Source organism: Curtobacterium sp. MCLR17_055 (assembly GCF_003234305.1).
Taxonomy (GTDB): domain Bacteria; phylum Actinomycetota; class Actinomycetes; order Actinomycetales; family Microbacteriaceae; genus Curtobacterium; species Curtobacterium flaccumfaciens.
This window is the reverse complement of record NZ_QKSX01000009.1, coordinates 55,454-111,466: the sequence shown is the minus strand read 5'-3', so window position 1 is coordinate 111,466 and position 56,013 is coordinate 55,454. Positions and strand designations below refer to the sequence as shown.

Annotated in this window: 56 protein-coding genes (1 of these 56 running past the window's edge); 23 read left to right on the top strand and 33 right to left on the bottom strand. The window is 70.5% G+C overall.

Annotated elements, in window-relative coordinates:
* Positions 1 to 301: the start of an SDR family NAD(P)-dependent oxidoreductase gene (locus DEJ09_RS09830; RefSeq protein ID WP_111088364.1), read on the bottom strand. 383 nt of this gene lie to the left of the window's left edge; 301 of the gene's 684 nt are visible here — the first part of the coding sequence; it begins with the start codon at positions 299 to 301; its stop codon lies off the left edge, out of view.
* A 101-nt stretch (positions 302 to 402) separates the two neighbouring features.
* On the opposite strand from DEJ09_RS09830, the gene DEJ09_RS09825 reads away from it, so the two are divergent.
* The gene (locus DEJ09_RS09825) at positions 403 to 1,245 is read left to right on the top strand and encodes a helix-turn-helix transcriptional regulator (protein WP_111088363.1); all 843 of its coding nucleotides are present in this window, start codon (positions 403 to 405) and stop codon (positions 1,243 to 1,245) included.
* Positions 1,246 to 1,289: 44 nt separating this feature from the next.
* Here DEJ09_RS09825 and DEJ09_RS09820 read toward each other — a convergent pair whose 3' ends face one another.
* Positions 1,290 to 2,237, bottom strand: a complete 948-nt coding sequence (locus DEJ09_RS09820) for a hypothetical protein (RefSeq protein WP_111088361.1) — start codon at positions 2,235 to 2,237, stop codon at positions 1,290 to 1,292.
* Complete coding sequence (locus DEJ09_RS09815; protein WP_111088359.1) at positions 2,234 to 2,584, bottom strand: PadR family transcriptional regulator; 351 nt, start codon at positions 2,582 to 2,584, stop codon at positions 2,234 to 2,236. Before DEJ09_RS09815 ends, DEJ09_RS09820 begins: the two co-directional genes overlap by 4 nt.
* A 211-nt stretch (positions 2,585 to 2,795) precedes the next feature.
* Here DEJ09_RS09815 and DEJ09_RS09810 point away from each other — a divergent pair, with 211 nt between their 5' ends.
* The 3 genes from DEJ09_RS09810 (at position 2,796) to DEJ09_RS09800 (ending at position 5,813) form a co-directional block, all read left to right on the top strand.
* Positions 2,796 to 4,307, top strand: coding sequence for a putative Ig domain-containing protein (locus tag DEJ09_RS09810; protein ID WP_111088357.1), 1,512 nt, complete (start codon positions 2,796 to 2,798; stop codon positions 4,305 to 4,307).
* A gap of 187 nt (positions 4,308 to 4,494) precedes the next feature.
* Complete coding sequence (locus DEJ09_RS09805) at positions 4,495 to 5,292, top strand: L-threonylcarbamoyladenylate synthase (protein ID WP_111088355.1); 798 nt, start codon at positions 4,495 to 4,497, stop codon at positions 5,290 to 5,292.
* Positions 5,293 to 5,312: 20 nt separating this feature from the next.
* A complete protein-coding gene (locus tag DEJ09_RS09800) occupies positions 5,313 to 5,813 on the top strand; it encodes a hypothetical protein (RefSeq protein ID WP_258373855.1) in 501 nt (166 codons plus the stop codon).
* 51 nt (positions 5,814 to 5,864) lie between these two features.
* Here DEJ09_RS09800 and DEJ09_RS09795 read toward each other — a convergent pair whose 3' ends face one another.
* From DEJ09_RS09795 to DEJ09_RS09770, 6 genes are all read right to left on the bottom strand, one after another.
* On the bottom strand, positions 5,865 to 6,284 hold the full coding sequence (locus DEJ09_RS09795; protein WP_111088353.1) for a Rid family hydrolase: 420 nt from the start codon (positions 6,282 to 6,284) through the stop codon (positions 5,865 to 5,867).
* Between the two features lie 42 nt (positions 6,285 to 6,326).
* Complete coding sequence (locus DEJ09_RS09790; RefSeq protein WP_111088351.1) at positions 6,327 to 7,001, bottom strand: hypothetical protein; 675 nt, start codon at positions 6,999 to 7,001, stop codon at positions 6,327 to 6,329.
* A complete protein-coding gene (locus DEJ09_RS09785; RefSeq protein ID WP_071404793.1) occupies positions 6,998 to 7,192 on the bottom strand; it encodes a hypothetical protein in 195 nt (64 codons plus the stop codon). The genes DEJ09_RS09790 and DEJ09_RS09785 overlap by 4 nt, the downstream gene beginning before the upstream one ends.
* Before the next feature lie 207 nt (positions 7,193 to 7,399).
* Entirely contained in the window at positions 7,400 to 7,699 is a 300-nt protein-coding gene (locus DEJ09_RS09780) for a Dabb family protein (protein ID WP_111088349.1), read from the bottom strand.
* A gap of 63 nt (positions 7,700 to 7,762) precedes the next feature.
* Entirely contained in the window at positions 7,763 to 8,650 is an 888-nt protein-coding gene (locus DEJ09_RS09775) for an SDR family oxidoreductase (protein ID WP_110858568.1), read from the bottom strand.
* A gap of 144 nt (positions 8,651 to 8,794) precedes the next feature.
* A complete protein-coding gene (locus tag DEJ09_RS09770) occupies positions 8,795 to 9,526 on the bottom strand; it encodes a trypsin-like serine protease (protein WP_111088347.1) in 732 nt (243 codons plus the stop codon).
* A 188-nt stretch (positions 9,527 to 9,714) separates the two neighbouring features.
* Between DEJ09_RS09770 and DEJ09_RS09765 the strand changes: the two genes are divergently transcribed.
* Positions 9,715 to 10,428 carry a GAF and ANTAR domain-containing protein gene (locus DEJ09_RS09765; RefSeq protein ID WP_111047968.1) on the top strand — a complete coding sequence of 238 codons (714 nt, stop codon included), beginning with the start codon at positions 9,715 to 9,717 and terminating at the stop codon, positions 10,426 to 10,428.
* On the opposite strand, the gene DEJ09_RS09760 is transcribed toward DEJ09_RS09765, so the two are convergent.
* Together DEJ09_RS09760 and DEJ09_RS09755 are read right to left on the bottom strand one after the other, a co-directional pair.
* Positions 10,425 to 11,429, bottom strand: coding sequence for a diacylglycerol kinase family protein (locus tag DEJ09_RS09760; protein ID WP_111088345.1), 1,005 nt, complete (start codon positions 11,427 to 11,429; stop codon positions 10,425 to 10,427). The genes DEJ09_RS09765 and DEJ09_RS09760 overlap by 4 nt on opposite strands.
* Before the next feature lie 11 nt (positions 11,430 to 11,440).
* Positions 11,441 to 12,592, bottom strand: coding sequence for an acyl-CoA desaturase (locus DEJ09_RS09755; RefSeq protein WP_111088343.1), 1,152 nt, complete (start codon positions 12,590 to 12,592; stop codon positions 11,441 to 11,443).
* A 166-nt stretch (positions 12,593 to 12,758) separates the two neighbouring features.
* On the opposite strand from DEJ09_RS09755, the gene DEJ09_RS09750 reads away from it, so the two are divergent.
* Positions 12,759 to 13,496 (top strand): GAF and ANTAR domain-containing protein, encoded by a 738-nt coding sequence (locus DEJ09_RS09750; protein ID WP_111047536.1) that lies wholly within the window; start codon positions 12,759 to 12,761, stop codon positions 13,494 to 13,496.
* Between the two features lie 33 nt (positions 13,497 to 13,529).
* Here the strand turns inward: DEJ09_RS09750 and DEJ09_RS09745 are convergent, their stop codons facing one another.
* From DEJ09_RS09745 to DEJ09_RS09725, 5 genes are all read right to left on the bottom strand, one after another.
* On the bottom strand, positions 13,530 to 16,331 hold the full coding sequence (locus DEJ09_RS09745; RefSeq protein ID WP_111088341.1) for a hypothetical protein: 2,802 nt from the start codon (positions 16,329 to 16,331) through the stop codon (positions 13,530 to 13,532).
* 123 nt (positions 16,332 to 16,454) lie between these two features.
* Positions 16,455 to 16,856 carry an HIT family protein gene (locus tag DEJ09_RS09740; protein WP_111088339.1) on the bottom strand — a complete coding sequence of 134 codons (402 nt, stop codon included), beginning with the start codon at positions 16,854 to 16,856 and terminating at the stop codon, positions 16,455 to 16,457.
* A 100-nt stretch (positions 16,857 to 16,956) separates the two neighbouring features.
* On the bottom strand, positions 16,957 to 18,171 hold the full coding sequence (locus DEJ09_RS09735) for an ice-binding family protein (protein ID WP_239001383.1): 1,215 nt from the start codon (positions 18,169 to 18,171) through the stop codon (positions 16,957 to 16,959).
* Positions 18,172 to 18,547: 376 nt separating this feature from the next.
* A complete protein-coding gene (locus DEJ09_RS09730; protein ID WP_111088337.1) occupies positions 18,548 to 20,680 on the bottom strand; it encodes an Ig-like domain repeat protein in 2,133 nt (710 codons plus the stop codon).
* Between the two features lie 138 nt (positions 20,681 to 20,818).
* Complete coding sequence (locus tag DEJ09_RS09725) at positions 20,819 to 22,105, bottom strand: HupE/UreJ family protein (protein ID WP_111088336.1); 1,287 nt, start codon at positions 22,103 to 22,105, stop codon at positions 20,819 to 20,821.
* 121 nt (positions 22,106 to 22,226) lie between these two features.
* Here DEJ09_RS09725 and DEJ09_RS09720 point away from each other — a divergent pair, with 121 nt between their 5' ends.
* On the top strand, positions 22,227 to 22,943 hold the full coding sequence (locus DEJ09_RS09720) for a hypothetical protein (RefSeq protein ID WP_111088334.1): 717 nt from the start codon (positions 22,227 to 22,229) through the stop codon (positions 22,941 to 22,943).
* A gap of 16 nt (positions 22,944 to 22,959) precedes the next feature.
* Here the strand turns inward: DEJ09_RS09720 and DEJ09_RS09715 are convergent, their stop codons facing one another.
* The 5 genes from DEJ09_RS09715 to DEJ09_RS09695 form a co-directional block, all read right to left on the bottom strand.
* Entirely contained in the window at positions 22,960 to 23,883 is a 924-nt protein-coding gene (locus tag DEJ09_RS09715; protein ID WP_111088333.1) for an ROK family protein, read from the bottom strand.
* The gene (locus DEJ09_RS09710; protein WP_111088331.1) at positions 23,880 to 25,565 is read right to left on the bottom strand and encodes an ABC transporter ATP-binding protein; all 1,686 of its coding nucleotides are present in this window, start codon (positions 25,563 to 25,565) and stop codon (positions 23,880 to 23,882) included. Before DEJ09_RS09710 ends, DEJ09_RS09715 begins: the two co-directional genes overlap by 4 nt.
* Complete coding sequence (locus tag DEJ09_RS09705) at positions 25,565 to 26,458, bottom strand: ABC transporter permease (protein ID WP_111088329.1); 894 nt, start codon at positions 26,456 to 26,458, stop codon at positions 25,565 to 25,567. Before DEJ09_RS09705 ends, DEJ09_RS09710 begins: the two co-directional genes overlap by 1 nt.
* 55 nt (positions 26,459 to 26,513) lie before the next feature.
* Positions 26,514 to 27,473, bottom strand: a complete 960-nt coding sequence (locus tag DEJ09_RS09700) for an ABC transporter permease (protein WP_111088327.1) — start codon at positions 27,471 to 27,473, stop codon at positions 26,514 to 26,516.
* 88 nt (positions 27,474 to 27,561) lie between these two features.
* Positions 27,562 to 29,355 carry a peptide ABC transporter substrate-binding protein gene (locus DEJ09_RS09695; protein WP_111088325.1) on the bottom strand — a complete coding sequence of 598 codons (1,794 nt, stop codon included), beginning with the start codon at positions 29,353 to 29,355 and terminating at the stop codon, positions 27,562 to 27,564.
* Positions 29,356 to 29,582: 227 nt separating this feature from the next.
* On the opposite strand from DEJ09_RS09695, the gene DEJ09_RS09690 reads away from it, so the two are divergent.
* The 4 genes from DEJ09_RS09690 to DEJ09_RS09675 are packed head-to-tail and all read left to right on the top strand — an operon-like array spanning position 29,583 to position 34,345.
* Positions 29,583 to 30,767, top strand: a complete 1,185-nt coding sequence (locus DEJ09_RS09690; RefSeq protein ID WP_083404204.1) for an ROK family protein — start codon at positions 29,583 to 29,585, stop codon at positions 30,765 to 30,767.
* A complete protein-coding gene (locus DEJ09_RS09685; RefSeq protein WP_220034924.1) occupies positions 30,760 to 32,325 on the top strand; it encodes a M81 family metallopeptidase in 1,566 nt (521 codons plus the stop codon). Before DEJ09_RS09690 ends, DEJ09_RS09685 begins: the two co-directional genes overlap by 8 nt.
* Positions 32,322 to 33,059 carry a copper homeostasis protein CutC gene (locus DEJ09_RS09680; protein WP_071245156.1) on the top strand — a complete coding sequence of 246 codons (738 nt, stop codon included), beginning with the start codon at positions 32,322 to 32,324 and terminating at the stop codon, positions 33,057 to 33,059. Before DEJ09_RS09685 ends, DEJ09_RS09680 begins: the two co-directional genes overlap by 4 nt.
* Positions 33,060 to 33,112: 53 nt before the next feature.
* On the top strand, positions 33,113 to 34,345 hold the full coding sequence (locus tag DEJ09_RS09675; protein WP_111088323.1) for an MFS transporter: 1,233 nt from the start codon (positions 33,113 to 33,115) through the stop codon (positions 34,343 to 34,345).
* Positions 34,346 to 34,456: 111 nt separating this feature from the next.
* Here DEJ09_RS09675 and aztA read toward each other — a convergent pair whose 3' ends face one another.
* A complete protein-coding gene (gene aztA / locus DEJ09_RS09670; protein WP_258373854.1) occupies positions 34,457 to 35,101 on the bottom strand; it encodes a zinc ABC transporter ATP-binding protein AztA in 645 nt (214 codons plus the stop codon).
* 50 nt (positions 35,102 to 35,151) lie between these two features.
* Here aztA and aztB point away from each other — a divergent pair, with 50 nt between their 5' ends.
* The 4 genes from aztB to DEJ09_RS09650 are packed head-to-tail and all read left to right on the top strand — an operon-like array spanning position 35,152 to position 39,345.
* Positions 35,152 to 36,045 carry a zinc ABC transporter permease AztB gene (aztB, locus tag DEJ09_RS09665; RefSeq protein ID WP_111088321.1) on the top strand — a complete coding sequence of 298 codons (894 nt, stop codon included), beginning with the start codon at positions 35,152 to 35,154 and terminating at the stop codon, positions 36,043 to 36,045.
* Positions 36,042 to 37,241, top strand: a complete 1,200-nt coding sequence (locus DEJ09_RS09660; protein WP_111088319.1) for a YncE family protein — start codon at positions 36,042 to 36,044, stop codon at positions 37,239 to 37,241. The genes aztB and DEJ09_RS09660 overlap by 4 nt, the downstream gene beginning before the upstream one ends.
* On the top strand, positions 37,238 to 38,140 hold the full coding sequence (locus DEJ09_RS09655) for a metal ABC transporter substrate-binding protein (RefSeq protein WP_258373853.1): 903 nt from the start codon (positions 37,238 to 37,240) through the stop codon (positions 38,138 to 38,140). The genes DEJ09_RS09660 and DEJ09_RS09655 overlap by 4 nt, the downstream gene beginning before the upstream one ends.
* Before the next feature lie 26 nt (positions 38,141 to 38,166).
* A complete protein-coding gene (locus DEJ09_RS09650) occupies positions 38,167 to 39,345 on the top strand; it encodes a hypothetical protein (protein WP_111088417.1) in 1,179 nt (392 codons plus the stop codon).
* Positions 39,346 to 39,486: 141 nt separating this feature from the next.
* Here the strand turns inward: DEJ09_RS09650 and DEJ09_RS09645 are convergent, their stop codons facing one another.
* From DEJ09_RS09645 to DEJ09_RS09630, 4 genes are all read right to left on the bottom strand, one after another.
* Entirely contained in the window at positions 39,487 to 40,824 is a 1,338-nt protein-coding gene (locus DEJ09_RS09645; RefSeq protein WP_111054776.1) for an ABC transporter substrate-binding protein, read from the bottom strand.
* Positions 40,825 to 40,886: 62 nt separating this feature from the next.
* A complete protein-coding gene (locus tag DEJ09_RS09640; RefSeq protein ID WP_228516621.1) occupies positions 40,887 to 41,837 on the bottom strand; it encodes a carbohydrate ABC transporter permease in 951 nt (316 codons plus the stop codon).
* Entirely contained in the window at positions 41,834 to 42,748 is a 915-nt protein-coding gene (locus DEJ09_RS09635) for a carbohydrate ABC transporter permease (protein ID WP_027467229.1), read from the bottom strand. Before DEJ09_RS09635 ends, DEJ09_RS09640 begins: the two co-directional genes overlap by 4 nt.
* Complete coding sequence (locus tag DEJ09_RS09630) at positions 42,745 to 44,778, bottom strand: beta-galactosidase (protein ID WP_111088317.1); 2,034 nt, start codon at positions 44,776 to 44,778, stop codon at positions 42,745 to 42,747. The genes DEJ09_RS09635 and DEJ09_RS09630 overlap by 4 nt, the downstream gene beginning before the upstream one ends.
* A 216-nt stretch (positions 44,779 to 44,994) precedes the next feature.
* Between DEJ09_RS09630 and DEJ09_RS09625 the strand changes: the two genes are divergently transcribed.
* Positions 44,995 to 46,017: a LacI family DNA-binding transcriptional regulator gene (locus DEJ09_RS09625; protein WP_071245173.1), complete on the top strand. Its 1,023-nt coding sequence runs from the start codon at positions 44,995 to 44,997 to the stop codon at positions 46,015 to 46,017.
* Between the two features lie 85 nt (positions 46,018 to 46,102).
* Here the strand turns inward: DEJ09_RS09625 and DEJ09_RS09620 are convergent, their stop codons facing one another.
* Together DEJ09_RS09620 and DEJ09_RS09615 are read right to left on the bottom strand one after the other, a co-directional pair.
* Positions 46,103 to 46,459: a VOC family protein gene (locus DEJ09_RS09620; protein ID WP_027467232.1), complete on the bottom strand. Its 357-nt coding sequence runs from the start codon at positions 46,457 to 46,459 to the stop codon at positions 46,103 to 46,105.
* A gap of 85 nt (positions 46,460 to 46,544) precedes the next feature.
* A complete protein-coding gene (locus DEJ09_RS09615; RefSeq protein WP_111088315.1) occupies positions 46,545 to 47,159 on the bottom strand; it encodes a GNAT family N-acetyltransferase in 615 nt (204 codons plus the stop codon).
* 88 nt (positions 47,160 to 47,247) lie between these two features.
* Here DEJ09_RS09615 and DEJ09_RS09610 point away from each other — a divergent pair, with 88 nt between their 5' ends.
* Positions 47,248 to 47,892: a TetR family transcriptional regulator gene (locus DEJ09_RS09610; protein ID WP_181433322.1), complete on the top strand. Its 645-nt coding sequence runs from the start codon at positions 47,248 to 47,250 to the stop codon at positions 47,890 to 47,892.
* Between the two features lie 78 nt (positions 47,893 to 47,970).
* Positions 47,971 to 48,432: a DUF4383 domain-containing protein gene (locus DEJ09_RS09605; RefSeq protein ID WP_111088312.1), complete on the top strand. Its 462-nt coding sequence runs from the start codon at positions 47,971 to 47,973 to the stop codon at positions 48,430 to 48,432.
* A gap of 61 nt (positions 48,433 to 48,493) precedes the next feature.
* On the opposite strand, the gene DEJ09_RS09600 is transcribed toward DEJ09_RS09605, so the two are convergent.
* On the bottom strand, positions 48,494 to 49,225 hold the full coding sequence (locus DEJ09_RS09600; protein WP_111088310.1) for an OBAP family protein: 732 nt from the start codon (positions 49,223 to 49,225) through the stop codon (positions 48,494 to 48,496).
* Positions 49,226 to 49,314: 89 nt separating this feature from the next.
* Between DEJ09_RS09600 and DEJ09_RS09595 the strand changes: the two genes are divergently transcribed.
* On the top strand, positions 49,315 to 50,136 hold the full coding sequence (locus DEJ09_RS09595; RefSeq protein ID WP_111088308.1) for an aldo/keto reductase: 822 nt from the start codon (positions 49,315 to 49,317) through the stop codon (positions 50,134 to 50,136).
* Between the two features lie 420 nt (positions 50,137 to 50,556).
* Here the strand turns inward: DEJ09_RS09595 and DEJ09_RS09590 are convergent, their stop codons facing one another.
* Together DEJ09_RS09590 and DEJ09_RS09585 are read right to left on the bottom strand one after the other, a co-directional pair.
* Positions 50,557 to 50,874, bottom strand: a complete 318-nt coding sequence (locus DEJ09_RS09590; RefSeq protein ID WP_146245701.1) for a hypothetical protein — start codon at positions 50,872 to 50,874, stop codon at positions 50,557 to 50,559.
* Positions 50,875 to 51,007: 133 nt separating this feature from the next.
* On the bottom strand, positions 51,008 to 51,430 hold the full coding sequence (locus DEJ09_RS09585; protein ID WP_111088304.1) for a hypothetical protein: 423 nt from the start codon (positions 51,428 to 51,430) through the stop codon (positions 51,008 to 51,010).
* A gap of 529 nt (positions 51,431 to 51,959) precedes the next feature.
* Between DEJ09_RS09585 and DEJ09_RS09580 the strand changes: the two genes are divergently transcribed.
* The 3 genes from DEJ09_RS09580 to DEJ09_RS18390 all read left to right on the top strand — a co-directional run bounded on the left by DEJ09_RS09580 (position 51,960) and on the right by DEJ09_RS18390 (position 53,319).
* The gene (locus DEJ09_RS09580) at positions 51,960 to 52,505 is read left to right on the top strand and encodes a cysteine hydrolase family protein (protein WP_111088302.1); all 546 of its coding nucleotides are present in this window, start codon (positions 51,960 to 51,962) and stop codon (positions 52,503 to 52,505) included.
* A 139-nt stretch (positions 52,506 to 52,644) separates the two neighbouring features.
* Positions 52,645 to 53,103, top strand: a complete 459-nt coding sequence (locus DEJ09_RS09575; protein ID WP_146245700.1) for a hypothetical protein — start codon at positions 52,645 to 52,647, stop codon at positions 53,101 to 53,103.
* Between the two features lie 84 nt (positions 53,104 to 53,187).
* The gene (locus DEJ09_RS18390) at positions 53,188 to 53,319 is read left to right on the top strand and encodes a hypothetical protein (protein WP_258373851.1); all 132 of its coding nucleotides are present in this window, start codon (positions 53,188 to 53,190) and stop codon (positions 53,317 to 53,319) included.
* Positions 53,320 to 53,420: 101 nt separating this feature from the next.
* On the opposite strand, the gene DEJ09_RS09570 is transcribed toward DEJ09_RS18390, so the two are convergent.
* Both DEJ09_RS09570 and DEJ09_RS09565 read right to left on the bottom strand, forming a co-directional pair.
* On the bottom strand, positions 53,421 to 53,867 hold the full coding sequence (locus tag DEJ09_RS09570; RefSeq protein WP_111088298.1) for a hypothetical protein: 447 nt from the start codon (positions 53,865 to 53,867) through the stop codon (positions 53,421 to 53,423).
* A gap of 1,012 nt (positions 53,868 to 54,879) precedes the next feature.
* Positions 54,880 to 55,251, bottom strand: a complete 372-nt coding sequence (locus tag DEJ09_RS09565) for a hypothetical protein (RefSeq protein ID WP_111088296.1) — start codon at positions 55,249 to 55,251, stop codon at positions 54,880 to 54,882.
* A 182-nt stretch (positions 55,252 to 55,433) separates the two neighbouring features.
* On the opposite strand from DEJ09_RS09565, the gene msrA reads away from it, so the two are divergent.
* On the top strand, positions 55,434 to 55,955 hold the full coding sequence (msrA, locus tag DEJ09_RS09560; protein ID WP_071245202.1) for a peptide-methionine (S)-S-oxide reductase MsrA: 522 nt from the start codon (positions 55,434 to 55,436) through the stop codon (positions 55,953 to 55,955).
* The last annotated feature ends 58 nt before the right edge of the window (positions 55,956 to 56,013 follow it).

Sequence of the window (56,013 nt, the reverse complement as noted above, 5' to 3'; positions counted from 1 at the left end):
CGGCGTTCGTGTCGAAGACGGCGAGCGCCTCGGGCCCGCTCTGTCCCCAGACCGCGATGCCGGCGTTGTTGACCAGCACGTCGAGTCCGCCGTTCGCGTCGACGTGGGCGAAGGCCGCGGCGACCGAGCCGTCGTCGCGGACGTCGAGCTGGACGGAGCGGGCGCCGATCTCGGCGGCGACCGCGGCGCCCTGGTCGGCGTCACGGGCCCCGATCCAGACGGTGTGGCCCGCCTCGACGAGCTGGCGGGCGGTTTCCTTGCCGAGGCCGCGGGTGGCCCCGGTGATGAGTGTCGTTGTCATGGGTCCAGCGTCACGCTCGGCGACGACCGCAGGGAGTCGCCCGGTTGTCGTAGGACCGGTAGGGCCAGGACCCGGTCGACCGTCGCGCGCAGACTGGGGACATGGCGGACACGGACTTCGGGCACACCCTGCGGCGGCTGCGCGACCACGTCTCCCCCGAGGCGGCGGGAGTGGTCGTCGGGCCCCGTCGGCGTGCTTCCGGTCTGCGCCGAGAGGAACTGGCCGGGCTGGCGGGGATCTCCGCCGACTACCTGACCCGGCTCGAGCAGGGGCGGGCGACCTCGCCGTCCGCCCAGGTCGTCGAGGCGCTCGCGAGGGCGCTTCGTGTCGCTGATGCCGACCGCGAGCTGCTCTACCGGCTCGCCGGGCACGCGGTCCCCGGCGCCGACGTGGTGCCGTCGAGGATCCCGCCGAGCGTGCAGCGACTGCTCGACCGCCTGGCGGACACCCCGGTCGCGGTGCTCGACGCCGCGGGGAACCTGCTCGTCGCCAATGCCCCGTACGACGCACTGATGGGGCCGATCGGGGCCCTGCGCGGGAACGACCGGAACACCGCGTGGCGGCACTTGGTCGGATCCGGCAGCCGCGCCGTGCACACGCACGAGGAGCAGGCGGCGTTCGAGGCGAACCTGGTGGCTGGACTCCGGATGACCGCGGCGCGCTACCCGCTCGATCGCCAGCTGCAGCAGCTCGTGCGGGAACTGCGGTCGGCGAGCCCGCGGTTCGTCGAGCTGTGGGACTCCGGCGCGACCGCGCTCGGCGAGACCGCCCGCCGGAAGGTGATCGACCACCCGGACGTCGGGCTGATCACGCTCGACTGCGACACCCTGGTCGTCGGGCCGGAGGACCTGCGGATCCTGGCGTACACGGCCGAGCCCGGATCGGTGGACGCGGAGCGTCTGACCCTGGCGATCGTGGTGGGGACGCAGTCGTTGGTGGAGTGAGGCGGGGTTCGATTTCTGTGTGCCCCGACTCCGACGCGGCCGGACTAGTGAGCGGGCCGCGAACGTTTCCGTGGTGGGAGCGCAAGGGAACCACGACTGTGGAGGACGAGCAGGACCAGCCCGAGGGCCACCGGGAGTGCCACCAACTCGACGGACCCGCTCCCGACGTCGATCGCGCGGACTTCGTTCACTGCGAGCGCCCCGACGTACGGGACGAGACTCAGGACGATCGTGAACGCTGTCCGCCACCACCGCATGATCGCGAGGACGACGGCGCTGATCTCGAGCACTGCCGTCCCGTACCAGGCGTAGAGGTTCCCGTCCCACAGGGACCGGCTGTACTGCCACTGTCCGGGATCGCTGACGCTGCAGTAGCTGAGGGCGCCGAGCAGGAACCACCCGACGGCTGCTGCCGCGGTGTGCTGGGAGCGGTGCGGGCGCCCGAGGACCGCGACGACCGCACACGCGCTGAGCAGGAGCAAAGTCGCCCGGTCGACACTCCAGACGCCCGGGTACCGGTTCAGGAGGTACGGCGACACGGTCCCGAGCAGCACGGACACCAGGAGGACGACGCGCCCGACGTTCCACCGGCCGGAGAGCGCAGCGACGAGGGCGATCACCCAGAGCGCCGCGAACACGAAGCCCGTGTCGCGGAAGGGTCCGACCTGCACCATCGATCCCGGAGCCGGGTTGCCGGTGATCCACGGCGCCCAACTCGAGAACAGGAACTCGGCGAGAGCAAGCCCGGTGCCGAGGGTCAAGGCCACCGTGCTCGCGGGGTTCCGCACATCGGCCACCACGAGCCCGTCGAGCCGCAGGCCCACGCCGTGCTCAGCGATGGCCCGACGTTCCTGGCGGGTCGGACGCTCTCGGCCTTCGCCCTCGGCGACGTCGAGGAGTGTCCCGACGAGCGCGTCGGCGTTCGCGGACCGCCACGCAGCCGGGTACCAGGCGAGCAGTCGCCGGTACCGAGCTTCGAGTTCGGCACTCATGCTCCGGCAACCTTGCCGGAGATGCTCGACGTGCGCGGCAGACGGTCACGCACCGCGCGCAGCCTGACCTCGAGTCGCTCGGTCTCCAGCGCGAGCCGCTGTTCGCCCTGGGTGGTGAGGGCGAAGTAGCGCCGGAGACGCCCCCCAACGACTTCGTCTCCGGCGCCGGTCACCAGTCCGTCCTGTTCGAGACGTTCCAGTGTCTTGTACAGCGTCGTCACCGGCAGGCTGACGTCGCCCTCCGTGAGCTCGGTGACGGCCTGGATGATGCCGTACCCGTGGAGCCGTACCCGGGCGAGGGTGGTCATGACCCAGAACGCCGGCTCTCGCAACTCTGCTGTTCGCATGGTGAGACCATATGCCCGAAATGGGAATATTTCCACCTCTCCAGATGAGCGCTGCGACGACTGCGGCGCGATGCCGCTCCCCCACTTCGCGGGTGATGCCCGCCCTCGGGCTCAAAGACGCCTCACAGGTTGGCTACGATCCGAGGGCGCCGGCTTCCGGCGATCGCACTCGTCCGGCCGTTGTCGGACGGCACACCCGAGGGGACAACCCGTGCCACACAGCACCGCAACACTCCGACGCGCATGCGCGATCGGCGCGACGATCGCCGTCATCGGCCTGAGCACCGGCTTCGGGGCGCTGTCTGCTTCGGCAGCAGAACTGCCGGACGCAGCACCGGCGAGCGCGTCGGCAAGTTCGACCGCGGTCCCCACCGAGGACACCGCGCCCGGAACCGGCACGGACACCGGCACCGGCACCGATGAGGAGACCGCAGCAGCGTCGCCCGACGCGACGACTCCTGTCGTCCCGGTTCCGGATGCCGCCGAGGACACGGAGGTGCCCGCGGACGAGACCACCGCGCCCAGCAGCGCTCCGGCCGCCCCGGCGACGTCTGCTCCCGCCGTCGCCGACCCCACCGCGACCATCGCCGGGGATGCGACCGTGGGCAGCACCCTCACCGCGACGGGGACGGGCTTCACCGGCACGCTCTCCTACGTGTGGACGGGTGATGGCACCACGCTCCCCGTCACGACCGAGTCCTACCTCGTCCTCCCTTCAGACGCCGGCAAGGTCATCGCCGTCACGATCACGGGCGATGACGACCAGACAGCAACGGCGTCGACCGCTGCGGTGACACAGGCCGCCTCGTTCCCCGAGGCGACCACCGAAGACGAGCCGGTCATGCTGTCCACGACGGCCGGGGAACGGTTCACCCACACGTTCGCCGCGGACGGGTTCCCGAAGCCGACGTACTCGGTGGAGTACTTCTCGCTCGACGACCCGTACGCCGACGAAACCGATCAAGACGAATCCGGTTACCTCCCCTACGGTCTGTCGCTCGACCACTCCACCGGGGTACTGTCCGGCACCTCTGACTACTCGGGCACGTACGCCTTCCGCATCGTCGCGACCAGCGGCACGACGACCGCATCGCAGTACGTGAACCTCACGACGGACGCCTCGACACCGCTCGGCGTGCGGGTGACGGCCGAGGACAAGGACACGTTCCTCACCGCTCATTCCACGAGCTGGGTCATCGAGCGCGACGGCACCGTCTGGACCTTCCAGAACGAGACCACGCCCGAGCCCGACGGCGGTTACAGCACCTTGGGCGTGGGCTTCGAGGGTGGGCAGCCGACCATCGACCAGGGCGGCACGCTCCTGGTCGGCGGGAGCCTCGTCGACCGTTTCGGCAACGAGGTCGACGGCGCCGACGGCTACCCGGCACCGTTCACGGTGACGTCCGACCACACCTCCGACGTCATCGTCCCGAACACCGACCCGTGGGCAGGTGCCGAAGTGACGTTCCCGCACGCGTCGACCCACGCCCTGACCGTGGCGTCGAGCAGCTTCGCGACGGCGTTCACGGTGGACGTCCGTCCGACCGCTTCGACGGTGGCGACCCCTGTCGCTCCGACGAGCGCGGTCTCCGCCGCCGTCCCGACCGGCCAGCTGGCATACACCGGGAGCGACGCGATGCACCTGCTGCCGTGGGCTGCGGGACTCGCGCTGACCGGCGTCGGCGTGATCGCGCTGCAGGCCCGTCGTCGGAAGCGATCCTGACCCACCACCGATGAACGACCGAGGGGCCCAGCGCGTGCTGGGCCCCTCGGCCGTTCACTGCGAGCCCGCCTGAACCCTTCGGAGAAGGCCCACAGGTCGGGTCCTTCGCCCTTGTCCGGCTCGGACGCCGTCCATAGGCTCCCGCTGTCAGACGATCGTCTGGCTCCAGAACGGGACGAGGACGGGCATGAACGACGACACGCAGGTCAGCATGAACCGGGTGCACTGGGACGGTGGCGTGCCGCGCAGTGCGGTGGACGCGCTGCTGCACGACGGCGGGCTGGCGGTGGTCCCGACCAAGGTCGGCTACATCCTGATGACCTCGGACCGCGCGGGTCTGGAGCGCAAGTTCGACGCGAAGGAACGCAACCGCAACAAGCCGGGCGTCGTGCTCGTGAGCTCGCTCGAGATGCTCCGGAGCATCGCGCAGCTCACCCCCGAGATCGACGCCCTGTACCAGCGGTGCTGGGACGAGGACGTCCTGCTCGGGTGCATCCTGCCCTGGAGTGACGAGGGCCGAGCGGCGTTGCCGGCGGACGGCTCCGACGAACTCATGATGGACACCCGTGGCACGTCCTGCTTCGTCATCAAGTTCGGCGTCCCCGGTGAGCTCGCCGCCCGCGAACTCTGGACCGAGCACGGCAAGTTCGCCTTCGCGAGCTCAGCCAACCCGTCGGGCACCGGCAACCGTGGCGTAGTGGACGGCATCGGCGAGCGCATCGCCGAGCGCGCCGACGTGATCGTCGAGGCGGACGACTACGTCGCGTCCATCCAGCCGGAGCAGAGTGCCGAGACCCGCTACGAGCAGGGCGTCATGGTGTCGATGGTCGACAGCACGGGGACCCTGATCCCGCTGCAGGACGGACGCCGATCGGTCGTCCCCGCACCGACGCTGATCCGCAAGGGGCTCGACGTCGACCGGATCATGGGGCTGCTCGCGGACACGTTCACGAGCTGGGACTACCGGCAGGGTGAGTACTACTGAGCCCGCACGAGAGGACTTCCGTGGGCCGGAGCCGCCTGTCGCGTGAGGACGCCTCGAGCCGCATCACCGCGTTCGTGTACGGCAACATCGTGATCCTCGGCACGATCGCACCCATGCTCCCGGACACCGCCGAGAGCGGTCGGGGGCTCTGGTACGTCCTCGCCACCGCGTTCTCGACCTTCCTCGCACACACCTTCGCCGAATCGGTCGGACGACGTGCGCGGAGCGACCACCGCCTCACCGGGGAGACCGTCCGCGCCGAGCTGCGAGATTCGCTGCCCATCCTCACCTCCGGTCTCCTGCCGGCTGCCGTCCTCGCCTACGCCTGGCTGACCGGCACGTCCGGGCTCGCGGCCGAGATCATCGCGATCGCGTACCTCGTGCTCCGGCTCGCGCTCCTCGGGCCCGTCGTGGCCAGGCTCCGCGGGGAGAACCCGTCCCCGCGGACGTTCGTGGCCGGCCTCGTCCTCGCGCTCGTCGGTGTCGGCATCGCCCTGGTCAAAGCAGGTCCGGGCTTCTGAGGCGAGCGTGCGCGAGGCGCGCGAGCGCGGGAACCTCGACACCTCGCGTCGTCACGTGGGCTGACCGTCCGCGACGGCCGCGACGGCTTCGATCTCGACCAGCTGGTCGTCGTAGCCGAACACCGTGACCCCGAGCAGGGTGCTCGGCACGTCGTGCGCGCCGAAGGCATCGCGCACCACCTGCCATGCGGCGACGAGGTCGGCCTGCCGTGAGGACGCCACGAGCACCCGGGTGCTCACGACGTCCTCGATGGACGCACCTGCGGCACGCAGCGCCTCCTGCATCGTCTCGATGCACCGGGCAGCCTGGCCCGCGTAGTCGCCGACCGCGACGGTGGACCCGTCCGCGGCGAGCGGGCAGGCCCCGGCGAGGAACACGAGCCGCGTCCCGGCCGGCACGGTGGACGCGTACGCGTACTGCGCCGCATCGCTCAGGACGTCGGACCGGATGAGACGGACAGCGCTGGCCATACCGGTCATCCTGCCAGCAGCGACGTTCGACCCTCGGCGGCGTCAGGCGCAGTACTCGTACGGCAACATCGCGACCGACCCCACCCAGATCGCCCCCACGGTGGTGCCGTCCGTCCCCAGCTGGAACGTCATGTAGCGCCCGTCGGCCTGCACGCTCCACATCGAGTACGGCCCCTGGTCCTCACCGTAGGTGCCGGTGTACTGCAGGTCCGGGTACGCGGAGCGCACCTCGGTCAGGGGCGCTCCGATGCCGATCCCGGCGTCGGTCTCGGGCGAGTTCGTCGTCACCGGGTCCGACCCCACCCCACCGATGGTCACCCCGGCGACCTTCCCGTCGCGGGGGATGACGATGAGCCCGGGGGCGTCGGATCGCTCCCAGAACGTCGTCTCCGGGCTGGCCGGGCACGCATCCGTACTCCGGGTGTAGGCGGCTGCCAGGTCGTCGATCTCGCCCTGCATCGGACCACCGAGGGCGATCGGTCCGACCTCCTCGGTCGAGATGGTCCACGTCGCGGGGTCCGACAGGCTGAAGGCCGTGTCCGTCTCGGTCGGGGTCGCAGTTGGGGTCGCAGTGTCGGGGTCAGCCGGCGCCTCCGGGGTCGCAGTCGCAGTCACGGTCCGGGTCGGCGTCGCAGCCGGTGAGCCGGAACAGGCGGTCAGCGCCATCGCTGCGATGAGCCCGAGGGCCACCCCGGCGGTCCGGGCGGTGCCGTTCACGCGGCCCCCGCCGCACTGCGCCGCTGCCGATCCGGTGGGAGCTGGGGGCCGGGTTGCTGCACGGTCCTCCAGCTGCCGATCCGCGGGTCGAGCCGGACGGCGTCACCGCACTCGTCGCAGTGCGCCGCTCCCGCCTCGCCGAGCAGGATCTTCGCGCCGTCGTGGACGAACGGGTTCGGGTTGCCGGGCATCGTCTGTTTCCCTCCGTCGGCGGATGTCGAAGGGTCCCCGCCCGCAGGCGGGGACCCGACCGGCGCGGCCTCCGGAGAGCCGCAGCGCCGGCCGATGACCCCCGCGCCGTTGCGATGGCCGATCCACCGTACGTCGAGCCTCCACGAGGAACGGAACCCCTCGTCCCCCATCGCAACCAGAGCGTTACACAGCTTCCGGCGCAGCGATCAGGCGGCGTCCTCGACGTCGAACACGACGACCCGCGCGCTCGCCGCACCGATGAACTCGGCCACCGGCCGGTGCTCCGGGTGCGGCAGGTACCCGGCGAGCGCTGCACGATCGCGGAACCGGACGACGAGCATCCAGTGGAACCCGCCCTCCAGTCCCTCGGTGCTCACGCTCGTGCCGGCCTGCACCGACTCGACCCCCTCGACCCGCGGCAGGTGCTCACGCGACAGGGCCGAGGCCTCGGACGACCGGTCCTCCCCGTCCCACTCGACCAGCACGGTGTGCGTCACTCCGGACACGTGGTCCCCTTCCTCGAACGCAAGAACGCAAAACCCAGAACCTCAGAACCCCAACAAGGTAGATCAGAACGCCGGCGTCCCGCCCGCGATCGTGATCGTCGACCCGGACTGGTAGCTCGACTCCGGGCTGACCAGGTGCACGTAGGCGGCACCGAGCTCGGCGGGCTGACCGGGACGGCCGAACGGCGAGCTCTCACCGAAGTGCGACACCGTCTCGGCGTCGTCGGAACCCGGCTGCAGCGGCGTCCACACCGGCCCCGGCGCGACGGAGTTCACACGGATGCCCTTCGGCGCGAGCTGCTGCGCGACGGCCTCGGTGAAGAGCTTGATCGCGCCCTTCGACACGGCGTAGTCGATCTTGTCCGGCGAGGGCGTGGACGCCTGGATCGAGCCGGTCGTCACGATGGTCGACCCGGGCTCGAGGTGCGGCACGGCGGCCTTGGTCAGCCAGAACAGCGAGTAGATGTTGGTCTTGAAGGTGGAGTCGAACATCGAGGTGTCGAGCGTGAGGATGTCCTCGTTGCTCTCCATGCGCCCCGCGACCATGACCAGGGTGTCGAGACCGCCGAACTCGTCGACGCCCTTCTGCACCAGGTCCGTGCAGTACTGCTCGTCTGAGATGTCGCCGGGGAACAGCACGGCCCGACGACCCTCGGACTCGAGCAGGTCGCGGACCTGTTCCGCGTCCTCCTGCTCGTCCGGCAGGTACGAGAGCACCAGGTCCGCACCTTCGCGCGACAGGGCGATGGCGGCGGCACGGCCGATGCCGGAATCGGCACCGGTGACGATGCCGCGGTACCCCTTCAGCCGTCCGAGCCCGACGTAGCTCTCCTCGCCGTGGTCGGGCTTCGGGTCCATCTTCCACGCGGCGCCCGGCAGCGACTGCTCCTGCTTCGGGTACGGCGGTGCCGGGTAGAGGGTGTTCGGATCGCGCTTCTCGTACTGGCTCATGGCCCCACTGTCGTCGCGGCGCCCGCACGGGCGCTCAGCTGGTGGGTGACGGACGCCGAACAGGCGAGCAACGCCCTGGAGACGGGTGGGACGGACTGGAGGCGCGGTGCCAGCTGACACCGCGCCTCCAGTCCGTCAGGTGGTTCAGACGCCGGCCGTGGTCCGGATCCAGGACGAGGCCTGCGACAGCAGGGCGTAGTTCGAGCCGGCCTTGGTGTTCGCGCCCGGGTCGGCGCTGTCGCCGGTGGAGCAGACGGCGACGACCTTGCCGTTGACGAGCAGCGGGCCGCCCGAGTCGCCGTGGTTCGATGCGCCGGTCACGCCGGTGAGGTGCTGGGCACGACCGCTGAAGGCGTCGGTGCTCGCGCCGGTGAGCGAGACCGTGGCCTGGTACAGGCCGTCGGACTGGGTCGCGTTCGCACGCAGGCCGTAGCCCTGGATGGTGCCGGTGCCGCTCGACTTGGCCGTCGCGGTGAGGTCGAGGGGTGCGTAGGTGGACAGCGAGTAGGCGGTCCGCAGGTGCACGAGCGCGATGTCACCCGCCGGCGAGGCACTGACGCGGTCGACGGCGACGGCCGTACCGCGGTTGACGGTGGAGTTGGAGTGGTAGACGTTCATCGCACCGATGCCGTCGATGCAGTGCCGGGCGGTGAGGATCCACGAGGCGTTGAGCTGCTCGCCGGTGCAGTTGCTGACGTAGCCGGAGGGAATGGAGCCGCCGGAGGCTTCGAGCTGCACCGCCCACGAGGTGGTGGGGGCCTTCTCGCCGCCGACGACCTTCGTGCTGACGGGCAGCGCGGACGCGGGCGAAGCGGCCAACACGCCGGCGGTGATGACGGCGACCGCGGCGAACGCGGCTGCGATGGACTTCTTCATGACGACTCCTCTGTCGGTGAAGCACCTGCCAGTTGCTCTGTGCAACTGATGCGTCATCCTGACCCCCTGTCCAGGGGTCGCACCAGTCCGCACTTCGACGGACGCGGCTGCTTGCGGACTCGAACGCCGTGATCCGGTACGCGAACTGGCTGAGCCGTGCGCCATCGGTCTGGTCGTAGCGTCGAAGCATGACGACCAGTGACGCGATCAACCTGCCGGATCGGTTGACTCCGGCCCTGGACCCTGACCTCGAGGTGCTCGACGCCATGGACAGAGTCATCGCGGCGTGCGTGGAGGGGACCTCCGCGACGGAGGCGGGGGTCGTGCTCGCGGACCGGTCCGGTGCCTTGCAGGTCATCGCCTCGACGAGCGAGCGCAGCAGTGAGGCCGAGGAAGCGCAGCTCGGGACGAACGAGGGCTCGTGTCTCGACTGCTACCGGACCGGCGAGACGATCGACGTGCCCGACGTGTCGACGCACGAGTCGGAGTGGCCGACGTTCGCGGCGACGATGCGCGAACGCGGGCTGCAGGGCACGTTCGCCGAGCCGATCCGTCTGCGGGACCGGACCATCGGCTCGCTGTGCGTCTTCGCCGACCACACCCGCGGGCACAGCGACCAGGACGTCGTGCTGCTCCAGCTGCTCGCCGACGCGGCTTCGGCTGCCCTGGTCCGACAGCGCGACCGCGGGGTGTCGACCACGATCGAGGAACAGGTCGAGGACGCGCTCGAGGCCCGGGAGCTCCTCGAACAGGCCAAGGGTGCACTCGCGTACCGACGGGGCATCCGGATGGACGAGGCGTTCCAGATCCTGCGACGTGCTGCTGCCGGTGCGGGCCGCGGGATCCGGGCCATGGCGGAGGACGTCGTGCACCGGGGCGCCGACCTCGGCAGCACCGGCTAGGCCCGTCGGGTCCGCGGCCCGTCCGGCTCCGTCCGCAGCACCAGGCCGTGGTGGTCGGTGGTGAGCGTCACCGCGACCACCTCGCCGAACGCGTCGCCGTCGAGCTGCACACGCTCCGGGGTGTCGACGGTCAGCCGCAGCGTCCGTGCCCGGGTGTACCGGAGCGCACGCGAGGTCGGCAGCACCCGCGCCAGGAGTCGCCCGAACCGGGTGCGCGCGAAGAAGCGGTTGAGCGTCAGGGCGTACCCGACCTTGGTCCAGCCGAACCACCCGGCCGGCCGGAACGCCACGGCGTCGAGGACGCCGTCGTCCGGTCGCGCCGCGGGGAGCAGCAGGATGCCCGCGGTCAGGGTGCCGCAGTTCCCGACGATGATCGTGTGTGCGCTCATGCTGCGGAGTGGGCCGTCGTCGATCCCGTAGCGCACGGGGATCTGCCGGTTGCCGATCACGGACCGGGCGATGGGATCCGAGTAGGCCACCCATCCGAACCGCTTCTTCACCCACGCGTTCGTGTCCGCGGCCATGCTCGCATCGAGCCCGATGCCGGTCATCACCAGGAACGCGTGCGACGTCGTGGTGCCCGCCGGGTCGGTCAGGTCGGCCAGCCCGACGTCGATCGGGCGGTCCGTCCCGCTGAAGCCCGCTCGGACGGACTGCACCAGGTCGCCGAGGGGCAGACCGAGGTTCCGCGCGAACAGGTTGCCGGTGCCGCTGGGGAGGAGCGCCACCGGGATCCCGGTGCCGCGGAGTTCCGCGGCGACGACCCGGAGCGTGCCGTCACCACCGGCGACGAGGACGACGCTCGGGTGGGCGTCGCGCGCGGCCCGGGCAGCCGCCCGTCCGTCGTCGTCAGCGCTCGTCTCGAACCAGAGCGACTCGTCCCATCCGTGTGCGCGCTCCTCGGCGCCGAGCACCGCTCGGAGGCGGGCTGGGTCGATCTTGGTCGGGTTCACGACCACCGCTGCTCGGAGCTGCTGCGGTTCGTTCGGGAGGTTCGGCACGGGGCTGGTGGTCAGTGGATCCGGAGCTCGGACACCATCGGGCAGACGAAGGGGTCGCGGGCGCCGAGGCCGACGCGATTGAGGTACCGGACGACGATCCCGTAGGAACGCAGCAACGTGGTCTCGGTGTAGGGCACGTCGAGGGTGTCGCAGTGGTCACGGACGAGCAGGCGAGCCTGCTTCAGCGCCGGACGCGGCATCGACGGGAACAGGTGGTGCTCGACCTGGTAGTTCAGCCCGCCCATCAGGAACGACACCCACCAGCCGCCACGGATGTTGCGCGAGGTGCGCACCTGGCGGGAGAAGAAGTCGACCTTCGCGTCGTGTGCGATGGTCGGCATGCCCTTGTGGTTCGGGGCGAACGAGGCACCCATCATCACGCCGAACACGGCCAGCTGCACCCCGAGGAACGCACACGCCATCCCGAACGGCAGGAACCAGAACACCACCGTCAGGTAGATCGCAAAACGGGCAACGAGCAGGACGCCCTCGAGGACCCGCCCCCGGACGTCACTGCGCCCACCCGTCCCGCGGAGCACCGACATGACGGCAGCCCGGTGCAGGTTGATGCCCTCGAGCGTGAGCAACGGGAAGAACAACCAGCCCTGGTACTGCACGAACACCCGGAGCGGCCCGTTCTTGACGGCGGCGGCGTCCTCGGGCAGGAACCGGATCACGTCCGGGGCGATGTCCGGGTCCTTGCCGACGGTGTTCGGGTTGCCGTGGTGACGCGTGTGCTTGTTCATCCACCACGAGTAGCTGAGGCCCACCAGGAACGTCCCGACCCAGCGGCCAGCACGGTCGTTCCACTTCTGGGACGCGAACACCTGACGGTGCGCGGCCTCGTGCGACAGGAACGCGAACTGCGTGAACAGCACACCCAGCGCACCGGCCACGATCAGCTGGAACCACGAGTCACCCAGGAACGCGAACGCGACCCAGCAGGCGGCCGTCGCCACGACGAGCGCGGAGAACAGCGCCCAGTAGAACCCCCGACGGCGCTCGAGCAGCCCGGCTTCCTTCACCTGCGCCAGCAGCGCGGAGTACGACGAGGTGCCGCCGGTGCGCGGCCCGGCCGGGGAGCCGGTCTTCCGGTAGCCGCCGGTGAGGGGTTTCGAGCTGGTCTCCCGCTGCGGGCTGGTACCGGCGTGCTGCGTGGTCATGGATTCCCTGGTCGTCATCGGAATGGAGGATCGTTCCGGCGGCCGGGGTCTGGGGCTGCTGGTCCAACGCTAGAGCCGCCGCGCTCCTCGGTGCAAGCCACAGGTCCGCGTGTCCGCTGCTCGGCTACGGTTGTCCCGCCTGCTCGACGGAAGGACCGTTCCCCACATGACCGAGGTACGCGAAGCACGACTGGTCGAGACGTTCGTGACCCTCACCGACAGCCTGGTGGCGGACTACGACGTGGTCGACGTCCTGCAGACGCTGGTCGACCGGGCGGTCGAGTTGTTCGACGCCGCCGCGGGCGCGATCCACCTGCTCGACCAGCAGGACGAGCTGCGCGTCGTCGCGTCGACGAGCGAGCGCAGCAGCTTCATCGGTCTGCTCCAGCTCAACGCCGGCGAGGGGCCCTGCATCACCGCCGTGACCACCGGCCGGCTGGTGACCTCGGAGAACGCCGACGACCTGCGGCAGCACTGGCCGCGGTTCGCCGAGGCCTCCAGGGCGCGCGGGTACGCGGGCGTCCACGCCATCCCGCTCCGGCTGCGGGACACCACCGTCGGGTCGCTGAACCTGTTCCGCGAGACCGAGGGGGCGCTGAACGGAGCCGATGCCCGAGCCGCGCAGGCCCTCGCCGACGTCGCGACCATCAGCCTGTTGCAGCAACGGACCCTCGAGCACGCGACCCTCACCGCGGAGCAGCTCCAGCGTGCGCTCGACAGCCGGGTCGCCATCGAACAGGCCAAGGGGTACCTCGCCCGTGCGGCCGGGGTCGACGTCGAGCAGGCCTTCGGCATGATCCGTCGCTACGCCCGCGCCCACCAGCGCTCGCTGAGCCAGGTCGCCGCCGCCGTGGCGCGCGACGACGTCCCGCTCGCCGACCTGATCGGGGCCGGAGCGTCCTGAGGGTTCGCTCGGGACGCTCCGGACCGCGCACGGCTACTTCGTCGTCGTGAAGGTGCCCCGGGCCCGCTGGTCCGAGCCGTAGCCACGGGCGTGCACCACGTGCGTGCCCGGCGCCAGCGCCGCCACGGCCTTCGTGATCTTCAGGCGGACCTTGCCGTCGGCGTTGGCCGTCGTGCGGGTGGCCCGACCGCCATCGATGCTGACGGTGACCGACTCGCCGGCACGGAACCCCGTCGCCGAGATCGCGACCTTGGCACCCTTCCGGCTGTTCGTCGGCGTCACGGCGATGGCCGTGCTGGTCGCCTGCGCCTCGGCACACGCGTCGCCCGGGGTCCCGACCGCCGGAGCGGACGCGGTCGGCCGTCCGTTCACGCTGCGTACGCCGTCGTCCTCGCGGATGCGCATCGTGCCGACCGAGTCACCGATCACCGAACCGCCCTGGGTGTTGCTGAGGGTCATCGCGTAGTCCGACGTCCGCGAGAACGACGGGGTGCGGTCACCGTTCACCGAGACCGCAACCGTGCGGCAGACCTCGCCGGGCTGGAACGTGACGGGCTGCACCGCCGGGCGGATGCGCCCGTCGTACGCCTGGTCGAGGTCGAAGGACACCGTCGTGGCCTGCTCGGCCGGTCGGGAGAGCACGACCGCTGCCCGGACCACCGTGCGCGTGCGGCCCTCGTCGACGAACCGGTCCGCGATGCGTGCGGCGGGACGCTTCGTGACCACCGGGGTGCCGAGGGTCGCGGCGGGCACGAGCGACAGGTCGCTCAGCAGGACCCCGCTGTTCTTCTGCGGGACGTCGATGGTCACCTCGCGCACCGACGTCAGGTCGATGCCAGTGAACGTGTCGAGGGGGATGCGCGCCTGCTGCAGGATCGTCTTGCGCGGGGCCATCCGGGTACCGGGGAGCAGCTGTCCGGCACGGCTGGTGTCGGACAGGCGTCGGGTCGCCACGGCACCGGTCGCGTCGCCGAGGGTGATCGAGACGTTCGCGTTCGTCGTCGCGGTGTCGTCCGGGGTGAGGCGGAGCGACAGCGCCTGGAACCCCGTGAAGTCACCGGCCGCCGGAGCCACCGGGACGTGCACCTGTCCGCCGGTCGCCGCCTTGGTGGGTGAGACGTGCAGGGCGGGGGTGGCCGGCACCGACGACGCCAGGTACGCCGGTGTGTAGTCCGGGGCGTTGGACGAGATCGAGACGCACGCCGGCAGGATCTGCTTCGCGGGCAGGTTGTCGGTGCTCGCGCAGGTCTTCGCCGTCAGGGCCCCGGTCGTGGTGATCGCCGGGTTCGCGGTGTCGAACAGGGCGAGGTCACGCCGGCTCGCGCCGGGCTGGGAGGCGCTCACCCGGATGTCGGCCGTGCCCAGGGCGGCGGGCTGGCGGTTGGTGCCGTCGAACATCGGCAGGAACTGCTGCTCACCGTCGAGCGTCAGGCGGAAGAAGCCACTGATCAGGCTCGTGCCGACGGCGTACTGCTGGTCGGACGACAGCCGCGTGGTGTGCTTCGCCTTCGCCCCGCAGACCGCGTCGGACTCGTCGTACCAGTCGTCCGACGACGCCTTCGCGTATTTGCCGGGCGTCCACGTCGTGTTGAAGAAGTTGTGGTTCGCACCCATCACCAGCACCGAGGAGCGCAGCACGTCGTCCCCGAAGGCGGTGCGGGAGTCGTCGTAGAAGTGCTGTCCCTGCAGGTCGGACACGTCGCCGTCGCAGTACGGCAGGACGACCGCCGTGTTCGTGTCCGGCAGGGTCATGCGCCCGAAGTCGGTCGGCGCCAGGGGCAGGACGGCACGGATGCCGAAGGGGTTCGTGCGCTGCGTGTTGAGCAGGGCCGCGCGGACCACGCCGTCACCGCCGCGCGAGTGGCCCATGAGGCCGACGTCCTGCAGGTCGAGCTTGCCGGTGAGCAGCGGCGAGAGCCGGGGCTCCTGTCCGGCGTCCGCGCGCTGCAGCAGGCTGAGGTGGTCGAGGACGAGCTGCCCGCGGGCCACCGCTCCGCCGTCGTCCGAGTAGCTGCCGTCGAGGGCGTTGATCGCGTTCGCGGAGATCGACACGACGACGTTGCCGTGGCTCGCCAGCGCGGTCGCTGCTGCGTTGTAGCCGAGGTAGCTCGGGATGTCGGTCTGTCCCTTCCCACACGGCCACGCCTTCGGGTTGTACGTGCCGCCGTAGCAGGCCTCGTGGCGGCCGTGCAGGAACACCACGACCGGACGCTTGCCCGGGGCGTCCTTCGGCACGAAGACCGCGGCACGCATCTCGCCCTTGCGCCCGAAGCCCTTGATCGTCTCGGCTTCGTTGCCCAGGTCGTAGTCGGCCCGGGTGACCGCGTACTGGCCCGCGGCCGCCGGGTCGTCGGTCAGGGGCGCAGGGGCTTCGCTCGGCGCGACCGTCTGCGGCGCGGTGGCGGCCTGCCGGTTGCCCTGCAGGTCGGTCTCGCCCGTCCAGCCGAGCTCGACGCTGCGGGCATCGGCGACCGCGGGGTCGGTCGTGGTGACCGTCAGCTGCCGCTGGTCGAGGCTCGTCTGCGCGACGCCGATGTCGGTGCCGTCCACGAGCAGGACGGGGGCCGCCGCACGGAGCGGCAGGGGGTCGGCGAGGGTCAGGACGACGGTGTACCCGCCGTCGGTCGGCGTGACCGTCCAGTCGTCACCCTGCGCGACGGGCGTGCCCGGGGTCGTGATCGTGGTCGTCCCCGTCGCGGCGGTGGACCCGTCGCCCGGCGCGGCCGTGGCCGGCAACGCCGCGATCGTGCCGGAGACGGCGAGCGCCCCGGCGATGAGTGTCGAACACGCGATCTGCAGCGCGATGGTGGAACGGCGTCTCGGCGAACGGTTCACGTCGGATCTCCCCTGGTGCGACGGGCATGCGCCACCGCACGCTCCGTCGCCAACAGTAGGGAGCGCGCTGCTCGCCGCGGATCGTCCTGGAGGATGAGGTGACGGCTCAGTACCTGAGGGTCCTCACGGGTGCGACCACCGGGTGCCGGGCGAGTAGTGGCCCCGGCCCGGCACCGTGTGCCGGATGCCGCCGGCCGGGTCCGGCACGTCGCCGCCGTACCGCGGGATCACGTGCAGATGGGCGTGGAACACCGTCTGCCCGGCTGCCGCGCCGTCGTTGAACCCGACGTTGTACCCGTCGGGTCGGTACCGGTCGTCGAGCACCAGCTTGAGTGCGCGCACGAGCCGCGTCATCGCGGCGACCTCGTCCGCGGTGGCGTCGAACCACGACACCACGTGGCGCTTCGGGACGACCAGGCTGTGCCCGGGCGAGACCGGGTTCACGTCCAGCAGCGCGACAACCAGGTCGTCCTCGACGAGCCGGGAGGCCCGTGGCACGTCGTCGAAGACACAGTCGGTCCGCATGCCCCCATGCAATCGGGCACGTGGACCGACCGCAAGGCCGGTGACGGCACGCAGACGGCCCCGCGACCAGGGTCGCGGGGCCGTCGATCGTGCGGGTCGATCAGATGCGGCCGACGGTGCGGCGACGACGACGCAGCAGGACCATGAGCGTTGCACCCGCGGCGAGCAGTGCGGCGGCGATGCTCAGCGGGACGGTCGGGTCCGAGCCGGTGAACGCGAGCTCACCGGTGGGCTGGTCGGTTCCGCCGCCACCGCCACCGCCGGCGCCTGCGGGGCCGCTCGGGGTGGCGGTGGGCACCACTGCGGGTGCCGTCGGGGTGGGTGTCGCGGTGGGCACCGGTGCCGGGGCGCGGACCGTGATGGTGACCGTCTGGGTGTCGTCCGGGCTGGTGCCGTTCGACGCGGTGATCGTCACGGTCGAGGTACCCGGGGTGGTCGGGGTGCCGGAGATGACGCCGGTGGTGCTGTCGATCGTCAGGCCGTCGGGCAGGCCCGTGGCGGTGAAGGTCGGGTTCGGGGTACCGGTCGCGGTGACGGTGGACGAGTAGGGCACGTCCACGGTGCCGTCGGACGGGGTGCCCGAGGTGATGGTGGGCGACTCGGACGGCGTGCCCGGTGCGGGGCAGCCGTTGGAGGCCGTGATCGTGTTCGTGTCGAGGGTGACCGCGCCGGTGCGGGCCAGCAGTCGGCCCTGCACGGTCGCGCCGGTGGTGGCGGTCACGGACTGCTGCGCCAGGACGGTGCCCTGGAACTGGGCGCCGGTGCCGACGGTGGCGGAGCTGCCGACCTGCCAGAACACGTTGCACGAGCTGGCGCCGCCGGTGATCACGATCTGGCTGGCGGACCCGATGGTCAGGGTCGACGCGGCCTGGAACACCCAGACGGAGTTCGCGCTGCCGGCGAGGGTCAGCGCACCGTTGTTCGCCAGGGCGAGGGCGCCGCCGGAGTACACGCCGGGTGAGAGCGAGAGTCCGTTCAGCTCGGTCAGACCGGTCTGGGTCGGGGAGAGCGACGCGGCGACGTTGTACGCGGTGGTGGTGTCGCGCTGGGCCTGTGCGGCCGCGGCGTCGGTCTGGTGCGTGGTGCCGTTGACGACGCCGTTCGGTGCACCGCCGAAGCCGGTGATGGACGTGCCCGGCGACAACCCGAGGTCGCCGTTGATCACGGAGGGGCCGGTGTTCGTGACCGCGCTCGCGCCGAGGACACCGTAGGTCGATGCGGTGCCGAGGTTGACCGGACCGTCGATGACCGTCGCGGCGGATGCTCCGCCACCGGTCCCGAGGGTGACCAGCGCGGCGACGGCAGCCGCCGACACGACCAGGAGGGAACTGCGTCTGAGATGGCGAGCCTGCACGGTCCGACCGCTTCCTGCAAGGAGAGGCGGGGTGACGTCGGCGACGAGCGCGCATTCTCGGTGGCTCGAAGTATGCGCTTCTCCACAGTGATTACCTAGGAATGTCTGAACATTCGCCCAAAGCCTGGCAGTTGGCCTGGCTGCCTAGGCGATCCCGGCCTATGAGCGCATGCTCACCACAGGTTGACCGGCCGCTCTCACCAGCGGACGGGTAGGGAGTTCGGGTCTCCCGTCAGCCGGTGCGGCGCCGGTCCCGGGTAGGACCGGTCGCCCACCCCCGGACACACGGCGAAGGGCCCCGCGATCGGGATCGCGGGGCCCTTGCTGGTGCCGGGTGCTACTTGATGACGACCTTGATGGTCGGGCTGGTGCTCGTGCTGAGCTCCGAGGTCCCGGCGAAGACGGCGTGCAGGTTGTGCGTGCCCTTCTTCAGCGGGAGCTTCGACGTGACCACGCCGTTCTCCACCGTGACGGTGGCGAGGCGCTTCGAGCCCTGGTAGATCCGGGCGGTGCCGTCGACGCTGAAGCCGGTGGCCTTCACCTGGACGGTCGCCTTGCCGCCGCTGTACTTGATGGCGGTGCGGGACGGGGCCTTCTCGACGGTGACCGTCATGGCCTTCGCCGTCTTCGAGTCCGTTCCCGAGTACACCGGGTCCGCGTTGACGAACGAGGCCGTGACCGCGTGCTTGCCGATGGCGAGCGTCTTCGGCAGCGTCATGCTCGCCGCGCCGTCCTTGACCGGGGCGGTGCCGAGGACCTTGCTGCCGTCCTTGAACGTCACCGTGCCCTGCTGGGTACCGATGCCACCGGCGATGGTCGCGGTGACCGTGGCCGGCTTGGCGGTGCCGTAGGTCTGCTCGGCGGCCGACGCGGTGAGCGTGGTGGTCGTCGTCGGCAGCGTGGCGTGCAGGTTGAACTTGTCGACCGTCGAACCGATCGCAGCCGGGTCGGCCGTGGCCGTCGGCTGGAGGGTCACACCGCAGCTGTCCACCTTGCCGTGCTGCACCGCCGAGTTGAGCGTGGTGCAGTCGCTGGCGCGGATGTTCTCGACGGCGAGCTTGTCGTCGGTGACCGAGACCTTCACGAAGGTGCGGACGTGCTCCTGGTTCTCGACCGAGTTGGCGAAGTGACGCTCACCCTTGGGGTCGAGCGGGTCCGCGCCGTAGCCCTGGGTGGCGTCCGGGGTGGTGAGGTCGTAGTACTTCGAGCCGGAGGCCGAGTTCGCCGTCATGTAGATGACGCCGCCGGGGCCGGAGAAGACCTCGGGAGCAGCGGGCTGCTCGTTGACGTTGGCCTTCTTGCCGTTCTTGATCGCGTAGCTGCGCGAGTAGGAGTGGTCGTGGCCCGGCAGGACGAGGTCGACACCCATGTCCGAGAACGAACGCGTGAAGTCGAACCGGCGCTGCTGGTTGTCACGGTCGTTCGCGTGGTCGGCCGGCGAGTAGATCGAGTGGTGGTAGACCAGCGTCGTCCACTTCGCGTCGTCGCCGTAGCGGTTGATGACGTCGCGCACGTAGTTCACGTGGGCAGCGTCCGAACCGGCCGCGTAGGCGTTCGAGTTGATGTCGATGAACAGGACGCCCTTGTACATGTACCAGTAGTCGCCACCCGAGTTCGCGGTGGTGTTGCCGCCCGGGTAGAAGTCCGGCACCTTGAGGGAGTTCGGCACCTGGTTGTGCTGCTCGTAGGCCTTGCCACCCACGTCGTGGTTGCCGATGGTCGAGGCCCACGGGTAACGCTTCAGCACGTCGCTGCTGTCCGCGAACGCGCCCCACTCGTACTCGTTGTTGGCGTGCTCGACCTGGTCGCCACCGGAGACCAGGAGCTCGGCGTCCGGCTCGGTCGACGTGGCGTACTTGAGCGTGTCCGCCCAGCCGGCGCCGTCGTCGTCGGTGAAGCCGGACGAACCGATCTGCGGGTCACCGAAGAACAGGAAGTCGAAGTCGCCGGAGAAGCTCTTCGTGGTGAAGGTGTACGACGCGGACCAGGCCGAGCCGTCCGCCGCACCGACGTGGTACGTGTACGAGGTGTTCGGCTCGAGGGCCGAGATCGTCGCGTGGGCGTTGATGTAGCCCGACTCGGCAGCGATGCCCGGGATGCTCTTGGTGTTCGAGTCGGTCGCGCTCGAGTCGGCTGCGGTGTTCGCGGCCTCCGAGGCGGCGACCGTCTGCTTGGCGTCCGTGAAGACGCCGTCCGTCATGGACGCGGTCTTCTGGATCTCGAGCGACTGCGCGACGTTCGTGGGGAAGTACCACGAGGCGATGCGCTGGCTCTCGGTCGCGCCGACGCCGAGCAGGATGTGGATCGGGCCACCGGTCGAGATGTTGGTGGTGGGGGTGTTCGTCGCAGCGGTGGCGGCGTTCGTGCCGACCATCGAGGCACCGGCGATGAGCGCGGCCCCGAGGACGGCTCCGCAGACGCGGAGGGTGGTGGTTCTGCGCCGGGTAGTGGCGCCGGACAGGAGACTCATGTTGGTCCGTTTCTCAGACGTGGGATGGTGCAGCACGGAAGACTCTGCATGCACTGCAAAACGTCTTGGTAAACGCTGAGTGACGGTTCGTCGCTGTTCAGGAACGAACGCGACGGGCCGGCAGTTCCGTGGCGAGCGTCAGCCCGCCGCGAGCCGCTCGACGAACCAGATCATCCCCATCACGAACACGCCGGCGGTCACGGCGCCCGTCACCCAGAGCGACACCCGGTGCGCCTTCCGCCGCAGCAGCGAGAGCGGCGGGAAGACGATGACGATGATCGCGAGCTGCACGGCCTCGATGCCGACGTTGAAGATGAGGAGCGAGACCAGCAGCTGCCACGAGAACGCCTCGTGGATCCCGAGGGCCCCGGCGAACCCGAGCCCGTGGATGAGCCCGAAGGCGAAGACGACGGCCAGGCGGGTCCACCCGGCGCGGTCGAGCGAGAAGTGTCCGTGCTCACCGACCACCAGTTCGTCGGCCCGCGATCGACGACGCCAGAGCCGCCACAGGTACCAGCCGGCGACCGCGGCGATCGACAGGGCGATGAGCGGCTCGACGACGATCGCGGGCGGGCTGACCACACCGAGGGCGGCGAGGATGAACGTGATCGAGTGGGCGATCGTGAACGCGGACGCCGTGTAGACGACCTCGCGCAGGCGACGCGACCCGGCGATGAGCGCCACGAGGAACAGGATGTGGTCGATCCCGGTGAGCAGGTGCTCGGCGCCGAGCCGGAAGAACTCCCAGAAGCGCTCACCCGCGGACTGCTCGGTCGAGAACGTGCGCTGCGAGGCGTCGAGGGTGGCCGAACCCGTCCGGTCGTCGACGTCGTAGGTGACGATCGTCTTGGTGTCGCGCACGAAGGTCTCGTCGTCGGGGAAGAGCTCCGACGACACCACGTGCCCGGACTGCGTCTCCGACGGTTCCGGGCAGGTGAAGTCCGCGGTCACGTGGGCGTACGGCACCTCGTCCTGCAGGTCGACGGTGACCGTGTCGTCGAGCGTGCCCGTGCAGACCTGCCCGCCGGCTCCGGTCACCCGGAACCGGTCGAACACGTACTTCCCGATCGCGTCGGTGTGCGCCTCGGCAGCCGTCACCATCCCCGGGAAGTCCCCGTCGTCCCAGGCCTGCTGCCCCTGCTTGTGCAGCGCGTCGTCGTGCTCGCTCGTGGCCACCGACACGAGCATCAGGTCGTACTCGAGCCCGAGCTTCGCCTGCACGACCGTCGGCTTCGTGGACGTGACGTCGGCGTAGACCACCGAGCTGAAGCCGTGCGCCGACGCCGGCGCCGCGCCCGCCAGCACGCCGATCACGACCACCCCGAGCAGCACGAGCGCGGCGACGACCCGTGCGACGAGCGCGAACAGGGGGAGGGAGCGGGCAGGGCGGGCGCGCAGGAGCGCGGCGGTGGTTCCGGAGGGCACGCGCAGACGATCCGGCCCGCAGACGACCGGCAGGTGAACAACCGGTGACCAGCAACGGGACGGCGGTTGGACAGTCCCCGGACCGGCCCGGACCGGCCGTCGGGCGTGCTTGCATGGTTCCGTGATCCGCCCCGCCACCCGGCCGACCTCCCTGTTGACCGCCGTCGCCCTCGCCGCGGCCGGCACCGCTCTGCTGGCCGGCTGCTCCGGGGCGTCGAACGGCACCACCGGCGGCACCGGCCCGACGGCGACCGCGTCGGCGCACGCCTCGGCCGGGGTCCTGGGCACCGGGTTCTCCGACCCCGACCAGCCGCCGGCACCCGAGGCCACCATCCACCCCGAGCCCGGTTCGTGGTCCGGGGTGCACGCCCCCGCCGGCTACGACGTCGTGCTGCTCTCCGACGCGGGTGACGCCGCCGACGCCCCGACCCGGACCCTGCTCGACGCCGTCGAGTCGTGGGCAGCGGACGAGGACGTCACCGTCACCCCCGTCTCGGCGAAGGGCCCCGACGACCGGATCGCCGCGGTCCTGCGCGCCGTCGACGCCGAACCCGACCTGGTGATCACCGTCGGCAACCACATGGTCGACCCGCTCGCGGCGGTCTCACCGACCGCGCTCCACCAGCAGTTCCTGGTCGTCGGTGCCGAGATCGCGGAGCCGACGTCGAACGTCACGGCGGCGGACTGGACGGGCGGCGGGTTCCGCGGCGAGGGCCTCGGGCCGTCGAGCCACTACGACCCGGAGACCTTCACCGAGGACCGCGCGGCCCGCGGCCTGCGCGCCGGCCTCGCCGCCGTGCTCCACGACCTGCGCGGCATCGTCGTCTGGGTGCCCTGACCGGGCGCTCCCCCCGCTACGCGGTCTCCGGCTCCAGCACGCGCGCCCGCACCTGCGCCGCTGCGCCGAGTGCCACGGCGTCGGACCCGAGCGTCGACTGCGCGAGCCGGATCGTCGCCCCGCTGACCGGCGGTTCCGCGGCGATCGCCGCCGTGATGGCCGGTTCGAGCAGGTCCCAGGACCGTGCGATCCCGCCGCCGATCAGGACGGTGGTGACGTCGAGGATCCCCGCGGTCAGCAGTGCGGCACGCGCCAGGCCCCACCCCGCGGTGGCGAAGACGGCGGCCGCGTCGGTGTCCCCACCGCGTGCGGCGACGGCGACGTCCCGTGCCGAGAGCATCCGCCCGGAGCGTTCGGCGTAGCGGTCGGCGATGCCGCGCGCGCCCGCGATGGTCTCCAGGTGCCCGGCCTGCCCGCAGGTGCACCGGGCGTCGCCGAAGCCGGGGACGTGGCCGATCTCACCGGCGGCACCGCGCGGGCCGGCGAAGAGCTGTCCGTCGAGCACGAGCGCGCCGCCGACACCGGTGCCGAGGGTCATGCCGAGCACGTCGGACTCCCCCACGACCGCACCGGTGGCGATCTCGCCGAGCAGGAACGCGTTCACGTCGTTGTCCAGGGTCGCGGGGACGCCGAGGGCGTCCGTCACCGCCCGGGTCACGCCGTACCCGGCCCAACCGGTGAACGAGTTGCCGGTGACCAGGACGGTCCCCGTGGTCCGGTCGACGACGCCGGCCGCGCCCACCCCGACACCCGCCAAGGAGGCCCGGTGCGTCTCGAGCAGACCCGTCACGGCCCCGAGTGCGGCCGTCACGATCGCCGCCCCGCCCGCGTGGGCGGGCGTCGGCAGGTCGAGGCGGTCGATGACCTCGAGGTCGGGCGTGGTCAGGACGACCTTCGTGTTCGTACCGCCGACGTCGACCCCGGCCAGGACCCGGGTCACGCGGTCACCGCCGCGAGTGAGGCGAGGCGCTCCGTCCGACGCTGCCGTTGCAGCACGGGGTCGGGCACCGGCACCGCGGCGAGCAGGCGACGGGTGTAGTCGGTGGTGGGGTGCAGCAGCGTCGTGCCGGTCGTGCCCTGCTCCTCGACGACGCCCTGGCGCATCACGACGACGCGCTCGGCGAAGTGCTGCACGACGGCCAGGTCGTGCGAGACGAACAGGCACGCGAACCCCAGGTCGTCCTGCAGCTCGCCGAGGACCTCGAGCACGGTCTCCTGCACGCTGACGTCGAGCGCCGAGGTGGGTTCGTCGGCGACGAGCAACCGCGGTTCGAGCACCAGCGCCCGGGCGAGCGAGACCCGCTGGCGCTGTCCGCCGGAGAGCTCGCGGGGGGCACGGGATGCCAGGGTCCGCGGCAGCCGGACGGCGTCGAGCACCTCGTCGATGCGACGACGACGATCGGCCGAGGACATCCCGCGACGGTGCACGGCGAGGGGCTCAGCGATGCACTCGGCCACCGACATCCGGGCGTCGAGGGACGCCACCGGGTCCTGCAGCACGACGCCGATGCCGGAGCGGAGTGCACGGCGGTCACGGCCCTTCGCGGTCCGCAGGTCCTGCCCGAACAGCGACACCGTGCCGGACGTCGGCTTGATGAGCCCGAGCGCCACCCGGGCCGCGGTCGACTTGCCGGAGCCGGACTCGCCGACCAGGCCGACGGTCTCACCGGCGTGCACCGCGATGTCGATGCCCGCGAGCGCGCGGACGGCGCGCGCCCCGCGCCCGAACGTCACCGAGACGTCCCGCAGGTCGACCACCGGGGCCGCACCGGGCCTCCCGGCCGGCTCGGTCTCCGCGTCGGTGACGGGAGCCGGCGGACGATCGCCCGCCACGTCGAGCCGCGGCACCGCGGCGAGCAACCGCTTGGTGTACTCGTGCTCGGGGCGGAGCAGGACGTCCTCGACGCCACCGGTCTCGACGATCTCGCCCTGGAGCATGACCGCGACCCGGTCGGCGAAGTCCGCGACGACCCCCATGTTGTGCGTGACGAGCAGCACGCCGGTACCGGTCTCGACGGCGAGCGCACGGAGGAGCTCGAGGATCTCGGCCTGCACGGTCACGTCGAGGGCCGTGGTCGGCTCGTCCGCGATGAGCAGCTTCGGCGCGTTCGCGATCGCCATCGCGATGACCACGCGCTGGCGCTGCCCACCCGACAGCTGGAACGGGAACGACCGGGTACGTGACTCGGGGTCGGGGATGCCGACGCGACGGAGCAGGTCGACGGCCTCGGCCGCGGCGGCGGACGCGGAGACGTCACGGTGGTTCCGGATCACCTCGGCGATCTGGGCACCGACGCGGGTGAGCGGGTCGAGGGCGGTCGCGGGCTCCTGGAAGACCATCGAGACGGTCGAGCCGCGCAGGGCCCGGAGCGCGGGTTCGGGGGCGCCGATCACCTGGTGCCCGGCGACGACGGCACTGCCCGAGGCCGTCGCGTTGCCGGAGAGCAGGCCCATCGCGGCGAGGGCGACGGTGGACTTGCCGGAGCCGGACTCGCCGACCAGGGCGAGGGTCTCGCCGGGGGCGACCGACAGGGACACCCCCCGCACGGCGTCGACGGTGCCGGACTCGGTGCTGAAGGAGACGCCGAGGTCGGTCGTCCGCAGGATCGGTTCGTTGGTCATCAGCGGCCCCGCACGTCGAAGGCGTCCCGCAGTCCGTCGCCCACCGCGTTGAACGCGCAGACGACCAGGATCACGGCCAGACCCGGCGGCACGATGAGCCACCAGCGTCCGGAGTAGGCGGCGGTGAGTCCCGCCGAGAGCATGCCGCCCCAGTCCGTCGCGGGCGGCTGCACGCCGAGCCCGAGGTACGAGACGTAGGCGACCAGCAGGATCGCGTCGGCGACCTGGAACGTCGCCGCGACGACGATCGTCGACACCGAGTTCGGCAGCAGGTGCTTGCCGATGGCGCGGGCGTGCGAGCCGCCGATCGCGCGCAGGGTCAGGACGTAGTCGCGGTTCTTGAGCGTCAGGGTCTCGGCACGGATCAGGCGGGACGGCACGAGCCACGACACCAGACCGAGGATGACGATGAGACCGCCGACGCCGGGGTTCGTGATCGCCGAGATGACGAGCAGGATGAACAGGGCCGGGATCGCGATGCCGGCGTCGACGACGCGCATCATCAGGGCGTCGACCCAGCCGCCGACGTACCCGGCGACGGAACCCCACAGGGTGCCGACGACGGTGGCCAGGACCCCGGCGGCGATGCCCACCATCAGGGAGACCTTGCCGCCGTACATCAGGCGGCCGAGGACGTCGTGGCCGACGGCGTCGGTGCCGAGCCAGTGCGCGGCGCTCGGGCCCTGGTTGGCCTGCTCGAGCAGCGTGTGGGTCTGGTCGGTCGGGTACACGAACGGGCCGACGAAGCAGAACAGCACGATGACGACGATCAGGGCGAGGCCGATCACGGCGAGGGTGTTGCTCCGGAACCGGCGGGCGGCGAGCCGGAACCCGGTGGCCGCGACGGTGACGGGGGCGCCCGGGGCTTCGGGGGCAATCTGGACGGCGGTCATGCGCGGCTCGCCTTCACGTCATGGGTGGACGCAGTGTCGATGACGGACGTGTCGGTCATGCGCGGCTCGCCTTCACTCGCGGGTCGATCAAGGACTGTGCGACGTCGGCGAGCAGGGTGCCGATGACGGTCGCGATGGAGATGACGAGCACGCAGCCGAGCAGCGTCGGGTAGTCGGAGGACTGCGCGGCGTTCCAGAAGAGCAGCCCCATGCCGGGGTAGTTGAACAGCTGCTCGGTCACCAGCGCGCCGCCGAACAGCACCGGCAGGTAGTACCCGAGCATCGCGACGACGGGGGTCAGCGAGTTCCGGAACACGTGCCGCCGCAGGATCGTCGCGGTCGAGGCGCCGCCGGCACGGGCGGTGCGGACGTAGTCCTCCTGCAGGTTCTCGAGCGTCGAGGCGCGCATGTACCGACTGAACACCGCGATAATCGCGAGGGCTCCGGTCACCACGGGCAGCACGAGTCCGGCGGGGTCCTGGAACACCTCGGCGAGGGTGGTGCCGCTCGGCGCCTGGGACGGCAGCCACGGCAGCTGCTGGCTGAAGACGATGATCAGGACGAGGCCCAGGAAGAACGCGGGCGTCGAGTAGAAGACGAAGGCTAGGGCGGTGGCGGCGTAGTCGACCGCACCGTTGCGGCGGGCCGCCTGGAGCATCCCGACCGGGATCGCGACGACGAGTCCGAGCACCGCGGAGATGCCGGTGAGCACGAGGGTCTTCGGCAGGCGCTCGGCGATGAGCTGCGAGACCGGCTCGTTGAGCGTGTACGAGGTGCCGAGGTCGCCGGTCAGCAGACGACCGAGGAACCGCAGGTACTGCACGGGCAGCGGCTGGTCGAGCCCCTGCGCCTGGTTGAACTGGGCGATCTGCGTGGGGGTCGCGGAGACGCCGAGCACGCCGCGGGCGGGGCCGCCGGGCAGCGCGTGCAGCAGGCAGAACACCACGACGGTGACGATGAGGATCACCGCGAGGGCCTGCAGGACGCGCCTGGTGAGGTAGAGAGCTGTGGTCATGCGGCTTCCGATGGTCGGATTGGAGACGTGAGCCGGGGAGGAGGCGCGGTGCGCGTCGGTCGCGCACCGCGCCTCCAGGGTCGGTTTCCTACTTGGTCCACTTCCACTGGGCCGGGTGGAAGTTGGCGAGCGAGTCCTGGTCGAAGCCGGACAGGCCCTTCTTGACGACCGAGATCTGGTAGTCCGGGCTCGGCAGCCAGATCACCGGCAGGTCCTTCGCGACCGCGGCGCTGTAGTCCTGCACGGCGGTGGCGTCGGTCGAGGTGGTGGTCGCGTCGATCAGGGAGTCGACCTCCTTGTTCGAGTAGCTGCCGAAGTTCGCCGAACCGCCGGTCTGGAACAGCGACTCACCGGTCGGGTAGGCCGGGAAGTACCAGCTGCCCGCGGTGCCGAAGAACGACAGGTCCCAGTCGCAGCTGGCCTCGTCCGAGGTGCAGGTCGGGGTCTGCGACAGCACGCTCGACACCGGTGCGGTCTTGATGGTGAAGTCGATGCCGGTCTTCGCGAGCGAGGACTGGATCGCGCTCATCATGTTGTCGGTCACGGTCGAACCGGACTGCGACAGCACCTGCATCGAGAACTTCGTGCCCTCCTTGACACCCTCGCCGCACTGGCTGGCGGACGTGCCCGGGTCGGTGCAGACCATCGTGCCGCCCTGCTCCTCCCAGCCGTGGCTGGTCAGCAGGTCCTTGGCCTTCGAGGTGCTGAACGGGTACGGGTTCGACTTCTGCACGTCGGAGACGTAGTCGGACTCCTGTGCCTGCGGGATCGGACCGTAGGTCGAGGTGGCGGTGCCGTTGAAGACCACCTTCGACAGCGACGTCTGGTCGATCGACATCTGGACGGCCTGACGGGCGTACAGCTGCTTGAAGACGGCGCCCATCGTCGGGTTGTTGAAGTTGTACGGCATGTACGTGATGGCCCAGCCGGTCCAGGGCTCCACGGAGTAGCCCTTCCCGGTGAAGGACGCCTTCTGGTCCATGTCGGTGGCGTTGATGTACCCGTAGTCGACCTCACCCGAGCGGACGGCGTTCACCTCGGCGTCGGCCGTGGTGAAGGGCAGCAGGTTCACCGTCGTGATCGACGGCTTCTCACCACCGTCGTACTTCTTGTTGGCCGTCAGCGTGACCTTGCCGGCCGTGGTGAAGGTCTTGACGCCGTAGGGGCCGGAGATGGTCTTCCACAGGTCGTCGGTGGCGTAGTCGGAGATCTTGCCGGCGGCGGTGTTGAGGTACTTCCACACCTGCTTCGCGCCGGCGGTGGTCTCGTCGGCGTCGGTCACCTTCGCGGTCGCGCTGGTCTTGTCCCAGGCGTGCTGGGGCAGCGGGATGATGTGGCTCAGCTGGTTGGCGAGCATCCAGTCCGAGTTGTAGGCCTTGTCGAACGTGATGGTGAAGTGCGTGTCGTCGACGGCCTTGAACGACGTCCAGTTGTCCGGTGCCTTGCCCTTAGAGTACGAGCCCCACTGGTCCTTGTTCGCCTTGATCAGGTTGAACCAGAACCCGACGTCGCGGCTCGTGATCGCCTCGCCGTCCGACCAGTGGCGGTCGCCGAGCGTCATGGTGACGCTCTTGCCGTCGTCGGCGAACTTCGCGTCGGTGGCGACGGAGCCGGCCTTGTTCCACGCGATCTTGCCGGTGGAGCCGTCGTAGGCGACGAGCGGCTCGTACAGCGACTGGGCGATGGAGCCGTTGTTCGTGTTGAGGTGCGCGGCGGTGCCGATCGGCAGGATCCAGTTCGGCGTGAAGTTGGCGGGGAGCGCGTAGTCGATCTCGTCGGTCGATCCCTGCGAGGCGTTGCCGCCTCCGGAACAGCCGGCGAGCAGCGCGCTCACGGCGATCGCAGCTCCGGTGAGGAGCGCCCAGCGACGGGGCTTGGACATGCGGTGTCTCCTTGTGCGAGGGACTTCGGGGAGGTGGAGCACGGGTGCCGAGCGGCACGAGGACAGTCAAGGACCAAAGCGATTGGAAAAACAAACATCTCGATGTAAAAACTGCGTTACTGCGGAACGGACGAAAGGGTGGACCGCTCGATCCGCCCCGTAGGCTCGCGGCAGAACGGACCACCGACCGGTGTTCCGTTCCCGTTCCGCCCGGATTGGAGAAAGTCGTGGCCGATCTCAGCGCCCGCGTCCTCGAGCTCGTCGCCTCGGGGCAGGCCGCCAGCCGGACCGAGATCGCGAAGGTGCTCGGAGCCGCCCCGTCGACCGTCTCGCACGTCGTCGGCCAGCTCCTGGAGCACGGGATCCTCGCCGAGGAAGGTACGGACGTCTCGACCGGCGGTCGCCCCCGCAAGGTGCTCCGCATCGGCGGCGTCGACGAGTACGCGGTCGCCGCGGACGTCGGTGGCGGGCACGCGCGCATCGGCGTGGTCCTGCCTGGAGGCGCGCTCGAGTCGGTCGCGAACGTCCCGTTCGCGCTCTCCGACGGTCCGACCGCCGGGCTCCAGCGCCTGGCCGCGCTGCTCGAGCGGCTCGCCGACGACCGTGGTCGCGAGGGGCTGCGGGGCGTCGGGCTCAGCCTGCCCGGGCCCGTCGACGTCGTCGCCGGGGTCGTGGACCTGCCGAGCCGGATGCCGGGGTGGAACGGGTTCCCCGTGGCCGCGTGGCTGAGCGACCGGTTCGGCCTGCCGGCGATCGTCGACAACGACGCGAACTGCATGGCGGCGGGTGAGCAGACCGTCCAGGATCCCGCTCGACGCCAGACCATCACGATCAAGGCCGGGTCGGCGATCGGCGCGGGCATCGTCATCGACGGTCGGCTCTACCGGGGGTCGACCGGTGCGGCCGGGGACATCACGCACGTGCGGATCGACGCCGCCGGGGACACCCCGTGCTCGTGCGGCAACACCGGATGCCTGGAGACGGTGGCGTCCGGTGCCGCCCTGGTCCGGATCCTGTCGAACGCCGGGGTCGACGTCGCCTCGACCGCCGACGTCGTCCGGCTCGCCTCGGACGCGCACCCCGAGGCCACCCGTGCCGTGCGGATGGCGGGCAAGTACCTGGGCGAGGTGCTCGCCGCCAACGTGAACTTCTTCAACCCGGACGCCGTGTACCTGGGCGGCATCCTGTCGACCCTCGACCCGTTCATCGCCGCCGTGCGGAGCCAGCTCTACGAGAGCTGCCACCCGTTGATGACCCAGCACCTGGCCATCGAGCCGGTGTCGCTCGGTGCCGATGCCGGGCTCGTCGGCGCCGGCCAGTTCGCCCTGCAGCGGGGTCTCGCCGCCTCGCTCGAGGAGCTCTCCGCGCCCATCCCCCAGTCCACCACCAGGAACAGGAGCGTCCGTGTCTGAGACCGGTCCCGTCACCCCCGCCGTCCCCGCCGCCGCAGCCAGCACCGCTGGTGCCCGTCGCCCGGTCATCGCCATCGCCGGGCTCGCCATCGAGACCTCGACGTTCACGCCGACCCGGACCCACGCCCCCGCGTTCCACCCGGACCGCGGCGACGAAGCCGTCGCCCGCTACCCGTTCCTGGCGACCATGGCCGACCGGGCGGACTTCCGCGGGGCGCTCATCGGGCACGCGCTGCCCGGCGGGATCGTCGACCGGGCGTCGTACGAAGCCCTGGCCGACGAGATCGTCGAGCGGCTGCGTGCGATGGGTCCGGTCGACGGGCTCTGGTACGACATCCACGGCGCGATGGTGGTCGAGGGGCTCGACGACGCGGAGACGGACCTGCTCGGTCGCATCCGCGCGGTCGTCGGCCCCGACGTCATCGTCTCCGCGTCGATGGACCTGCACGGCAACGTCACGCGCGAGCTCGCCCACCAGGTCGACCTCGTCACCTGCTACCGGATGGCCCCGCACGAGGACACCCTCGAGACCAAGGAGCGTGCCGTCCGGAACCTCGTCGACGTGCTCACCGAACGCCCGGTCGGTGCGCAGCGACCCCTGAAGGCCTGGATCCCGATCCCCGTCCTGCTGCCCGGCGAGCAGACCTCGACCCGCCTCGAGCCGGCGAAGTCCCTGTACGCGCAGGTCCCGCTCGTCGAGCAGACCGAGGGCGTGCTCGACGCCGCGATCTGGGTCGGGTACGCCTGGGCCGACCAGCCCCGCGACCAGGCCGTCACCGTCGTCACCGGGTGGGACGAGGCCGCCGTCGCCGCCGGTGCCGAACGGCTCGCGGCGGCGTTCTGGGACGTCCGCGAGGACTTCGTGTTCGTCGCCCCCACCGGCACGTTCGAGGAGTGCCTCGACGCCGCGCTCGCCCCGGGCGCCGCGAAGCCGTACTTCGTCTCGGACTCGGGCGACAACCCCACGGCGGGCGGTTCCGGGGACATGACCTGGGGCCTGACGCAGGTGCTCGCCCGCCCGGAGTTCCAGGACCCGTCCGGCCCGACCGTCATCTACGCGAGCGTGCCCGGACCGGCCGCGGTCGCCGCGGCGGTGGACGCCGGCGTCGGTGCGACGATCACCGTGACCGCCGGTGCGTCGGTGGACCAGGTGCATGCCGGCCCGATCACGATGACCGGCCGGGTGCACGCGATCAAGCACGGCGACCGGGACGCCGAGACCGAGGTCGTGCTGCAGGTCGGCAGCGTCTTCGCGATCCTGACGAAGCTGCGGAAGCCGTACCACCACGAGCACGACTTCACCGACCTCGACCTGGCGCCGCGGCAGGCGGACGTCGTCATCGTGAAGATCGGGTACCTCGAACCGGAGCTGTTCGACATGTCCGCCGACTGGATGCTCGCGCTCACCCCGGGTGGTGTCGACCAGGACCTGCTGCGCCTCGGGCACCACAGGATCGAGCGCCCGATGTTCCCCTACGATCGAGTGTTCCCGACGGCACCGGACCTCCGCGCCCGCATCGTCCCCGCCTCCAACGAACCGCTCGGAGCCCCTGCATGAGCACCACCGCCGCACTCGAGATCGCCGTCACCTCTCCGGCTGGTGCGATCACCGCGCGGGACGGCGGCGCCGACCGCGTCGAACTCTGCGTCGGGCTCGAGCTCGGCGGGCTCACCCCGTCCCAGGCCCTGGTCGAGACGACCCACGAGACCGGGATCCCGGCGCACGCGCTGGTCCGCTGCCGCCCGGGCGGGTTCGTGCACTCCCCCGACGAGGTCGAGCTCATGGTGCGCGAGGTCCGCACGGTCCTGCGCTCCGGGGCCGCCGGTGTCGTGGTCGGTGCCCTGCGCCCCGACCGGACCCTGGACGAGGACGCCCTCCGCCGCTTCGTGGACGCCGCCCGGTCGGTCAGCGCCACCGCCGAGGTCACCCTGCACCGCGCGATCGACCACGCGACCGACCCCGTCGCCGCCGCCGGGTCGCTCGCGGCGCTCGGGTTCACCCGCGTCCTGACCTCGGGCGCCGCCCCCACCGCGGTCGCCGGCGCCGAGACGATCGCCCGCATGGTCGAGGCCGCCGGGCCCGTGCAGGTGATGGCCGGCGCCGGGGTCACCCCCGCCGACGTCCGCGCACTGCTCGCCACCGGTGCCGCCGCCGTGCACCTGTCGGCCAAGCGTCCGGCCGCGGACAGCACGCACGCCGGGGTGCCGATGGGCGCCGGGGACGACGGCTCGGCGCACTTCGTCACCGACGCCGAGGTCGTCGCGGCCGCGCGGCGCGCGCTCGACGCCTGACCCGCTCGCCGTCACACGGGAATGGCGGCCGCCGGAACCCGCTTGACGCCCCCATGACATCGTCAGCAGCGCGCCGCGGGTGGCTCAGCGTCACGTCCGTCGCACTCGGGTCGTTCGTGCTCGTCCTGTCCGAGTTCCTGCCCATCGGACTGCTCCCCGCCATCGCCGACGACCTGGACGTCGGCATCGGCACCGCCGGCCTGATGGTCGTCGCCACCGGACTCGTCGGCGCCGTCGCGGCACCGGTCGTCACCGTCCTGACCTCGCGACTCGACCGCCGGGTGGTGCTCGTGTCCCTGACCGTGCTGCTCGTCGTCGCCGACGGCCTCGCCGCGATCGCGCCCTCGTTCTGGGTGCTGCTCATCGCACGGATGCTGCTCGGGGTCGGCATCGGGGGCTTCTGGGCCATCGGTGCCGGGATCGCCGGGCGACTCGTCCGGCCGGAGCTGACGATCCGCGCGACCTCGCTCATCACGGCCGGCGTCTCCGTCGCGACCGTCGTGAGCCTGCCGCTCGGCGCCCTGGTGTCGTCGCTCGCCAGCTGGCGCCTCGGCTTCGTGATCGGTGGGGCGCTCGGTCTCGTCGCGCTCGTCCTGCAGCTGGCGATGCTGCCGAGGATCCCCGCGCAGCAGCGGGTGCGGTTCACCACGCTCGGGTCGCTGCTCCGCGTGCCCCGTGCCCGGGTCGGGCTCATCGCCGCGGCGTTCGTCTTCGCGGCCCAGTTCGCCGCGTACACCTACATCGCGCCGTACCTGCAGCAGCTCGTCGGCGTCGGCCCGGACACCGTGACGATCGCGCTGCTGGTGTTCGGCGTCGCGGGCATCGTCGGGAACTTCGCCGCCGGCTTCACGCTCGACCGCAGTGTCCTCGGCACCATCGGGGCGTCGAAGTTCGTGCTCGCGGCGGCCGTCGTGCTGCTGCCGTTGCTCGCCCACTCCGTCGTGGGGGTCTTCGTGCTGCTCGTCGTGTGGGGCCTGGTGTGGGGTGCGCTGCCGCTCGGGATGCAGACGTGGATGTCGACGGCGTCGCCGGCCGGGTCCGAGACCGGGCTCGCGCTGTTCGTCACGACGATCCAGCTCGCGATCGCCGCCGGTTCGGTGCTCGGTGGGGCCGCGGTGTCGTCGTTCGGTCTGGCTGCCGACTTCTGGCTGGCGGGCGGGGTCGCGATCGTCGGTGCCGTGGTGCTCGTCGCGATGGGGCTGCGGAAGTCGAGCGCCGTGCCGGCGGTCGAGCCGGTCGCGGCCGACCCGACGCCGACCGGCCCGGTGGCCGTCGCCTGCCCCTGACCGCCGGTCCGGGGCCCGCGGAACACCGGTGTTCGTGCTCTGAACACGCGCAAACCGCGGTTCAACGGGTGAACACCGGTGTTTTGCGGAATCGGCACGACGGAAGCAGGGTCAGGTCAGGGTGACGATGCGGTCGGCTGCGGCGATCGCCGCCGGGTCGTGGGCCGCGTGCACGACCACGACGCCGGCCGCAGCCTCGTCGGCGAGCGCCGCCACCACGAGCGCCGCCGACTCGGCATCCACGCCGGCGGTCGGTTCGTCGACCAGCAGCACCCCGGCCCGCTGGGCCAGCCCGAGCGCGACGAGCGTGCGCTGCCGCTGCCCACCCGAGAGCTCCTCGATCGGCCGGTCGGCCAGGTCCGTGATCGCCATCCGTTCGAGCTGCGCGTCGACGACAGCCCGGTCGGCGCGTCCGAGCGGCCGCCACCACGCGCGGTGCCGCCACCGCCCCATCGTGACGGCCGCGCGGACGGTGAGCGGGAGCGTGGTCGGCGGTACGGACTGGGTCACGTAGGCGACGCCGTCGGACGGGAGGCCCGTCACCCGCCCGGCGGTCGGTCGCACGACGTCCGCGACCACGTCGAGCAGCGTCGACTTGCCGGATCCGTTCGGTCCGGTGAGCGCGGTGACGACCCCGGCGGGGAACGTCACGTCGAGCATGTCGAGGACGGTCCGGTCGCCGAGGACGGCCGTCACCCGGTCCAGGTGGACGGGAGATCGGGGCTCGGCGGGGTCGGTCGGCTCGGTCGCAGGCACCTGAGCACGCTATCAGTATCGATACTCGTTTTCATGTAGCGTCTCGGACCGTGACCTGGCTGACCGATCCGTTCTCCGTCGACTTCATGCTGCGCGCCCTGGTCGGCGGCTCCCTGGCGGCGGTCCTCTGCGCCGTGGTCGGCACCTGGGTGCTGGTCCGGGGCATGGCCTTCCTGGGCGAGGCGCTCTCGCACGGCATGCTGCCCGGCGTCGCGATCGCCACCCTGACCGGGATCCCGCCGGTGCTCGGTGCCGCGGTGAGCGCGGGCGTGATGGTGCTCGGCGTCGGGGCACTGCGTCGTCGTGCACGACTGTCGTACGACACCTCGATCGGCCTGCTCTTCGTCGGGATGCTCGCACTCGGCGTGATCATCGTGTCGTCCTCGCGGTCGTTCGCCACCGACGTCACCGCGATCCTGTTCGGCGACGTCCTCGCCGTCACCCGGGCCGACGTCGGCGGCCTCGCGATCGCCGCAGCCGTGGCCCTGGCCGTCGCCGTGGCGTTCCACCGGCCCTTCACCGCACTGGCGTTCGACACCCGCAAGGCCACGACGCTCGGCCTGCACCCACGACTGGCCGAGGTCGTGCTCATCGGGCTCGTCACCCTGGCGGTGGTCGCCTCGTACCGGGCCGTCGGCACCCTGCTCGTCGTGGGCCTGCTGCTCGCGCCGGCGGCCGCCGCCCGCGCCTGGACCCGGCACGTGGCCTCGACGATGCTCCTCGGTGCCGGCATCGGTGCCACCGCCGTGCTCGTCGGACTGCTCGTGTCCTGGCACGCCGGCACCGCCGCCGGCGCGAGCATCGCCGCGGTCGCCGTCGCCAGCGTCGTGGTCTCACGCGCCCTGGCCGCCGTCGTCCTGCGGCGCACCCCGATCCCCACACCGGCGCGCGCAGCAGCGCCGGCAGCACCACGATCCGCCGCACCATCTCGAGAGGGAGCATGAAGCACTCGACCACCAGCCGCGCCCCCGCGCGCCTCCTGTCCACCATCGGCCTCGCCACCGGCCTGGCCCTCACCGTCACCGCCTGTTCCACGGGCACCCCGTCGGCCGACGGCTCGACCGGCACCGCCCGTCCCCACGGTTACGTGGCGGGCGCGAGCGAGTCCCAGGAACCCCAGGTGCGCCTCCTGGCCGTGTCGGCGACCGGCGCGACCGCGCTGCACGACCTGCTCACCGAGGAGACCACCGAACTCGACGACGTGGACGCACCGGAGCACTCGGCGACCGACGGCCGGTTCCTCGTGACGAGCGACGCCGACCGCACGACGATCGTCGACGGCGGGTCCTGGACCGTCGACCACGGCGACCACACCCACTACTACGCCGCCGAGCCGCGGGTGGTGGGCACGATCGACGGCAGTGGCCGGGTCGAGGTGCACTCGTCCGAGACCATGACGACGATCACCTGGCCGGACCGCGCCGAGGCCGTCGTGCTCGACCGCGAGGCGCTGGGTCAGGGCGAGGTCGACGAGACCGCACGGATCGACGCGAGCGTCCTGCTGCCGATGGGCGAGCAGCTCGTTGCGGCCGACGGCGACACGGTCCGCGTGCTCGACGCGGACGGCGAGGCGACCGACCCCGCCGGCACCGCACAGACCTGCACCGACGCCGCCGGCGGGATCGTCACCCGCGCCGGTGCCGTCGTGGGCTGCGCCGACGGAGCGGTCGTGGTGGACGAAGCCGGCGAGCCCTCGTTCGTCGACCTGCCCGACGGCGCCGAGCGTCCGACCGCCTTCGCCGCACGCGCCGGCCGGCCCACCGTCGCCGGACTGGCCGGCACCACCGGGTTCTGGTTGCTCGACGTGCGCGAGGGCTCCTGGCGGCTCGTACCGACCGAACGACCCCTGCGCGCCGTGGTCGCGGTGGACGACGAGGACGAGCACGTCGTCGGCGTCGACGACACCGGCCGGGTGGTCGTCGTGACCGCCTCGACGGGGAAGGTGGCCACGACGAAGGCGCTCATCGACATCGGCGCAGACGGCCCCGCGCCGATGCTGCAGCTCGACGCCCAGCGTGCCTACGTGGCCGACCATTCGGACGGCACCGTGCACGAGATCGACTTCGCCGACGGCGCCCGGGTCGCCCGCACGATCGAGCTCCCCGTCGCCCCCGTCGCCTTCGCCGAGGTCGGACTGTGACGGGCACCAGGGCCCTGACCGCGGGCCTCGTCGCCGCGGCCGTCGCCCTCGTCGCCACGGGGTGCGCCACCGCCGACTCGGACCGGCCCCTCGTCGCGGTGACGACGAACATCCTCGGCGACGTCGTCAGCGAAGTCGTCGGGGACCAGGCCGACGTCATGGTCCTCATGCCCCCGGGTGCCGACCCCCACTCGTTCGAGGTCTCCGCGCAGGAAGCCGCACGACTGCGGAGCGCCGACCTGGTGGTCGAGAACGGGCTCGGACTCGAAGAAGGGGTCGCCCGTCACGTCGCGGCGGCGGCCGAGGACGGCGTGCTGGTCTCCACCGCCGGGGACGCGTTCGACCCGCTGGAGTGGACCACCGAGGACGACAGCGGCCCCGACCCGCACTTCTGGACCGACCCCGCCCGGATGGTCGACGTAGTCGAGGCCCTCGACCAGGACCTGCGCGACGCCGGCATCGAGCCGACCGGCACCGACGCCTACCTGGACGAGCTGCGCGACCTGGACGACACGATGACGACCGCGTTCCGGACCGTGCCCGAGGAACGCCGGGCGCTCGTCACGAACCACCACGTGTTCGGGTACCTGGCCGACCACTACGGGTTCCGGGTCGTCGGGGCGGTGATCCCGAGCGGGACCACGCTGGCCTCCCCGAGCGCCGCCGACCTGCGTGACCTGGCCGACGCCATCGACGAGGCGGGGGTCCGGACGATCTTCGCCGACGCCTCGCAGCCCGCGCGACTGGCCGAGGTACTCGCGGAAGAGGTCGACCTGCACGTCGAGATCCGACCGCTGGCGACGGAGTCCCTCACGGAGGACGGCGACGCCTCCACCTACCTCGGCATGATGCGCTCGAACACCGAGGCCCTCGTCGACGGCCTGTCGACTGGTAATTGAGAATGAGAATCAATACAGTGAGCGACATGACGAACACGAAGACGCTCCGGGCCGCGTGGCCCGCCGCCCTGCTCGGCGCGGCCGCCCTGGCCCTGACCGGGTGCGCCACGAACACCGACGCCGGGTCCGACACCACTGCGACCCCGAAGGCCGACGGGACCCGCATCACCCTGACCTACGACGGCGGCCTGCTCGTCCTCGACCAGGACCTGCAGGTGGTGGCCGACGACGCGATCGACGGCTTCACCCGGGTCAACCCGGCCGGTGACGGACGCCACGTGCTCGTCACCGTGCCCGAGGGCTTCCGGGTCCTCGACACCCAGGCCGAGCCGGCCCTGACCGAGGCGGTCTTCCCCGCCGACACCGGTGGCCACGCGGTCGTCCACGGCGACCGCACCGCCCTGTTCGCCGACGGCACCGGGGACGTGACGACGTTCGACCACACCGAGCTCGACGGCGCCGACCTGCCCGAGGTCGAGACGACGAAGTCCGAGGCCGCCCACCACGGCGTCGCGATCGAGCTCGAGGACGGCACGCTCCTGACGACGATCGGCACCGAGGAGAGCCGCTCCGGCGTGCGCGCCCTGGACGCCGACGGCACGGAGATCACCCGGTCCGAGGAGTGCCCCGACGTGCACGGCGAGGGTGCGGTCAAGGGTGAGGTCGCGGTGTTCGGCTGCACCGATGGCGCCCTGGTCTACCAGGACGGCGCGTTCGAGAAGATCGACGCCCCGACCGAGTACGGCCGCACCGGCAACCTGTTCACCGCCGAGGACTCGTCCGTCGCCGTCGGCGACTACAACGACGACCCCGACAGCGAGGGGTACCTGCTCGACCAGATCGCCCTGATCGACGCGGCCTCGGGCGAGTACACGGTCGCGGACATGCCCGACGGCGTCGGCTTCACGTTCCGCGACCTGGCCCGTGGCCCCGGCGACGAGGCCGTCGTGCTCGGCGACGACGGTGCCCTGCACACCTTCGACGAGACGACCGGCGAGCAGCTGGAGTCGTACCCGGTGATCGACGCGTGGGAGGGCCCGACCGAGTGGCAGGACGCCCACCCGGCCCTGAAGGTCGAGGGTGACGTCGCCTACGTCACCGACCCCGCTGAGCGGAAGGTCCACGCCGTCGACCTGACCACCGGGAAGGTCATCGCCTCGAGCGACGAGCTGCCGGGCGTGCCCAACGAGATCGCGGTCGCGTAGCGACGAGCAAGACGAGCGCGCTGCGAGCGCGCGGCGCGGTCCGGAACACGACCCGAGACGGACAGGAGGCCCGTGGCGATCCCGCCACGGGCCTCCTGTCCGTCGTCAACGCGTGGACCGCGCGACGTCAGCCGCCGTCCGTCAGCCCTTGACCGGGATCGACTGCGCCTTGAGCGCCGCGATGGTCTTGGACTGCCCGGACTCGAGCGCCTCACTCAGGGTGCCCGAGCCGGACGCCGCCTGCCCGAAGCCGTCGGACACGTCCGAGTAGGTCTGCGTCATCGTCGGACCCCAGGTGAAGGGCTGGATGTCCTTCGCCGCGGTGGCGAACTCCTCGTAGATCTTCTGGCCGCCGTAGAAGTCGAGCCCCTCGGTCAGGGCCGGCAGGTCGGCGCCGGTGGTCGAGGCCGGGTACAGGTTGGCCTCCTTGTTCAGTGCGGAGAGCGCCTCGGTCGAGGTGTTCAGCCAGACCAGGAACTTCGACGCCTCGGCCGGGTGCTTGCTGCCCGCGAAGACGACGTTCGACGAACCGCCCCAGGCGGCCGACTTGGTCTCGCCGGACTTCCACTGCGGCATCGGGGCGACGGCCCACTTGCCCGAGGTCGACGGCGCACCGCTGGAGATGGTGTTCGCACCCCAGACCGCGGAGACCCAGGTCCAGTCCTTGCCGCTGTCGTAGGCGTTGTTCCACTGGTCGGTGAAGCTCGGCAGGGTGTTGACGAGCTTCTTGTCGATCAGGTCCTGCCAGTAGTCGGCGACCTTCTTCGACGCGGCGTCGTCCAGGTTGACCTTCCAGTCCTGGCCCGAGTTCTCGAACCACTGGCCACCGGCCTGCGAGACGAGCCCGGCGAACTGGTTGACGTCACCCTTGGCGAAGTTGGTGATGTTGCCGCCGAGCTTCTTGATCTTGACGGCGTCCTCGGCGTACTCCTCCCACGTCTTCGGGGCGTCGAGGCCGGCCTTCTCGAACAGGTCCTTGCGGTAGTACAGCGCCATCGGACCGGAGTCCTGCGGCACGGCGTAGACCGACTTCCCTTCGCCGAAGGTGACCTGGTTCCACAGGCCGTCGGAGAAGTCCTTCTTCGCGTCGCTGATGCCGGCGCACGCGCCGATGTCCTCGAGGCCGCCCTGCACGCGGAACGCCGGCAGGGTGTCGTACTCGACCTGGCCGATGTCCGGCGCCTGCTTGGCCTTCAGCTGGTTGAAGAAGTTCTGGTAGGTGCCGCTGTTGCCGTTCGCGACGATCGAGACCTTGACCTGGATGTCCGGGTTGGCCTTGTTCCAGATCGCGACGACCTTGTCCATGTTCGGCACCCAGGTCGTGAAGTCGAGGGTGACCTTGCCGTCCGAGGGCTTGCAGCTCGCGGCCGCGGTGTCGGATCCACCGCCGCTGCTGCTGCCACCGGTGCTGCAGCCGGCGAGGGCCACGGTGGCGGCCACGGCGATCGCGGCGACGCTGAGGAACTTCGTTGTCTTCATGCTGTTTCCGTTCGGATGTGGTGTGGGGAGAGCTGGTGCGGGAAGGGGTGCGGGTCGAGGGGCTACTTCAGGCCGCCGGAGCCGAGGCCGGAGCGCCAGAAGCGCTGCAGGCTCAGGAAGGCGATGAGCAGCGGGATGATCGAGACGAACGACCCGATGAGCACGAGGGTGCGCAGGTCCGGGTACTGGTTCACGCTCGAGTTCCACGTGTAGAGGCCGAGGGTGACGGGGAACAGCGACGAGTCGCGGAGCATCACGAGCGGCAGGAAGAAGTTGTTCCACACGGCGACGAACTGGAACAGGAAGATCGTCACGAGCGCGGGCGACATGAGCCGGACGGCCACGGTGAAGAACGTGCGGACCTCGCCGGAACCGTCGATGCGGGCCGCCTCGATGATCTCGTCCGGCACGCTCGACGCCGCGAACAACCGCGACAGGTAGACGCCGAACGGGCTGACGATGCTCGGCAGGAACACCGACCAGAACGTGTCGGTCAGGTCGACCTGGCTGAAGATGAGGAACAGCGGCAGGGCCAGGGCGGTCGCCGGCACGAGCACGCCGCCGAGGAACACGTTGAACAGGACCTCGCGGCCGCGGAACCGGTACTTGGCCAGGGCGTACCCGCACATCGCGGAGAGCACGGTGCCGAGCAGGCCGGCCACCCCGGCGTAGGCGATGCTGTTCAGCAGCCAGCGCAGGTAGATGCCGTCCTGCCGCGTGAACAGCTCGACGAGGTTGCCGAAGAAGTCCTGCACCGAGGTGGCGCTGAACCACAGCGAGAACGTCGAGTTGAAGTTCGCAGCGGTCTTGGTGGACGAGACCAGCAGCCAGAAGATCGGCAGCAGGAAGTAGAGGGTGAAGACCCCCATCACGATCATCGCGGCGCTGCGCGAGATGACGCTCTCACGGGGACCGCGCGCTCCGCGCTGGTGCGGACGGGAGGCCCGGTTCGGTTCGAGCGGTCGGCCGACGTCGCGGACGAGGTCACCTTGGGACGGGGCGTTGACGGTCATTCGGCGGCCTTCCGCTGGGTCAGTCGGAGGAACCCGATCGACAGGACGAACGTGGCGACGGCGAGGACGACCGAGAACGCCGCGGCGAGGTTGAAGTTCGGCACCGAGGACGTCGAGTAGACGAGCATGTTCGGCGTGAACGTCGACGAGATGGTCGAGGTGAACTGGCGGAACACGGTCGGCTCGGTCAGCAGCTGCAGGGTGCCGATGACGGAGAACACCGCGGTGAGGACGATGGCCGGCACCACGAGCGGGATCTTGATCGACAGGGCGATCCGGAGCTGGGACGCACCGTCGAGCTTCGCCGCCTCGTACACCTCGGCGGGGATCGCGAGGAGCGACGAGTAGATGATGAGCATGTTGTAGCCGACGTAGACCCAGGTCACGACGTTGGCCACGGCCCACAGCACGGTGCTGCCGCCGAGCAGGTCGACCCGCGAGGTCACCGCGGAGAACGGCGACAGGTCGGGGGCGTAGAGGTAGCCCCACATGATCGCGGCGATGACGCCGGGCACCGCGTACGGCGCGAAGAACGCCAGGCGGAAGAACCGCTTGCCGCGCAGCAGCGGGGAGTCGAGCAGCAGGGCGAACAGGAGCGCGAGCCCGAGCATCACCGGCACCTGCACGACACCGAACAGCAGCACGCGGAGCACGGAGCTCCAGAACTCGCCGTCCTGGAACACCAGGGCGTACTGGCTCAGGCCGCCGAAGACCTGCGTCGGGGCGCCGAACGTGCCCTGCCGCTCGATCTTCTGCAGCGACTCCCACACGGCGTAGAGGATGGGGACCAGGTAGAACGCCGTGAACAGGACGGCGAACGGCAGGACGAAGATCGCGATCGCGCGGCGGTAGCGGAACCCGCCGCCCCGGCGTCGTCGGGTCGCGCTGGGCGACTGTGCGGTGGTGGTCATGAGCGGTTCCTGTCGGTGCGGATGATCTGGGTCCCGCCGGGGGCGATGGCGGTGGTGCCGGTGACGGGGCGGTCGGCGACGAGCTCGTGGCCGGCCTCGTGGTGCTCGACGGTGCGGTCGGAGTGGTTCAGCAGGAAGACCCACTCGTGGGTGTCGTCCCGGCGACGCACGACCTCGAGTCCGGGGCGGACGGCGGGGTCGGCGCGCACCCCGGCCTCGTCGAGGACGCGGTGGACGAACCCGCCCAGCGCACCGGCGTCGAGCACCGTGGACGTGTACCAGGCGGTCCCGGCGCCGTGCTCGTTGCGGGTGACGGCAGGGCGGCCGGCGAGCGAGCCCTCGGCGTAGTCGACGACGCTCGTCGCACCGCGCAGCTCGACCGGCTCCGACCAGACGCTGCCGGTCGTGCCGTCGGACAGTGCGATCGTGGCGTCGGCGGCGAGCGGGAGGAACTCGTCCACCCGCACGCCGAGCAGGTCGCGGAAGGCGCCGGGGTAGCCGCCGGTGCGGACCCGGTCGCGCTCGTCGACGATGCCGCTGAAGCAGCTGACGATCGCGTGCCCGCCGCCGGCGACGTGGTCGGCGATGACGGCAGCGTGCTCGTCGCGGACCAGGTACAGCTCGGGGACGACGACGAGCGCGTACCCGTCGAGCGGTGCCCCGGGGGCGACGACGTCGACGGTCACGCCGAGGTCCCAGAGCGCGGCGTGGAAGGCGTGGACCTGCTCCAGGTAGCGGAGCGCGGTGCTGGGGTGGGCCTCCAGGTCGGCCGCCCACTGGTTCTCCCAGCTGAACACGAGCGCGACGTCGGCGACCACACGGGAGCCGCGCAGCTCACCGAGCCGCTCGACCAGGGCACCGAGCGCGACCACGTCGTGCCACGTCCCCGACTCGGTTCCGGCGTGCGGCAGCAGCGCGGAGTGGAACTTCTCGCTGCCCTGCACGGACGCGCGCCATTGGAAGAAGCAGACCCCGTCGGCACCGCGGGCGATGTGCGCCGCGGTGTTCCGGAGCATCTCCCCCGGGGCCTTCGCGACGTTGTGCGGCTGCCAGTTGACGGCACCCGTCGAGTGCTCCATGAGCAGCCAGGGGGCGCCGCCGGCCAGGCCACGCGTGGTGTCGGCGGCGAAGGCGAGCTCGACGTGCGGCCGGGGCAGGCGGTGGTCCAGGTAGTGGTCGTTCGCGATGACGTCCATGTCGCCGGCCCACGACCAGTAGTCGAGCGCCGTGATGTGCGCGGCGACCATGAAGTTCGTCGTGACGGGCTTGTCGCTCAGCTCGCGCAGGACGGCGGCCTCGGCACGGTGGTGGCCGAGGAGTTCGTCGGACGAGAACCGGTCGAAGTCGATGGTCTGCGCCGGGTTCGTGAACGACAGCGTCGCGCGGGGCGGCAGCACCTGCTCCCACGCCGAGTAGCGCTGGCTCCAGAACGAGGTGCCCCACGCGGCGTTGAGTGCGTCGACCGTGCCGTACCGGGCCTGCAGCCAACCGCGGAAGGCCTGGGCGGAGACGTCGCAGTAGCAGTGCGCGTTGTGGCAGCCGAGCTCGTTCGACACGTGCCAGAGCCGCACGGCGGGGTGGTCGCCGTAGCGCTCGGCGGTGGCGCGGACCAGGGCGAGGGCGTGCTCCCGGTAGATCGGCGAGCTCGGGCAGAACGCCTGGCGGCCACCGGGCCAGCGGGTGGTGCCGTCGGCGACGACGGGCAGGACCTCGGGGTACCGGGTGGTGAGCCACGGCGGTGTCGAGGCGGTGCCGGTGCCCAGGTCGACCCCGATGCCCGCGCCGTGCAGCAGCTCGATGACGGTGTCGAGCGCGGCGAAGTCGTACTCGCCCTGCCGCGGTTCGACGTGCGACCAGCCGAAGACGTTGATCGCGACGAGGTTCACGCCGGCCTCGCGCATGAGCCGGACGTCCTCGACCCACACCTCGGGGTCCCACTGCTCGGGGTTGTAGTCGCACCCGAACGCGAGGCCCGTCGAGCCGAGGCCGAGCGCGCCGGTGGCGGTCGTCGGCAGGGTGGTGGTCGTCACGGGGATCCTCGCTGATCGGGGCGACCCCGGCCGCCTCGGTCGCGTGCGACCCCTTCGACGGCGAAGGCCACCCAGTGTTCTGGGAGCGCTCCCAGTGCGCGCCGGCCGATCGGGGCCGGATGTTTCTGGGAGCGCTCCCAGAGCGAACACCAGCGGCTGCACCCTGTCAACTGCGAGGCGTTCCGAGGGCTCCTCAGTGGCGGATATGGTTGCCCCATGTCCGAGGTCCGATCCGCTCGTCAGCGCGCCACGATCCAGGACGTCGCCGACGAAGCGGGGATGTCGCGCGGCACCGTCTCACGGGTGCTCAACGACGAGCCGTACGTGTCCCCGAAGGCGCGCGAGGCCGTGCAGGACGCCGTCCGACGCGTCGGCTACGTGCGCAGCGCCGCCGCCCGCAGCCTGGTCACCCGGCGTTCCGGGGCGATCGCGCTCATCGTCCACGAACCCTCGGTCGTGGTGCTCGACGACCCCAACATCGGCAACATCCTGATCGGCACGAACGCCGTGCTGTCCGATGCCGACCAGCAGCTCGTCACGATCATGGTCGACTCCGCCCGCGACAGCGAGCGCGTGGTCGAGTACCTGCGCGGTGGGTTCGTCGACGGCGCCATCGTGCTGTCCGCCCGCGACGGCGACCCGATCACCGGCGCGATCGAGGAGATCGGCATGCCCGCGTGCTTCGTCGGGCACCCGTCCGACGCCGCGAACATCTCGTACATCGGCATCGACAACCGCGCCGCCGCCGAGCAGATCACCCGACGGCTGGTCGACACCGGTCGACGCCGGATCGGGATGCTGGCGTCGGGGCTCGACCGCGACTCCGGGCAGGACCGCCTGGCGGGGTTCACCGCGGCACTCGGCGAGCGCTTCGACCCCGACCTCGTCGCCAGGAACCCCCTGTTCAGCTACACCGCCGGCGCCGAGGGCATGCGCGAGCTGCTCGAGCGAGCCCCGGACATCGACGGGGTGTTCGCCGCGTCGGACGCGGTCGCCGCCGGTGCGATGGACGTCCTGCAGCGCAGCGGCCGGAGCGTGCCGGGCGACGTCGGCGTGGTCGGGTTCGACGACAGCGCCTGGGCACTGCGGTGCGACCCGCAGCTGTCGACGGTGCGGCAGCCGGCGCGCCTGCTCGGCGAGCAGGCGGCGCACCAGGTCCTCGAGCAGATCGGGGGCACCGACGACGGCCCGCGCGGTCTGCTGTTGCCGACGGAGGTCGTCTGGCGCGGGTCCGCGTAGCCGGCCGCAGAACGGACGGGAGGCCCGTGGCGGCGTCGCCACGGGCCTCCCGTCCGTCCGTGGGTGCGTCCTGCACCCGGCCGGGTCAGCCCTGCGGCGGCGAGTAGAGCTGCAGGTCGTTGCCCTCGCTGTCCTTGAAGGGGATGATCTTGCCCCACGGGTGCTCGCTGATCTCGCCCTGGATGTCCGCGCCGCGCTCCTTGAGCGCGGCGACCTCGTCCTCGATGCTGCCGTCCGGCTGGAACGACACGACGGCGCCGCCGTCGCTCGCCTGGCTGGCGGACTCGCGCCCGTTCAGGCCGATCATCAGGCCACCGGCGTCGATCTCGCTCCAGTCGTCGGACTGGTCCTTGACGGTGAGACCGAGCGTGTCGCGGTAGAACGCGACGGCGCGCTCCATGTCGCTGACCGGGACCCAGACTGCTGCGACTCCACTTGCCATGGTGTTTCCTCTCGTCGTGGTGTGCCGTGGACGGTAGGCAGGGCTCGTGCACGCCGGTACAGGGTCGGTGTCCCCCGGCGTCGGGTCAGCCGGCCGCCGGACGCCACATGCTGATCGGGGTCGCCGCGCGGAACCCCGCGATCGGCGCGCCGTCCGCGAACCCGTGCCGTCGGTACAGCCGGCGGTTCACCGGGGTGGAGGACTCCAGGTACGCGCCGTCCGCGGTCCGGTCAGCGCGCTCGAGTGCGTGGCCGAGCAGCAGTCCGCCGATGCCCCGACCACGTGCTGACGCCGACACCCCGATCTCGGCGAGGTACCAGTGCGGGGTGATCGGTCGGGCGCGCTCCATGCGGCGCAGGTGGGCCACCGCGCGGAGCGCTCCGCCGATCCCCAGGGTCCGGAGGAACGCCGGCACCTGCCGCACGAAGGCGCGGACGCCACCGGGCTGCCGACCGGGTGCCTGCCAGAAGGCGGCGCCGACCACGCGGTCACCGATCGTGGCGACGTCCACCCGCCGCGCGGGCATCGGCACCGACCGGATGAGCGCGGCGAACAGCCCGGTCAGCACGGCGGAGCGGTCCTCACCGGATCGCGGCGGCCGGAACTCGGCGAGGACCGGATCGGCGGCGAAGGCCTCGGCGAGGACGGCCGCGGCCGCCTCGAGCTCGGCGGGTCCTGCTGCTCGGACGACGGTCTCCATGCTGACTCCTCGGGTGCTCGATGATTTGGCCACGTGGCCGACTTCATCTTCACGGCCGGTCCTGCACGCGCCCCGTACGCTTCCTGTGATGACCGAGGACCAGCAGTCGCGCGGGTACCGCAGCCGACAGGACCGCCGTGCGGAACTGCTCGACGCCGCGGCCCTGGTCGTGCGGGACGACGGCCTGCGCGGCCTCACCACCCGGGCCGTCGCCGCCCGAGCCGGCGTCGCCCACGGTGTCGTGCACTACGCCTTCGGGGCCCGGCGCAACCTGGTCGTCGCGCTGCTCGAACGGCAGGCGCGTGCGGTCCTGCCGCCGGTGCTCGCGGCCGCCGACGAGCACGACGACCTCGCCGCCGCGCTCGAGGCGGGGATCTCGGCCTACCTCGACCTGGTGCGGCGCGAACCCGAGCGGTTCCGGGTACTCGAGGCCCTCAGCGCGACGGCCCTCGCCCCGGACGGCGACGGGGACCTGCTCGACGCCGAACGACGGCTCTGGCGCGACGGTGTGGTCGCCGGGATCGAGCGCTGGACCGCACGGCACCGGGCGACGCCGTCCGAGCCGGTGCCCGTCGTCGCCGACGCCGTGATCACCCTGGTGGACGGGCTCGCCCGCGCCGCGTGGAGCGATCCGGACGGCACCGCGACCGCCCGATCGAGGGCGTTGCTGGTGCGCGGATTGACCACCGCGGTGACCACCGTCGAGACCGCCGCCGTGACCGCCGAGCACTGACCTGCAAACCGACCGGGGAAGCGCTCCGAATGTCATGTGTGCCGCACACTGCGGCGCGTACAGAAAAGAGGGCTGATCATGACCAGCAGCGCAGCAACCGCACGCACCGCCTCCGGTTCGACGTGGACCCAGCGGGGCGCGTTCGTCTTCGGTGTCGTCTTCCTGATCGTCGGCATCGCCGGGTTCATCCCCGGACTCACCATGGACATGGGCTCGATGTCCATGGCCGGCCACGGCTCCATGGCCCTGCTCCTGGGCCTGTTCCAGGTGTCCGTCCTGCACAACATCGTGCACCTGCTCTTCGGCATCGTCGGGCTGCTCGCCGCCCGCCGTGCAGCCTCCGCACGCCTGTACCTCGTCGCCGGCGGCATCGTCTACGCGGTGCTCTTCGTCTACGGGCTCTTCACCGCGGGCATGGCCGGTGGCGCGAACTTCGTGCCGCTGAACAGCGCGGACAACGTGCTGCACGCCTTCCTGGCCGTCGCGATGATCGTGCTCGGCTTCGTCCTGCCGCGGATCGGCACGCGCACCGCGCGCTGAACCGCACCACATGACGGACGGGAGGCCCGTGGCGACACCGCCACGGGCCTCCCGTCCGTCGTCAGGGGCGTCCGTCGTCCGCGTCGACGACACCCGGGGTCGGGGTCGTGCCCGTGAAGGCGTCGCGCATCGTGCCGACACCGCGCTGCGGGTGGGCGCGGTCCAGGTACTTCGCCCGCGCCTCCTTGCGCGGTTCCGGATCGGTGCGCATCGCCTGGTTCCGGTCCTGCTGCAGCGCACTGTCCACCTCGCCCTCGCGGTTGAACGACCACATCAGCATCGGGTCGCCGATCGGCAGGTCGTGTGCGGGCTGCGAGCCCATCGGGGTGCTGTGCCAGGTGTGCCAGGTCTTGCCGTACGAGTTCACCAGGTGCCCCATCAGCTCGGTCTCCACCGCGATCGGCAGGCCCGGAGCGACGAGTTCGCCGGAGAACACCTCGTGGTTGTGCGGGTGCCACGACGCCTGCTCGTCCTCGGGCAGGGAGTCGAAGAGCCGCTCGGACACGATGTACTCGATGCCGATCAGGTTCGCGTCGGCGGTGTTGCCGTCGAAGAGCACGCACTGCAGCATCTCGGCGTTCACCACCTTGCAGAAGTGGTGCGCCTCCATCTGCACGTCGGGCTCGCCCTTCACGCAGTGGAAGCCGACCACGTAGACGTCGAAGCCCCGCAGCGGCGCCGAGGTCTGCAACACGGCGGCGCCGCGGTCGAGCAGGGCGAGCTCGAAGCCGCCGGGCTCTCCGGGCGGGGTGACACCGGTCTTCCGGTCGTGCACGGTGGGGTTCAGGGGCATGGGGGCGTCCTTCCATCCGTTCGAGGTGGGCGCCATGCAACCCGGCAGCCCCTCGGAACGCTGTGCGGTTGCGGCGTACTGTCCGCTGCATGCCCGCACTCATCGACACGTTCACCCTGTCCAACGGTCTGCACATCCCGAAGATCGGCTTCGGCACCTGGCAGATCCCGTCCGGCTCCGACGCGTACGACGCCACGAAGACCGCCCTCGACCTCGGCTACCGCCACATCGACACCGCCCTGGCGTACGGCAACGAGGCGAGCGTCGGCGAGGCCGTCCGCGACAGCGGCATCCCCCGCGACGAACTCTTCATCACCACGAAGCTGCCGGCCGAGATCAAGACGGCCTCGGGCGCCCGCGACGCCTTCGAGGAGTCGAGCCGCAACCTCGACCTCGGACACGTCGACCTGTACCTGATCCACGCGCCGTGGCCCTGGAGTGACATGGGCTCCGACCACCGCGACGGCAACGTCGAGGTCTGGAAGGTCTTCGAGGAGCTCTACGACGCCGGCCGCACCAAGAGCATCGGCGTCTCGAACTTCGCCGTCACCGACCTCGAGGACCTGCTCGGCCGCACGGACGTCGTCCCGCACGCCAACCAGATCCGCTGGTTCATCGGCAACACCCAGGACGAGACGACCGCCTTCGACCGCGAGCACGACATCCTGACCGAGGGGTACTCCCCGCTCGCCACCGGTGGCCTGCTCGAGAACGAGCAGATCGCCGAGATCGCGGCGAAGTACGACAAGACCGTCGCCCAGGTCGCCATCCGCTACCTGCTCGAGAAGGACGTCCTGCCCCTGCCGAAGTCCACGACCCCGTCACGCATCGCCGAGAACGCCGACGTCGACTTCGTGCTCGCCGCCGAGGACGTGGCCGCGCTCGACGCGCTCGAGGACACCGCGAGCTGACGCGACCCCACCCCAGGCTGGAGGCGCGGTGCCAGCTGGCACCGCGCCTCCGGTCGGTACACGGCCGAGTCACGGGCGAGGCTCCGCCACCGTGCGGACGCACCGTGATCTCGGCTACGGAGTTCCGGTCCTCGCGCTCGAGGTCGTCGTCGGGGGCGTTCACGACCGTCACGGCAATGCCGGTGGCGAGAAGGATGTCGGCGCGGGTTCCCTGGCCTTCGTCGTCCGGGGTGGCTTGGAGCGTTTGGCGCCCCTTCACGAGGCATCTTTGCGGGACAGGTGTACGGGAACACCCCCGGTCAGGCGGCAGTAGGCGACGGAAGGCGTCGAAGGTGACAATTGGGGTGTAGCGGTGAACCACCGTCTATCGAGACGGTTCGGATCTGCCCTACGGGAGCGGATTGAAGACGCGAAGCTCGTCTACTCCATCAGAGACTGCACTGCGTTCCACAGGTCCATCTGTGTGCCGCCGGCGAAGAACGCACCCGCTTTCTTGAAGCGATAGCTGTAGGAACCGGGCCACCCCGTATCGATACGCCGTACATGGCCAAGAACGCGGCCGTCGTCTCGGCGCGTGACTTCCCAGTCTGAGGGCAGTCCCGCCGGCGGACCTTCGCAGGTGACGATGTAACGGTTCCCTGAGTCAGTTTCCACCTCGAACTGCTTCTGATGGTCAAGATCAGCATCGCGATCTTGGGCCTGCCCATCGATCGTCACGGTCGCGATATTCGCCTGCATGATCCTCATCCTCCCTGAAGTCCGTGGGTCGAGGCCGTGGCTGAGGGGCTCTTCCTGAGCCGTTGACCGGTAGCCGATCGGCTACCGGTCACGTTCGGGACTTGCGCCTTGCCGTCGAGATGGTGGATCGAGTTCAGCCTGATACGCGCTTCGCTGGCACCGGGAGCCATCTCCGGTAGGCGGCATCGACGCGTTGCTTCACTCGTGCATCGGGCGAGTTGTCGGTGATCGTGGAGGCACCCACGGCAACCGGGATCGTAACGCGACGTTCACGGCCTTGCTTGCCCACCACGACGACAGCCCCCTCCTCGACACGGAGCACGCTCATCCGTGGAAACCGTCGGACAGACACCAAGCCGACGAGGACGAGCTCGTTCGGAGCGAAAACGACCTTAAGAGCGAAGAGCCGCCACCAGAACAAGAGCAGGACCGCCGGCAAAGTCAACATCCAGGGGCCAGCAGACAACGCGAGTAGGGCGGCCCCAACGATCAGGAACGACAGCAGCCCAGACAGCAGGTACTTCGTGGCTCGGGAGAACTGCACCACCTCGGTCACTTCTTCCGCCGCTGCGAGACGACCGCGTACACGGTGGCTGCGATGAAGAGAGGGCCGGCAATCGCCGGCACCCAGGGGCGAACTCCAGCACCCATCGTCATCCCTCCCGCACGTCATGTCGGCGATACCGACTTACGACCAACCTAGCGATTGGGGTCGCGCGGAACGGTTGGGGATGCTGCCCGTAAGTCGATAGTTCAGCGGCGAGCGATCCGGATGATCCGGATGAAGTAGTACGTGAGCAGGAACATCAGGGCGCCCAGCGCGACAAGTAGGTAGCCGATGGCGTCTCCGGATCGAGCTTGCGCGATGCCCAAGATGACTGCTGTCGCCCCAACGAGCGGCGCACACACTGCAAGGACTCGAACGAGCGCCAAACCTTTCAGAGCGGGTGCTTTCACTTTGGGCATGACTTAAGCATGCCGCAGATCGTGTCCCGGCCGGACGGCTACCGATCGCCGCCTCGGTCGCTCTTGGTTGTTCCGATAGGGGATCGGTCACCGGACGCGTCAGCTGAGACGATGGGGGTGTGCCCGATACGACTGCGCTTCTCGTGATCGACCTTCAGCGTGGCGTCGTGCAGGGCTGCTTCGACGCCGGCGGCGTTCTCGGTCGCACCGCGCAGCTCGTCGAGCGCGCGCGATCGGCAGGCGTGCCTGTGGTGTGGGTGCAGGACCACGGCAGCTTCGCGGAGGGAACCAATGAGTGGGCACTCGCGGCACCGCTCGAAAGAGGGGTGAACGAGCCGCTCGTCCGGAAGGAGTACCGCGACTCCTTCGCAGACACCGACCTCGCCGACGTCCTGGGCTCCTTGGGCGTGCATCACCTCGTCGTTGCCGGTGCCCAGAGCGACTACTGCATCCGGACGACCACGCAAACAGCGGCCGCGCGTGGGTTCGACGTCACGCTGGTGTCCGACGCGCACACGACGACGGACGTCGAGTACGACGGCGTCCTGATCACTGGCGAGCAGATCGTCGCACACACGAACATGTTCTTCGACAGCTTGCGATACCCGGGCCACAGGTACGCCGCTGAGCGACACGACCAGGTGGAGCTTCAGCCCGACCGGTGAGCGATCGTCCAGCGGACACTCGACCATGACGTCGTCCGTGTTCATGGGGTCAGTACGGCCCCCGCTTCACAGTTCGCCGTGCCTCGACCATGACGGAACAGAATCTCAACTATCCTTCGTGCGACCCGGAGGACCAGAAATGAACGACGCGTTGCCGCCGCATCCGAACCTCAGCGGACCCGACAAGCCGAAGCCGACGCTCGGGTGTGGCGCGATCGCTGGCATCGGTTGCGGAGGAATCGTGCTCCTCGCAGTACTCTTCGGCGTACTTTCGACGATCGGCAGCGGTAGTGACGATGACGCCAGCACCGGAGCTGACGACAGCGCCTCGAAATACACGCAGACGTGGGGCAAGCAGTACTCCGACACCACCTGCTCCGACTGGAACGGTGAGATGACCGGGCGGCAGCAGTTCGCCGCGGCCGCAGACATCCTCACCTCAGCGCGCAACAAGATCGATGACGGCACCGGGCTGCCGTCCGATGCACTGATCCGCGAGTTCGAGGGCGGCATCACCAACGTATGCGTCGAACCCACGATGACTTTGACCGACGCAACCTACGGCCTTTACGCGACCGAGCCGCGCTTCCACCCGTGAAGAACGCTCAGCGAGCCCGCATGTGGCCACAGCGAGTACAGAGCTCGGAACCGCAGGACTCACCACTGAGACGAGGAGCAGAGCGTGGGACGACCGAAGGACGACTGGACCGAGCAGCTGATGGACGAGGAGATGGACTCCCTGGGTGAGGGAGCGCGGCGCGAAATGCTGGACTACGGAGACAGTGACGACGATCCCACGCCCGAAGGCTCTTGATCGCGTTCCCCAGCTAGAGAAGCGCGCTTGTCGCGCGCTCAGAGGGCAGTCGACGGCGCCCGGAGCGGTCGTCTGCTGGCCACCGGATGCATCGCATTGACTTAGCCGACCAGTGCGGGCACAGGCCAGATGGTCGGAATCAGGTTCGCGACGAGACCAAGAACAAGGCCGAGGATGACCCAGAAGGCGTCGACTCTAGCGATTTGAACGGCGGAGGCGAGAGCGACCAGATTCGACCGACCGTTGGTCAAGATCAGGATGTTCAGCTCGCCATAGGTTTTGTTCGAAAGCCCCGCAGCGGAGAGCCGCTCTGCGTACTCGGCGGCTAGGCGTGCATCCCCGGCCTCTTGCTCTTGGGAGCCGTGATTGAGCTCGCGTAGACGTTTCTGTTCTGCCTCGTGCCATTCGAGAACGCTCACAGCCGAGGCCCTCAGTCGCCGGGCCTCGTCGAACTGGCCTTTGGCCCGCTTGTAGATCCCGCGGACACCGACCAGGGGAACGATGAAGGCAGCAACGTGCAGCGTCAGGACGGTCCATGCGAGCCACATGTGGTGAGCGTAGCGATACCGCTGACAACAGTTGGCCGACCAGTGCTGGCCATCAACTCGATCAGGGTGTCCCTCCCATGTTCAACTGTCTCGGCGTCAAGCTTTTGGTTCATCATTCTTCGGGAAGAGAGTTTCCCGGGGTGGCCTCGGGCGACGCGGCGGCTGGGTCCGGTCGAGGTAGCGGGTACCTGCCCTGATGACGATGATCGTCGCCCAGATATTTAGGACGGCTAAGACGAGCGCGACGATGATGAAGAACGGGCTCGGGCCAGTTGAGTACATGTCGCGATCCAATGAAGAGGCGCATCCACCTCGCGTCCGTTAGCCGGTGGGCTACCGAACGCCGCCTCGGTCACTCGTGGCCGTTCCGTTAGGGGATCCGCTACCGGGCGGGATCTAGCAGGGCCCGGGGGTGGCGGTTGGCGAGGGCTCTGGTTGGGCACCGTTCGCCGATCGCCGTCGTGCAGGGTGGCCGCTAGAGGACTACGGCCAGGACGACCCATCCGACGATCGCTGATGCCACTACCAGCAAGAGCGGGGAGACCGACACTGGTCGTCCTTCAGGTGGTCGTCGCCGTTCTTGCACGACGACGAAAATGACGCTGGCTATGAGAACCCCAAGTACGACTGCCCATACCGCCCACCAGGCACCCCCACGTCCCAGTGCGAAGGCAAGCCAGCCGCCCTGGGCCGGAAGTAGGAGGGCTCCGCCAACTCGGTCGGCCACCTCACGTCGTCGCCGGCCACGGTTCCGCCGCGCGCCGGGCTCGCGATCACGGACCATCCGCTCAATCTAGCGAGCGAGGGGGCTATGACCCGATTCTGTCAACCGCCGTGGTTTCAGAGCTTCCAGCGCGTCCGGTCGACGATCAGCTATCGGGCACCGAGACCAGCGCTCCTGTGTCCGTCGACGACGCCATCCACCTCGCAGTCGGCCCTGGCTCGAAATCGATCTGGAGTGAACGGCATCAGGTCCTCCGGAGCGTGTGGCGGCGAGTTCGCTTGACGACGGTCACCTGATCGACAGATTGATCGCGACGACACCGAGCACGAAGGTCAGGACGATGACCACGAGGCCGATCGCCGGCGTCACTACTCGTCGCCGCACCGTGGGAGCACCGGATGCTCCGATGACCCATGTCGTGATCGTGACGATGAGTGCGACCAGCGGTACGAGGAACTGCGCGGTCTCCCCGACGGCGTACGAACACCGCATCGTCTCGTCGGAGCCACACGGGGTGTACTGCAGCTGCGCGGCGAGCATCCCCGGCAGCGAGCCGATCGCCACGAACACCTCGAGGAAGACGAGGAAACAGAACGCGAGTCCGAGCAGCCACCAACCACGTGGACGGCGCTGGACTTCGTCGATGGATGACCGCTTCATGTGAGCCCGACCGTACCGCAGGGGTGACACGGAGCACGGACTCGTAGGGTCGAGTCGTACCGACCGCACACCCGGGTGGGTCCGTGCCCCACAGCGGACCTGACGACGGGAACAGATCGTCCCTGTTGCCGGTTGCACCACACGGTGTCGCAGCCAGTGACACGAGAGCCCAGGAGGCCACCATGACCACCACCGAGACCGCCATCCTCGCCGGCGGATGCTTCTGGGGAGCGCAGCAGCTCCTCCGTCGTCGTCCCGGCATCGTCAGCACCCGCGTCGGCTACTCCGGCGGCGACGTGCCGAACGCGACGTACCGCAACCACGGCGACCACGCCGAGTCGGTCGAGATCGTCTTCGACCCGTCCCAGATCTCGTACCGGGACCTGCTGGAGTTCTTCTTCCAGATCCACGACCCGTCGACGAAGGACCGCCAGGGCAACGACATCGGTCGCAGCTACCGTTCGGCCATCTTCTACACCTCGGACGAGCAGAAGCAGGTCGCGCTCGACACCATCGCGGACGTCGACGCCTCGGGCATCTGGCCCGGCAAGGTCGTCACCGAGGTCACCGCGGCCGGCCCGTTCTGGGAGGCCGAGGACGAGCACCAGGACTACCTCGAGAAGAACCCGCATGGCTACACCTGCCACTTCGTGCGTCCGGGCTGGAAGCTCCCGCACCGCGACGAGGCGACCGCGGCCGTCTGACCTGACGAACGATCGAGAGGCACGGAGCCAGCTGGCTCCGTGCCTCTTCCTTTTGCCG

Coding starts and splice junctions, on each gene's coding strand:
- DEJ09_RS09820 (WP_111088361.1), bottom strand. CDS start 2,237: ATGAGTGCCGAACTCGAAGCTCGGTACCGGCGACTGCTCGCCTGGTAC.
- DEJ09_RS09765 (WP_111047968.1), top strand. CDS start 9,715: ATGACGACCAGTGACGCGATCAACCTGCCGGATCGGTTGACTCCGGCC.
- DEJ09_RS09755 (WP_111088343.1), bottom strand. CDS start 12,592: ATGACCACGCAGCACGCCGGTACCAGCCCGCAGCGGGAGACCAGCTCG.
- DEJ09_RS09600 (WP_111088310.1), bottom strand. CDS start 49,225: ATGCCCCTGAACCCCACCGTGCACGACCGGAAGACCGGTGTCACCCCG.
- DEJ09_RS09815 (WP_111088359.1), bottom strand. CDS start 2,584: ATGCGAACAGCAGAGTTGCGAGAGCCGGCGTTCTGGGTCATGACCACC.
- DEJ09_RS09570 (WP_111088298.1), bottom strand. CDS start 53,867: ATGTGGCTCGCATGGACCGTCCTGACGCTGCACGTTGCTGCCTTCATC.
- DEJ09_RS09710 (WP_111088331.1), bottom strand. CDS start 25,565: ATGACCAACGAACCGATCCTGCGGACGACCGACCTCGGCGTCTCCTTC.
- DEJ09_RS09595 (WP_111088308.1), top strand. CDS start 49,315: ATGCCCGCACTCATCGACACGTTCACCCTGTCCAACGGTCTGCACATC.
- DEJ09_RS09640 (WP_228516621.1), bottom strand. CDS start 41,837: ATGACCGTCAACGCCCCGTCCCAAGGTGACCTCGTCCGCGACGTCGGC.
- DEJ09_RS09565 (WP_111088296.1), bottom strand. CDS start 55,251: ATGAAGCGGTCATCCATCGACGAAGTCCAGCGCCGTCCACGTGGTTGG.
- DEJ09_RS09635 (WP_027467229.1), bottom strand. CDS start 42,748: ATGACCACCACCGCACAGTCGCCCAGCGCGACCCGACGACGCCGGGGC.
- DEJ09_RS09615 (WP_111088315.1), bottom strand. CDS start 47,159: ATGGAGACCGTCGTCCGAGCAGCAGGACCCGCCGAGCTCGAGGCGGCC.
- DEJ09_RS09660 (WP_111088319.1), top strand. CDS start 36,042: ATGAAGCACTCGACCACCAGCCGCGCCCCCGCGCGCCTCCTGTCCACC.
- DEJ09_RS09625 (WP_071245173.1), top strand. CDS start 44,995: ATGTCCGAGGTCCGATCCGCTCGTCAGCGCGCCACGATCCAGGACGTC.
- DEJ09_RS09805 (WP_111088355.1), top strand. CDS start 4,495: ATGAACGACGACACGCAGGTCAGCATGAACCGGGTGCACTGGGACGGT.
- DEJ09_RS09700 (WP_111088327.1), bottom strand. CDS start 27,473: ATGACCACAGCTCTCTACCTCACCAGGCGCGTCCTGCAGGCCCTCGCG.
- DEJ09_RS09775 (WP_110858568.1), bottom strand. CDS start 8,650: ATGAGCCAGTACGAGAAGCGCGATCCGAACACCCTCTACCCGGCACCG.
- DEJ09_RS09590 (WP_146245701.1), bottom strand. CDS start 50,874: ATGCAGGCGAATATCGCGACCGTGACGATCGATGGGCAGGCCCAAGAT.
- DEJ09_RS09645 (WP_111054776.1), bottom strand. CDS start 40,824: ATGAAGACAACGAAGTTCCTCAGCGTCGCCGCGATCGCCGTGGCCGCC.
- DEJ09_RS09785 (WP_071404793.1), bottom strand. CDS start 7,192: ATGCCCGGCAACCCGAACCCGTTCGTCCACGACGGCGCGAAGATCCTG.
- DEJ09_RS09825 (WP_111088363.1), top strand. CDS start 403: ATGGCGGACACGGACTTCGGGCACACCCTGCGGCGGCTGCGCGACCAC.
- DEJ09_RS09705 (WP_111088329.1), bottom strand. CDS start 26,458: ATGACCGCCGTCCAGATTGCCCCCGAAGCCCCGGGCGCCCCCGTCACC.
- DEJ09_RS09750 (WP_111047536.1), top strand. CDS start 12,759: ATGACCGAGGTACGCGAAGCACGACTGGTCGAGACGTTCGTGACCCTC.
- DEJ09_RS09770 (WP_111088347.1), bottom strand. CDS start 9,526: ATGAAGAAGTCCATCGCAGCCGCGTTCGCCGCGGTCGCCGTCATCACC.
- DEJ09_RS09730 (WP_111088337.1), bottom strand. CDS start 20,680: ATGAGTCTCCTGTCCGGCGCCACTACCCGGCGCAGAACCACCACCCTC.
- DEJ09_RS09650 (WP_111088417.1), top strand. CDS start 38,167: ATGACGAACACGAAGACGCTCCGGGCCGCGTGGCCCGCCGCCCTGCTC.
- DEJ09_RS09575 (WP_146245700.1), top strand. CDS start 52,645: ATGAACGACGCGTTGCCGCCGCATCCGAACCTCAGCGGACCCGACAAG.
- DEJ09_RS09695 (WP_111088325.1), bottom strand. CDS start 29,355: ATGTCCAAGCCCCGTCGCTGGGCGCTCCTCACCGGAGCTGCGATCGCC.
- DEJ09_RS09740 (WP_111088339.1), bottom strand. CDS start 16,856: ATGCGGACCGACTGTGTCTTCGACGACGTGCCACGGGCCTCCCGGCTC.
- DEJ09_RS09605 (WP_111088312.1), top strand. CDS start 47,971: ATGACCAGCAGCGCAGCAACCGCACGCACCGCCTCCGGTTCGACGTGG.
- DEJ09_RS09675 (WP_111088323.1), top strand. CDS start 33,113: ATGACATCGTCAGCAGCGCGCCGCGGGTGGCTCAGCGTCACGTCCGTC.
- msrA (WP_071245202.1), top strand. CDS start 55,434: ATGACCACCACCGAGACCGCCATCCTCGCCGGCGGATGCTTCTGGGGA.
- DEJ09_RS09610 (WP_181433322.1), top strand. CDS start 47,248: ATGACCGAGGACCAGCAGTCGCGCGGGTACCGCAGCCGACAGGACCGC.
- DEJ09_RS09795 (WP_111088353.1), bottom strand. CDS start 6,284: ATGGCCAGCGCTGTCCGTCTCATCCGGTCCGACGTCCTGAGCGATGCG.
- DEJ09_RS09680 (WP_071245156.1), top strand. CDS start 32,322: ATGAGCACCACCGCCGCACTCGAGATCGCCGTCACCTCTCCGGCTGGT.
- DEJ09_RS09620 (WP_027467232.1), bottom strand. CDS start 46,459: ATGGCAAGTGGAGTCGCAGCAGTCTGGGTCCCGGTCAGCGACATGGAG.